At 71.2% G+C, this 56,915-nt stretch carries 53 protein-coding genes (1 of these 53 running past the window's edge); 41 read left to right on the forward strand and 12 right to left on the reverse strand.

Features of this window, described 5'->3' with window-relative positions; translation table 11 throughout:
• Positions 1-49: 49 nt before the first annotated feature.
• The gene (locus tag ACFQ6X_RS31245; RefSeq protein WP_383186414.1) at positions 50-1,327 is read right to left on the reverse strand and encodes a DUF1015 family protein; all 1,278 of its coding nucleotides are present in this window, start codon (positions 1,325-1,327) and stop codon (positions 50-52) included.
• A 72-nt stretch (positions 1,328-1,399) separates the two neighbouring features.
• Here ACFQ6X_RS31245 and ACFQ6X_RS31250 point away from each other — a divergent pair, with 72 nt between their 5' ends.
• The 4 genes from ACFQ6X_RS31250 (at position 1,400) to ACFQ6X_RS31265 (ending at position 5,485) form a co-directional block, all read left to right on the forward strand.
• Positions 1,400-2,428, forward strand: coding sequence for an HAD hydrolase-like protein (locus ACFQ6X_RS31250; protein WP_383186416.1), 1,029 nt, complete (start codon positions 1,400-1,402; stop codon positions 2,426-2,428).
• Positions 2,429-2,496: 68 nt separating this feature from the next.
• Complete coding sequence (locus tag ACFQ6X_RS31255; RefSeq protein ID WP_383186417.1) at positions 2,497-3,558, forward strand: FecCD family ABC transporter permease; 1,062 nt, start codon at positions 2,497-2,499, stop codon at positions 3,556-3,558.
• Positions 3,555-4,613, forward strand: a complete 1,059-nt coding sequence (locus tag ACFQ6X_RS31260; protein WP_383186419.1) for a FecCD family ABC transporter permease — start codon at positions 3,555-3,557, stop codon at positions 4,611-4,613. Before ACFQ6X_RS31255 ends, ACFQ6X_RS31260 begins: the two co-directional genes overlap by 4 nt.
• Before the next feature lie 68 nt (positions 4,614-4,681).
• Positions 4,682-5,485: an ABC transporter ATP-binding protein gene (locus ACFQ6X_RS31265; protein WP_383186512.1), complete on the forward strand. Its 804-nt coding sequence runs from the start codon at positions 4,682-4,684 to the stop codon at positions 5,483-5,485.
• Positions 5,486-5,495: 10 nt separating this feature from the next.
• On the opposite strand, the gene ACFQ6X_RS31270 is transcribed toward ACFQ6X_RS31265, so the two are convergent.
• Positions 5,496-5,843 carry an SCP2 sterol-binding domain-containing protein gene (locus ACFQ6X_RS31270; RefSeq protein ID WP_329212556.1) on the reverse strand — a complete coding sequence of 116 codons (348 nt, stop codon included), beginning with the start codon at positions 5,841-5,843 and terminating at the stop codon, positions 5,496-5,498.
• Between the two features lie 43 nt (positions 5,844-5,886).
• On the opposite strand from ACFQ6X_RS31270, the gene ACFQ6X_RS31275 reads away from it, so the two are divergent.
• The 5 genes from ACFQ6X_RS31275 (at position 5,887) to ACFQ6X_RS31295 (ending at position 11,033) form a co-directional block, all read left to right on the forward strand.
• Positions 5,887-6,195 carry a hypothetical protein gene (locus ACFQ6X_RS31275; RefSeq protein ID WP_383186421.1) on the forward strand — a complete coding sequence of 103 codons (309 nt, stop codon included), beginning with the start codon at positions 5,887-5,889 and terminating at the stop codon, positions 6,193-6,195.
• A gap of 7 nt (positions 6,196-6,202) precedes the next feature.
• Complete coding sequence (locus tag ACFQ6X_RS31280; protein WP_383186423.1) at positions 6,203-7,018, forward strand: TlyA family RNA methyltransferase; 816 nt, start codon at positions 6,203-6,205, stop codon at positions 7,016-7,018.
• Positions 7,015-7,938: an NAD kinase gene (locus ACFQ6X_RS31285; RefSeq protein WP_329212562.1), complete on the forward strand. Its 924-nt coding sequence runs from the start codon at positions 7,015-7,017 to the stop codon at positions 7,936-7,938. The genes ACFQ6X_RS31280 and ACFQ6X_RS31285 overlap by 4 nt, the downstream gene beginning before the upstream one ends.
• 81 nt (positions 7,939-8,019) lie before the next feature.
• Positions 8,020-9,765, forward strand: coding sequence for a DNA repair protein RecN (gene recN, locus ACFQ6X_RS31290; RefSeq protein WP_383186425.1), 1,746 nt, complete (start codon positions 8,020-8,022; stop codon positions 9,763-9,765).
• 173 nt (positions 9,766-9,938) lie between these two features.
• Positions 9,939-11,033 (forward strand): glycosyltransferase family 4 protein, encoded by a 1,095-nt coding sequence (locus ACFQ6X_RS31295; protein ID WP_383186427.1) that lies wholly within the window; start codon positions 9,939-9,941, stop codon positions 11,031-11,033.
• Between the two features lie 19 nt (positions 11,034-11,052).
• On the opposite strand, the gene ACFQ6X_RS31300 is transcribed toward ACFQ6X_RS31295, so the two are convergent.
• From ACFQ6X_RS31300 to ACFQ6X_RS31310, 3 genes are all read right to left on the reverse strand, one after another.
• Complete coding sequence (locus ACFQ6X_RS31300) at positions 11,053-12,678, reverse strand: PucR family transcriptional regulator (protein ID WP_383186429.1); 1,626 nt, start codon at positions 12,676-12,678, stop codon at positions 11,053-11,055.
• An 82-nt stretch (positions 12,679-12,760) separates the two neighbouring features.
• On the reverse strand, positions 12,761-14,158 hold the full coding sequence (locus ACFQ6X_RS31305) for an FAD-binding oxidoreductase (RefSeq protein ID WP_383186431.1): 1,398 nt from the start codon (positions 14,156-14,158) through the stop codon (positions 12,761-12,763).
• A gap of 113 nt (positions 14,159-14,271) precedes the next feature.
• Positions 14,272-16,074, reverse strand: coding sequence for a glycoside hydrolase family 15 protein (locus ACFQ6X_RS31310; RefSeq protein ID WP_383186433.1), 1,803 nt, complete (start codon positions 16,072-16,074; stop codon positions 14,272-14,274).
• 440 nt (positions 16,075-16,514) lie between these two features.
• On the opposite strand from ACFQ6X_RS31310, the gene ACFQ6X_RS31315 reads away from it, so the two are divergent.
• The 14 genes from ACFQ6X_RS31315 to ACFQ6X_RS31380 all read left to right on the forward strand — a co-directional run bounded on the left by ACFQ6X_RS31315 (position 16,515) and on the right by ACFQ6X_RS31380 (position 32,062).
• A complete protein-coding gene (locus tag ACFQ6X_RS31315) occupies positions 16,515-18,185 on the forward strand; it encodes a CTP synthase (RefSeq protein ID WP_383186435.1) in 1,671 nt (556 codons plus the stop codon).
• 75 nt (positions 18,186-18,260) lie between these two features.
• Complete coding sequence (locus ACFQ6X_RS31320; protein ID WP_383186437.1) at positions 18,261-18,887, forward strand: NUDIX domain-containing protein; 627 nt, start codon at positions 18,261-18,263, stop codon at positions 18,885-18,887.
• A 315-nt stretch (positions 18,888-19,202) separates the two neighbouring features.
• On the forward strand, positions 19,203-21,275 hold the full coding sequence (locus ACFQ6X_RS31325) for a tetratricopeptide repeat protein (RefSeq protein ID WP_383186439.1): 2,073 nt from the start codon (positions 19,203-19,205) through the stop codon (positions 21,273-21,275).
• A 145-nt stretch (positions 21,276-21,420) separates the two neighbouring features.
• On the forward strand, positions 21,421-22,536 hold the full coding sequence (gene ald, locus ACFQ6X_RS31330; protein ID WP_383186515.1) for an alanine dehydrogenase: 1,116 nt from the start codon (positions 21,421-21,423) through the stop codon (positions 22,534-22,536).
• A gap of 369 nt (positions 22,537-22,905) precedes the next feature.
• Positions 22,906-24,024, forward strand: a complete 1,119-nt coding sequence (locus ACFQ6X_RS31335; RefSeq protein WP_329212580.1) for a ParA family protein — start codon at positions 22,906-22,908, stop codon at positions 24,022-24,024.
• Positions 24,021-24,620, forward strand: coding sequence for a hypothetical protein (locus tag ACFQ6X_RS31340; protein WP_383186517.1), 600 nt, complete (start codon positions 24,021-24,023; stop codon positions 24,618-24,620). The genes ACFQ6X_RS31335 and ACFQ6X_RS31340 overlap by 4 nt, the downstream gene beginning before the upstream one ends.
• A gap of 108 nt (positions 24,621-24,728) precedes the next feature.
• Positions 24,729-25,865: a segregation/condensation protein A gene (locus ACFQ6X_RS31345; RefSeq protein WP_383186441.1), complete on the forward strand. Its 1,137-nt coding sequence runs from the start codon at positions 24,729-24,731 to the stop codon at positions 25,863-25,865.
• Positions 25,862-26,512: an SMC-Scp complex subunit ScpB gene (gene scpB, locus ACFQ6X_RS31350; RefSeq protein ID WP_383186444.1), complete on the forward strand. Its 651-nt coding sequence runs from the start codon at positions 25,862-25,864 to the stop codon at positions 26,510-26,512. Before ACFQ6X_RS31345 ends, scpB begins: the two co-directional genes overlap by 4 nt.
• Positions 26,512-27,675 carry a pseudouridine synthase gene (locus ACFQ6X_RS31355; RefSeq protein WP_383186445.1) on the forward strand — a complete coding sequence of 388 codons (1,164 nt, stop codon included), beginning with the start codon at positions 26,512-26,514 and terminating at the stop codon, positions 27,673-27,675. The genes scpB and ACFQ6X_RS31355 overlap by 1 nt, the downstream gene beginning before the upstream one ends.
• 133 nt (positions 27,676-27,808) lie before the next feature.
• Positions 27,809-28,459, forward strand: coding sequence for a nicotinamide riboside transporter PnuC (pnuC, locus tag ACFQ6X_RS31360; RefSeq protein ID WP_383186446.1), 651 nt, complete (start codon positions 27,809-27,811; stop codon positions 28,457-28,459).
• A complete protein-coding gene (locus ACFQ6X_RS31365) occupies positions 28,456-29,535 on the forward strand; it encodes an AAA family ATPase (RefSeq protein ID WP_383186447.1) in 1,080 nt (359 codons plus the stop codon). Before pnuC ends, ACFQ6X_RS31365 begins: the two co-directional genes overlap by 4 nt.
• On the forward strand, positions 29,532-30,263 hold the full coding sequence (locus ACFQ6X_RS31370; protein ID WP_383186449.1) for an NUDIX domain-containing protein: 732 nt from the start codon (positions 29,532-29,534) through the stop codon (positions 30,261-30,263). The genes ACFQ6X_RS31365 and ACFQ6X_RS31370 overlap by 4 nt, the downstream gene beginning before the upstream one ends.
• A complete protein-coding gene (locus tag ACFQ6X_RS31375; protein ID WP_383186451.1) occupies positions 30,260-31,282 on the forward strand; it encodes an ADP-ribosylglycohydrolase family protein in 1,023 nt (340 codons plus the stop codon). The genes ACFQ6X_RS31370 and ACFQ6X_RS31375 overlap by 4 nt, the downstream gene beginning before the upstream one ends.
• Before the next feature lie 3 nt (positions 31,283-31,285).
• A complete protein-coding gene (locus tag ACFQ6X_RS31380; RefSeq protein ID WP_383186453.1) occupies positions 31,286-32,062 on the forward strand; it encodes a DNA polymerase beta superfamily protein in 777 nt (258 codons plus the stop codon).
• On the opposite strand, the gene ACFQ6X_RS31385 is transcribed toward ACFQ6X_RS31380, so the two are convergent.
• Positions 32,059-32,751: a DNA polymerase beta superfamily protein gene (locus ACFQ6X_RS31385; RefSeq protein WP_383186455.1), complete on the reverse strand. Its 693-nt coding sequence runs from the start codon at positions 32,749-32,751 to the stop codon at positions 32,059-32,061. The genes ACFQ6X_RS31380 and ACFQ6X_RS31385 overlap by 4 nt on opposite strands.
• An 18-nt stretch (positions 32,752-32,769) precedes the next feature.
• Positions 32,770-33,210 carry a Rieske (2Fe-2S) protein gene (locus ACFQ6X_RS31390; RefSeq protein ID WP_383186457.1) on the reverse strand — a complete coding sequence of 147 codons (441 nt, stop codon included), beginning with the start codon at positions 33,208-33,210 and terminating at the stop codon, positions 32,770-32,772.
• Between the two features lie 152 nt (positions 33,211-33,362).
• Here ACFQ6X_RS31390 and ACFQ6X_RS31395 point away from each other — a divergent pair, with 152 nt between their 5' ends.
• The 7 genes from ACFQ6X_RS31395 to der all read left to right on the forward strand — a co-directional run bounded on the left by ACFQ6X_RS31395 (position 33,363) and on the right by der (position 38,879).
• Complete coding sequence (locus ACFQ6X_RS31395; RefSeq protein WP_383186459.1) at positions 33,363-33,725, forward strand: DUF1304 domain-containing protein; 363 nt, start codon at positions 33,363-33,365, stop codon at positions 33,723-33,725.
• 17 nt (positions 33,726-33,742) lie between these two features.
• Positions 33,743-34,357, forward strand: a complete 615-nt coding sequence (locus tag ACFQ6X_RS31400; RefSeq protein ID WP_383186461.1) for a TetR/AcrR family transcriptional regulator — start codon at positions 33,743-33,745, stop codon at positions 34,355-34,357.
• A 36-nt stretch (positions 34,358-34,393) separates the two neighbouring features.
• Positions 34,394-34,756, forward strand: coding sequence for a chorismate mutase (gene aroH, locus ACFQ6X_RS31405; RefSeq protein WP_383186462.1), 363 nt, complete (start codon positions 34,394-34,396; stop codon positions 34,754-34,756).
• A complete protein-coding gene (locus tag ACFQ6X_RS31410; protein ID WP_383186463.1) occupies positions 34,753-35,838 on the forward strand; it encodes a prephenate dehydrogenase in 1,086 nt (361 codons plus the stop codon). Before aroH ends, ACFQ6X_RS31410 begins: the two co-directional genes overlap by 4 nt.
• 101 nt (positions 35,839-35,939) lie before the next feature.
• Complete coding sequence (gene cmk / locus ACFQ6X_RS31415; protein WP_383186465.1) at positions 35,940-36,656, forward strand: (d)CMP kinase; 717 nt, start codon at positions 35,940-35,942, stop codon at positions 36,654-36,656.
• A complete protein-coding gene (locus ACFQ6X_RS31420) occupies positions 36,653-37,330 on the forward strand; it encodes a lysophospholipid acyltransferase family protein (protein ID WP_383186467.1) in 678 nt (225 codons plus the stop codon). The genes cmk and ACFQ6X_RS31420 overlap by 4 nt, the downstream gene beginning before the upstream one ends.
• Positions 37,331-37,409: 79 nt before the next feature.
• On the forward strand, positions 37,410-38,879 hold the full coding sequence (gene der, locus ACFQ6X_RS31425) for a ribosome biogenesis GTPase Der (RefSeq protein WP_329212609.1): 1,470 nt from the start codon (positions 37,410-37,412) through the stop codon (positions 38,877-38,879).
• A 61-nt stretch (positions 38,880-38,940) separates the two neighbouring features.
• Here the strand turns inward: der and ACFQ6X_RS31430 are convergent, their stop codons facing one another.
• Together ACFQ6X_RS31430 and ACFQ6X_RS31435 are read right to left on the reverse strand one after the other, a co-directional pair.
• Complete coding sequence (locus ACFQ6X_RS31430; protein WP_383186469.1) at positions 38,941-39,243, reverse strand: hypothetical protein; 303 nt, start codon at positions 39,241-39,243, stop codon at positions 38,941-38,943.
• A 137-nt stretch (positions 39,244-39,380) separates the two neighbouring features.
• Positions 39,381-40,163 carry a hypothetical protein gene (locus tag ACFQ6X_RS31435; RefSeq protein WP_383186470.1) on the reverse strand — a complete coding sequence of 261 codons (783 nt, stop codon included), beginning with the start codon at positions 40,161-40,163 and terminating at the stop codon, positions 39,381-39,383.
• A gap of 302 nt (positions 40,164-40,465) precedes the next feature.
• Between ACFQ6X_RS31435 and ACFQ6X_RS31440 the strand changes: the two genes are divergently transcribed.
• Together ACFQ6X_RS31440 and ACFQ6X_RS31445 are read left to right on the forward strand one after the other, a co-directional pair.
• Complete coding sequence (locus tag ACFQ6X_RS31440; RefSeq protein ID WP_383186472.1) at positions 40,466-41,749, forward strand: glycosyltransferase family 4 protein; 1,284 nt, start codon at positions 40,466-40,468, stop codon at positions 41,747-41,749.
• 409 nt (positions 41,750-42,158) lie between these two features.
• Complete coding sequence (locus tag ACFQ6X_RS31445; RefSeq protein ID WP_383186474.1) at positions 42,159-42,374, forward strand: I78 family peptidase inhibitor; 216 nt, start codon at positions 42,159-42,161, stop codon at positions 42,372-42,374.
• Positions 42,375-42,468: 94 nt separating this feature from the next.
• On the opposite strand, the gene ACFQ6X_RS31450 is transcribed toward ACFQ6X_RS31445, so the two are convergent.
• Positions 42,469-43,500: a phosphatase PAP2 family protein gene (locus ACFQ6X_RS31450; RefSeq protein WP_383186476.1), complete on the reverse strand. Its 1,032-nt coding sequence runs from the start codon at positions 43,498-43,500 to the stop codon at positions 42,469-42,471.
• A gap of 500 nt (positions 43,501-44,000) precedes the next feature.
• Here ACFQ6X_RS31450 and ACFQ6X_RS31455 point away from each other — a divergent pair, with 500 nt between their 5' ends.
• Together ACFQ6X_RS31455 and ACFQ6X_RS31460 are read left to right on the forward strand one after the other, a co-directional pair.
• Positions 44,001-45,701 carry an MFS transporter gene (locus ACFQ6X_RS31455; protein WP_383186478.1) on the forward strand — a complete coding sequence of 567 codons (1,701 nt, stop codon included), beginning with the start codon at positions 44,001-44,003 and terminating at the stop codon, positions 45,699-45,701.
• 73 nt (positions 45,702-45,774) lie between these two features.
• Positions 45,775-46,983, forward strand: coding sequence for an acyl-CoA dehydrogenase family protein (locus tag ACFQ6X_RS31460; protein ID WP_383186480.1), 1,209 nt, complete (start codon positions 45,775-45,777; stop codon positions 46,981-46,983).
• A 41-nt stretch (positions 46,984-47,024) separates the two neighbouring features.
• Here the strand turns inward: ACFQ6X_RS31460 and ACFQ6X_RS31465 are convergent, their stop codons facing one another.
• The gene (locus tag ACFQ6X_RS31465; protein WP_329212617.1) at positions 47,025-47,465 is read right to left on the reverse strand and encodes a cell division protein SepF; all 441 of its coding nucleotides are present in this window, start codon (positions 47,463-47,465) and stop codon (positions 47,025-47,027) included.
• A 307-nt stretch (positions 47,466-47,772) separates the two neighbouring features.
• On the opposite strand from ACFQ6X_RS31465, the gene ACFQ6X_RS31470 reads away from it, so the two are divergent.
• Positions 47,773-48,975 carry a DUF5685 family protein gene (locus tag ACFQ6X_RS31470; RefSeq protein WP_383186482.1) on the forward strand — a complete coding sequence of 401 codons (1,203 nt, stop codon included), beginning with the start codon at positions 47,773-47,775 and terminating at the stop codon, positions 48,973-48,975.
• A gap of 82 nt (positions 48,976-49,057) precedes the next feature.
• On the opposite strand, the gene ACFQ6X_RS31475 is transcribed toward ACFQ6X_RS31470, so the two are convergent.
• Positions 49,058-49,996, reverse strand: coding sequence for an ABC transporter substrate-binding protein (locus ACFQ6X_RS31475; RefSeq protein ID WP_383186484.1), 939 nt, complete (start codon positions 49,994-49,996; stop codon positions 49,058-49,060).
• 448 nt (positions 49,997-50,444) lie between these two features.
• Between ACFQ6X_RS31475 and ACFQ6X_RS31480 the strand changes: the two genes are divergently transcribed.
• From ACFQ6X_RS31480 to ACFQ6X_RS31505, 6 genes are all read left to right on the forward strand, one after another.
• Positions 50,445-51,311, forward strand: a complete 867-nt coding sequence (locus ACFQ6X_RS31480) for an amino acid ABC transporter permease (RefSeq protein WP_383186486.1) — start codon at positions 50,445-50,447, stop codon at positions 51,309-51,311.
• On the forward strand, positions 51,308-53,149 hold the full coding sequence (locus ACFQ6X_RS31485; protein WP_383186488.1) for an FAD/NAD(P)-binding protein: 1,842 nt from the start codon (positions 51,308-51,310) through the stop codon (positions 53,147-53,149). Before ACFQ6X_RS31480 ends, ACFQ6X_RS31485 begins: the two co-directional genes overlap by 4 nt.
• Positions 53,150-53,190: 41 nt before the next feature.
• Positions 53,191-54,084: an amino acid ABC transporter permease gene (locus ACFQ6X_RS31490; RefSeq protein WP_383186490.1), complete on the forward strand. Its 894-nt coding sequence runs from the start codon at positions 53,191-53,193 to the stop codon at positions 54,082-54,084.
• A 50-nt stretch (positions 54,085-54,134) separates the two neighbouring features.
• Positions 54,135-54,887 carry an amino acid ABC transporter ATP-binding protein gene (locus ACFQ6X_RS31495; RefSeq protein ID WP_383186519.1) on the forward strand — a complete coding sequence of 251 codons (753 nt, stop codon included), beginning with the start codon at positions 54,135-54,137 and terminating at the stop codon, positions 54,885-54,887.
• Positions 54,888-54,971: 84 nt separating this feature from the next.
• The gene (locus ACFQ6X_RS31500; RefSeq protein WP_383186492.1) at positions 54,972-55,946 is read left to right on the forward strand and encodes an ABC transporter substrate-binding protein; all 975 of its coding nucleotides are present in this window, start codon (positions 54,972-54,974) and stop codon (positions 55,944-55,946) included.
• A gap of 17 nt (positions 55,947-55,963) precedes the next feature.
• A protein-coding gene (locus ACFQ6X_RS31505) for an LLM class flavin-dependent oxidoreductase (protein ID WP_383186493.1) crosses the window boundary here: on the forward strand, positions 55,964-56,915 show its 5' portion. Its footprint extends 125 nt past the window's final position; the window shows 952 of its 1,077 coding nt (coding positions 1-952); it begins with the start codon at positions 55,964-55,966; its stop codon lies off the right edge, out of view.

A 56,915-nucleotide genomic window follows, 5' to 3' on the forward strand; every position in this document is an offset into this window, starting at 1 on the left:
GGGCGGCACCCGTCACGGGTGCCGCCCTCTTCTGTTTGCTGCCCGTTCGTCAGTCCGTGTCGAGACTGCGCAGGACGAGTCCCGTGGCCGGCTTGGGGCCGAACGAGGTCGACTTGCGGGGCATGGTGACACCCTGTCTGGCCAGGTCCCGGACGACGTCCTCGCGGACCGGGTGCATCAGCACCGCCGTGGCATTGTGCCGCTCGGCCTGCTCGACGGCCGCCGCGGTGTCGTGGATGTACGCGATGTGCTCCGGGGCGTCGGGAATCCTCCAGACGTGGTCCAGGAGTGTGGAGTGCAGCACGGTCGCATCCAGTGCGCGCCAGGCCGCCGGCCGGTCGGCACGAACCGTGCGGGCGAGGAGATCTCCGTCCGGCCGGTCGACGAGGTGGAAACGGCCGTCGCCCGCGAGCAGAAAGGCGTTGCCCTCCGCGGCGGCCCCGGTGAGTGCGTCGAGAGCCCGGGGGAGCGGCCCCTCGATCTCCCTGACCCGGAAGCTGCTGCCCAGTGCCTCGATGGCCTCGGCGACCGGAAGGCGGTGCAGCAGCCGGTGGATGGCACGTACCTGCAGGGGATAGCGGGCCGTGTCGACGAGGAGGACCAGGCCGAAGTCCCAGGGGCCCGGCGCGGGCTGTTCCTTCTGGAGCCCGAGATAGGTGGCCCAGCGATGGTGGCCGTCGGCGATCAGCGCCTGGCGGCGGGAGAGGTCGGCCTGGATCTCCGCGTGCTCGCCAGGATCGGTGACGGCCCAGAGACGGTGGCTGAAGCCGTCCTCCGTCGTGGTGGTGAGCAGCGGGAGGCGCTCCACCACACGTTCGATGACGGCGTTCGCTCCCGCTCGTGCGCCGTCGCTGACGTAGCTGAGCAGCAGAGGTTCGAGATGGGCCGCCGCGGTGCGCATCAGGTCGGCGCGGTCCTCCACGACATCGGCCATGACGTCTTCGTGCGGGAGCACGATGCCCTCGCCGGCGGGGGAGAGCGCCAGGGCCCCGATCACGCCCCGCTGCAGGACCTCGCCGCTTCGCTGCTCGTAGACGTAGAGCGCAGGGACCGGGTCCGGGGCCAGAACGCCCTCGGCGAGCCAGCGCTTCAGGGTCTCGGCTGCCTGCTGATGGCGCGCAGCGGCGGTGCCGGCCTGCGGAAGGATCAGCCGCACGATGTTGTGCGGGTCCGCGGACTCCAGGTGGTGCAGCCCGTCGGGCCTGACCACGACGTCGTACGGCGGTGAGGTCACCGCTGCAAGGCTGCCGACCCGCTCGGGGACGTACCGCAGCCCGCGGAAGGGGATCAGCCGCAGTCCCTGCCCGGCGGGCCCTGATGTGTTCATTTGTGCATCGTATGTGCGCTCCCTATATGCGCGATGATCGGGGCAGAGGCATGGAAAGAGGAGCACAGACATATGAGTCAGCAGTACAGGTCCCGGCCGCTCGGGAGCAGCGCGGCGCTGAGCGAGGCGTACGACACGGCTCTGCTCGATCTCGACGGGGTGGTGTACGCCGGCGGGCATGCGATCGTCCACGCCGTCGAATCGCTGGGCACCGCGCGTGAGGGCGGGATGCGGCTGGCGTACGTCACGAACAACGCCCTGCGCACACCCGACGCGGTGGCGGAGCATCTGACGGAGCTCGGGGTGCCGGCGGAGCCCGGCGACGTGATCACGTCGGCGCAGGCGGTGGCCCGGCTGATGGCCGATCAACTGCCGTCCGGGGCCAGGGTGCTCGTGGTCGGCGGGGAAGGGCTGCGCGTCGCGCTGCGCGAGCGGGGACTGGTGCCGGTGGAGTCGGCGGACGACGAGCCGGTCGCCGTGGCGCAGGGGTACGGCGGGCCTGACCTGGCGTGGGGACGGTTCGCCGAGGCGGCGTACGCGATCGCGCGCGGGGCCGTGTGGTTCGCGTCCAACACGGACCTGACGATTCCCGGCGCCCGTGGCATAGCGCCGGGCAACGGCGCGGCGGTGGAGGTCGTACGGATCGCCACCGGTGCCGAGCCGCAGGTCGCCGGCAAGCCGTTGCCCCCGATGCACCGGGAGACCGTCCTGCGGACCGGTGCCCAGAGGCCGCTGGTCGTCGGGGACCGGCTGGACACGGACATCGAGGGCGCGTTCAACGGAGGTGTCGACTCGCTGCTGGTGCTCACCGGGGTGACCGACGCGGCGCAGCTGCTGGCCGCCGAGCCGAAGTACCGGCCGACCTATGTGGACCGGGACCTTCGGGGGCTGCTCACCGGCCAGCCCGAGGTGGCGGAGGAGGGCGGCCGGATCCGCTGCGGTGGCTGGACGGCCGACGCGCAGGGGGACGCCCTGGTGCTGGAGGGCGACGGGGATCCGCTGGACGGACTGCGGGCCCTGTGCGGCGCGGCGTGGACGCATGCCGGTGAAGGGTCCTGCGGACTCGACGCGGAGAAGGCGGTGGCCAGGCTCGGACTGTAGGCGCCCGGGCCAAGGCGGCTGCCGAACCGGCCAGGTGAGACGCCTGGAGGGTAGGCTAACCTAACCCGGTGTTGGTTGAGAGTCCCTCCGAATCGAGCGTCGGCCCCGCGGCCACGCCGGAAACGCCCGCGCGCCCGGCGCGTCATGCGGTGCGTGCCGCAGGTCTGCTGGCAGCCGTGGGTGTTCTGGTCCTGGTCTGTCTCGCGAGTGTCGCGATCGGGGCCAAGGCGCTGCCCCTGTCCGAGGTCTGGCACGGCCTGTTCCACTACTCGGGGACCAACGGCGACGTCCTCGTACGGGACGTGCGCGTCCCGCGGACCGTGCTCGGGCTGATCGTCGGGGCGGCACTCGGCCTCTCCGGCGCGGTGATGCAGGCCCTGACCCGTAACCCGCTCGCCGAGCCCGGCCTGCTGGGTGTCAACGCGGGCGCGGCCGCGGCGGTCGTCTCCGCGATCAGCTTCTTCGGCGTCACCTCGCTGACCGGATACGTCTGGTTCGCGTTCGGCGGCGCCGCGATCGTGTCCGTGGCCGTGTATCTGCTCGGCGGCAGCCGGTCGGCGAACCCGGTGCGGCTCGCGCTCGCCGGTACGGCGGTCACCGCGGCGCTGTTCGGCTACGTCAACGCCGTACAGCTGCTGGACGCGGCGGCGCTGGACCGGCTCCGGTTCTGGACCGTCGGATCGCTGGCCTCCGCCAACATGGAGACCGTCGGCAAGGTGTGGCCGTTCATCGCGCTCGGCGTGCTGCTCGCGCTCCTCATCGCCCGGCCGCTGAACGCGCTGGAGATGGGCGACGACACGGCCAGGGCGCTCGGCGCCCATCTGACCCGGACCCGCGTCCTCGCGATGGCGGCCGTGACCCTGCTCTGCGGGGCGGCCACCGCCGCCTGCGGGCCGATCGTCTTCATCGGGCTGATGATCCCGCACCTCGTCCGCACCATCACGGGGCCCGACATGCGGTGGATCCTGCCGTACGCGGCCGTGCTGTCGCCGGTGCTGCTGCTCGGCGCCGATGTGGTCGGCCGGGTCATGGCACGCCCCTCCGAACTGCAGGTCGGCATCGTCACCGCGCTGCTGGGCGGACCCGTCTTCATCCATCTCGTACGACGCAAGAGGATGGCCCAGCTGTGAAGGCCCCGCAGGACACCGCGAAGTCGGTCCGCGCCGTACGGACCGTCGGCGGCTTCTCCTTCCGGGTGGACGTCCGGGCGCTCGTCGTGATCGTGCTGCTCGCCCTGGTGGCGGCAGCGGCGGCCGTGGTGCTCACCGGCAGCGGCGACTACTCCATGACGCCGGGCGAGGTCCTCACCACGCTGTTCGGCAACGGGACCTTCCAGCAGGAGTTCATCGTCACGGACCTGCGCCTGCCGAGAGTCCTGGTCGGACTCCTGGTCGGTGCCGCACTCGGCGTCGGCGGCGCCGTCTTCCAGAGCGTCTCCCGCAACCCGCTGGGCAGCCCCGACGTGCTCGGCTTCGGCCAGGGCTCCGCGGTCGGCGCCCTCACCGTGATCGTGCTCTTCCACGGCGGGCCGACCGAGGTCGCCGCGGGGGCGGTCGCCGGAGGTGTGCTCACCGGTGTCGCCGTCTATCTGCTGGCCTGGAAACGGGGCGTGCACGGCTACCGGCTCGTCCTCGTCGGAATCGGCGCAGCCGCGATGCTCACCGCGGGCATCCACTACCTGATCACCAAGGCCAACCTCGTCGACGCCACCCGCGCCGTCGTCTGGATGACCGGCTCACTGGACGGCCGGGACTGGGCGCAGGTCTGGCCGCTGCTGGCGGTCTGCGGTGTCCTCGTCCCCCTGGTCCTGGGCCACGGACGCGCCCTGCGCATGCTGGAGATGGGCGACGACGCCGCACACGCCCTGGGTGTACGGGTGGAGCGCACCCGGCTCGTCCTGCTGGGCTGCGCCGTGATCCTCGTCGCCGTCGCCACGGCCGCGGCGGGCCCCATCGTCTTCGTCTCGCTGAGCGCCCCGCAGGTCGCCCGCAGGCTCACCCGCTCGCCCGGCCCCAACCTGGCCGCCGCGGCCTGCACGGGCGCGGCCCTGCTGCTCGTCGCCGACTGGACGGCGATGAACGCCTTCGGGGACCGTCAGCTTCCGGTGGGTGTGGTCACCGGAGTGCTGGGCGGCTGCTACCTGCTGTGGCTGCTGGTGTCCGAGCGCAAGGCGGGACGCATATGAAGCCCGGTACACCGGTGACGGCACCGGACACCTCGCAGAAGAACCCCATCAACTCCGGGAGTACGACCATGCAGCGCCTCACCGCAGACTCGGTGACCCTCGGCTACGACCAGCGTGTCATCGCCGAGAACCTCTCGGTCGAGATCCCCGACAACTCCTTCACGGTGATCGTCGGCCCCAACGCCTGCGGCAAGTCGACCCTGCTGCGCGCGCTGTCCCGGATGCTGAGGCCGAGCCGGGGCGAGGTCCTGCTGGACGGACAGGCCATCCACCGGATGCCCGCGAAGAAGGTCGCCAGGACCCTGGGCCTGCTGCCCCAGTCCTCCATAGCCCCCGACGGCATCACGGTCGCCGACCTCGTCTCGCGCGGCCGGTACCCGCACCAGGGGCTGCTGCGCCAGTGGTCTCCCGAGGACGAACGGATCGTCGTGGAGTCCATGGCGTCCACCGGGGTGGGCGAACTCGCCGACCGCTATGTCGACGAACTCTCCGGCGGCCAGCGCCAGCGCGTCTGGATCGCCATGGCGCTCGCCCAGCAGACCCCGCTGCTCCTGCTCGACGAGCCGACGACGTACCTCGACATCCAGCACCAGATCGACGTACTCGACCTGTGCGCCGAACTCCACGAGACACAGGGCCGCACGCTGGTGGCCGTCCTGCACGATCTCAACCACGCCGCCCGGTACGCCACCCACCTCATCGCCATGCGCCGGGGCGAGATCATCGCCGAGGGCGTCCCCGGGGACGTGGTCACGGCGGAGCTGGTGGAAGAGGTCTTCGGGCTGCCCTGCCAGGTCATCGACGACCCGGAGACGGGAACACCGCTCGTGGTCCCGGCCGCCCGCCGGAAGCGGGCCGGCGCCAAGGCCTGACGGGCACGTCCTACAACAGGGACTTGAGCTTCAGCAGATCACGGAAGCCCGCCTCCAGCCGGACCCGGCCCGAGCCCCAGGCCTTCGCGAAATTCAGCTCCCCGTTCACCATGGCCACCAGATCGTCCCCGGTCATCGCGAGCCGGATCTCGGCCTTCTCGCGGGGCGGGCCCTCGACCGTGTCGAGTACCCGGATCCGGCCCCCCGCCAGCCGCCCGACGAACGTGACGTCGAGATCCTTGATGTGGCAGCTCAGCGAGCGGTCGAGAGCAGCAGCGCTGCGTACGTCGCCGTCGGCCCCTGCCAGGTTGCCGGAAAGTGTGTCGAGTGCGCTGCGGCACTCCGCCATGGTCGCCATCGTCACCGACGGTACCCCAGCCGTTCGGGGTAGCGTTTCGGGCATGAGCGACTGGATGCCGGAGCCGGGGACGGCGCAGGAGGGCGACGCGGAGCACGGGGCCGCAGCACAGCCCGAGGTGCCGCCCGCACCCTCCTTCGAGCCCGCCCCGCCCGCCCCCCTCGGTGTCGTACGCACCGCCACCGGGCATCCCGGGGTCGATGCGCAGCTGGAGCGACTGGCCGATGCGGACCACCTTCCGGCGGACGGGCACACCGCGGTGTACGAGGATGTACACCGTGGGCTGCGCGACGCGCTGACCGAGCTGGACGCCAGACCCGCACCCGCACCCCCGTACAACAACAGGAGCTGAACAAGAAGTGGCAGGAGTGGCACGTCGCCGCCTCGACGCCGAGCTGGTACGCCGCAAGCTCGCCCGCTCGCGCGAACACGCGAGCCAGCTGATCGCGGCGGGGCGGGTGACCGTCGGCGGCAACACCGCGACCAAGCCCGCCACCCAGGTCGAGACGAGCGCCGCCGTCGTCGTCGTGAAGGACGACAACGACCCCGAGTACGTCTCGCGCGGCGGGCACAAACTCGCGGGCGCGCTCGCCGCCTTCGTCCCCCTCGGGCTGAAGGTCGAGGGACGACGGGCACTGGACGCCGGCGCGTCCACGGGCGGCTTCACCGATGTGCTGCTGCGTGCCGGAGTCGGGCACGTCCTCGCGGTCGACGTCGGCTACGGGCAGCTCGCGTGGTCCCTGCAGTCCGATGAACGCGTCATCGTCAAGGACCGTACCAATGTGCGGGAGCTGACGCTGGAGCAGCTCGACGGGAAGGCGGTGGACCTGGTGGTGGGCGATCTGTCGTTCATTCCGCTCGGCCTCGTGCTGCCCGCCCTGGCGCGCTGCGCGGCACCCGACGCGGACCTGGTCCTCATGGTCAAGCCGCAGTTCGAGGTGGGCAAGGAGCGCCTCGGAAGCGGCGGTGTGGTCCGCAGCCCCGAGCTGCGGGCCGAAGCGGTACGGGAGGTGGCGCGCCGCGCCGGCCTCCTGGGCCTCGGTGTCCGGGGCGTCACGGCGAGCCCGCTGCCCGGGCCGTCAGGAAATGTCGAGTACTTTCTGTGGCTGCGGGCCGGAGCTCCTGAACTGGATCCCGCGGATGTCGACCGTGCAGTGGCGGAGGGGCCTCGTTGACGACGCATGCGGCACAACCCGAGAACGCGGCACGAACTGTTTTCCTGCTGGCTCACACCGGCCGCCCGGCGGCGATCCGCAGCGCCGAGCTCGTCGTCCAGGGCCTGCTGCGCAACGGCCTCGGCGTCCGGGTCCTGGCGGTCGAGGCGGCGGACCTGCCGCTTCCGCCGTCCGTGGTGACGGTCACGGACGCCACGCCCGCGGCCGTGGACGGCTGTGAACTGCTGATCGTGCTCGGCGGGGACGGGACGCTGCTGCGCGGCGCCGAGATCTCCCGGGCATCCGGCGTGCCCATGCTGGGCGTCAACCTCGGGCGCGTCGGATTCCTCGCAGAGGCCGAGCGGGACGACCTCGACAAGGTCGTCGACCGGGTCGTCACACGGGCGTACCAGGTCGAGGAGCGCATGACGCTCGACGTCGTCGTCCACAGCAACGGCGACATCGTGCACACCGACTGGGCGCTCAACGAGGCGGCCGTGCAGAAGGTCTCGCCCGAGCGGATGCTGGAGGTCGTGCTCGAGATCGACGGCCGGCCGGTGACCGGCTTCGGCTGCGACGGGATCGTCTGCGCCACGCCGACCGGCTCGACCGCCTACGCCTTCTCGGCCGGCGGCCCCGTCGTCTGGCCCGAGGTCGAGGCCCTGCTGATGGTGCCGATCAGTGCCCACGCGCTGTTCGCCAAGCCTCTGGTGACCTCACCCGACTCGGTACTCGCGGTCGAGGTGCAGCCCCACACCCCGCACGGGGTGCTGTGGTGCGACGGCCGCAGGACCGTCGAGCTGCCCGCGGGGGCCCGGGTCGAGGTGCGGCGCGGTGCCGTTCCCGTACGGCTGGCACGGCTGCACCAGGCCTCGTTCACGGACCGCCTGGTCGCCAAGTTCGCGCTCCCGGTGCAGGGCTGGCGCGGCGCGCCGCACTGAGCGGGAAGCGGTCCCGGGGCCCGGGAGAGTGAACCGGTACCCGGGGCCCTTGGCGCACCGGGGTCCGGACCTCGTAAGGTCATGTCCGTGTTGGAGGAGATGCGGATACGGTCGCTCGGAGTCATCGACGACGCGGTGGTCGAGCTGTCACCCGGTTTCACCGCGGTGACGGGCGAGACCGGCGCGGGCAAGACCATGGTCGTCACCAGCCTGGGGCTATTGCTCGGCGGGCGTGCCGACCCTGCCCTGGTACGGATCGGGGCCAAGGCCGCGGTCGTCGAGGGGCGGATCACGGTGTCCGAGGGCGACGCGGCAGCGCTGCGCGCACAGGAGGCCGGGGCCGAGATCGAGGACGGTGCGCTGCTCATCAGCCGTACCGTTTCGGCGGAGGGGCGCTCCCGCGCCCACCTCGGGGGCAGATCCGTGCCCGTGGGGGTCCTCGCCGAACTCGCCGACGAACTCGTGGCGGTACACGGCCAGACCGACCAGCAGGGGCTGCTCAAGCCCGCGCGGCAGCGGCAGGCCCTCGACCGGTACGCGGGTGACGGCGTCGACGGCCCGCACACCAAGTACGCGGCGGCCTACCGGCGGCTGCGCGCGGTCGTCGTGGAGCTCGACGAGATCACCACGCGGACCAGGGAGCGGGCCCAGGAAGCGGATCTGCTGCGTTTCGGCCTCAATGAGATCGCCGCGGTCGAGCCCCTGCCCGGGGAGGACACCGAACTGGCCGCGGAGGCCGAGCGGCTCGGTCACGCCGAGGCACTCGCCTCCGCGGCGGCCCTCGCGCACGGGGCGCTCGCGGGCGACCCGGAGGACCAGGAGGGCGTGGACGCCACGACCGTCGTCGCGGCGGCGGGCCGGTCCCTGGACGCCGTGCGGGCCCACGACCCGGCGCTGGCCGCGCTCGCCGACCGCATCGGTGAGATCTCCATCCTGCTCGCCGACGTGTCCGGCGAACTCGCCGGGTACGCCGACCAGCTGGACGCCGACCCGCGGCGGCTCGCCGCCGTCGAGGATCGGCGCTCGGCGCTGACCGCGCTGACCCGCAAGTACGGTCAGGACGTCTCCGCCGTGCTCGCCTGGGCCGAGGAAGGTGCGGCCCGCCTGACGGAGCTCGAGGGCGACGACGACCGCATCGGTGAGCTGACGGCCGAGCGCGACGCGCTGCGCAGCGAGCTCTCCGGGCTCGGGCAGGCGCTGACCGACGCGCGTACGGAAGCGGCGGCACGTTTCGCCGGGGCGGTGACGGAGGAACTGGCGTCGCTCGCGATGCCGCACGCCCGGGTCTCCTTCGCCATCCGGCAGACGGAGGCGGCGGACGAGGCGTCCGGCATCGACATCGGCGGGCGGAGCGTGCTCTACGGGCCCTCCGGCGCCGACGAGGTCGAACTCCTGCTGGCACCGCACCCCGGGGCCCAGCCCCGGCCGATCGCCAAGGGGGCGTCGGGCGGTGAGCTGTCCCGGGTGATGCTCGCCGTCGAGGTGGTCTTCGCGGGTTCCGACCCCGTACCGACGTACCTCTTCGACGAGGTCGACGCGGGTGTCGGCGGCAAGGCGGCCGTCGAGGTGGGCCGGCGGCTGGCCAAGCTGGCCAGGTCCGCGCAGGTCGTGGTCGTGACGCACCTGCCCCAGGTGGCGGCCTTCGCCGACCGGCAGCTGCTGGTGGAGAAGACCGTGGACGGCTCGGTGACGAGCAGTGGTGTCACGGTGCTGGAGGGCGAGGACCGGGTGCGCGAACTCTCCCGGATGCTGGCCGGCCAGGAGGACTCGGAGACGGCCCGGGCCCATGCCGAGGAGCTGCTGGCAGCGGCACGGGCGGACGGATAGTAGATTCCGATGTCAATTCCGGGCCGCTGATCTCACTCGTACGGGTGGGGCGGCCCGGCTGCCTGTCGCCGCAAGGACGGGAACAACGTTTCGTCAGTCCCGGAACGTGCGTACGGACTGGCATCCTTGGTCTGTACATTCCGCCGACTCCGGAGCTCCGGGAGCCATTCGACGTGTCACAGCTGCGTACGGTCCAAGTCCTGGGCGGTGGTGCCGGAAGCAGCGCTCATGTCGTCTCGCTCGCCGCAGGTCTGGTCGCCAGAGGGGTGCAGGTCACGGTCTGCGCCCCCGCCGGAGCGGACCGCGGCCTCGACCTCCCCGCGACGGGAGCCCGCTTCGTCGCCGTACCCCGGCGCAGCGACCCCGCGGCCGTCGCCGCCCTGCGCGCCGCCTGCGCCGATGCCGACGTCGTCCACGCGCACGGTCTGCACGCCGCCGTCCGGACCGGGATCGCCCTCAGCGGCCGCAGTACTCCGCTGGTCATGACCTGGCGCGCCCGCGCCCGCACCGAAGGCGCTCGCCGCCGGCTGCTGCACCTGCTGGAGCGAAGGGCCGCCCGGGCGGCGGCCATCGTGCTGGGTACGTCATCGGAACTGGTCGACCGGGCCCGCCGCCGGGGGGCCCGGGACGCACGCCTCGCACCGGCCGCGATCCCGGCCGGCCCCTCTCCCGCCACCGGCCACGACGGCAAGGCACGCGTCGAACTGGGCGCGGTGGGAAGGCCGTTGCTGGTGTCGGTCGGCAGCCTCCTGCCGCACCACGGCTTCGGCACGCTCCTGGACGCCGCACGCGTCTGGCGTGAACTGGACCCCGTACCCCTGCTGGTGATCGTGGGGGAGGGGCCGGAGCGGGCGGCCCTGCAGCGCAGGATCACCGACGAACAGCTGCCCGTCCTGCTGGCCGGCAGCCGCGACGACACCGTCGAGATCCTCGCCGCCGCGGACCTCGCCGTGCTGACCTGCGGCGGGGAGGCGCCCCCGCCGACGGCGGCGCACGAGGCGCTGCGGCTGGGAGTTCCCCTCGTGGCGGCCATGACCGGCGGGCCCGCCGAACTCGCGGGCGACGCGGCCGAACTGGTACCCCCGGGGGACGCGGAGGCGCTCGCGCGCAGCGTCGTACAGCTCCTCGGCGACCGGGAACGGCGCGAGCGGCTCGCCGCGGCGGGGCTCGTACAGGCCGCGGGGTGGCCGACCGAGGACGACACGATCGCCCATGTGCTGTCCGTCTACGACGAGTTGGCGCAGCCGCTGGCCACGGTCCGCAGGTGACGTGACGAGCGGCCGGGGCTCAAGGCGTGTGGCGGCGGGCCCGCAGGGCCAGACTCAGGGCCAGGACGGTCTGAGGGTCGTCCAGATCGGCGCCGAGCAGCTCGCCGATGCGGGCCAGCCGGTTGTAGAGCGTCTGGCGGTTCAGATGCAGCTCGCGTGCCGCCTCCGCCTTGCGGCCCGCATGGTCGATGTAGGCCTCGAGCGTGGGCAGCAGCGGGGGACGGGAGGTCCGGTCGTGCTCACGCAGCGGCCCGATCGTCCGGTCCACGAAGGACGCCAGGTCCGGGTGCTCCCGCAACCGCCAGAGCAGCAGATCGATGTCGAGGCGCTGCGCGTCGTACCAGGGAAGCTCGCCGAGCCCCTGGGCGGCCGTCGCCGCCTCCGCCGCGTGCCGCAGCCCGGCACCGGCCGCCGCCCAGCTGCCTGCCGCCCCGACCACCACGACCGGCGCACGGTCCCCGGCCCGTTCGAGCCCCGCCCGCTCGACGCCCGCCCGCAGCGCCGCCGCCACCCGGTCCGCGACCGCCGCGCGCCCCGTCTCCGGACGCAGCGCCAGCAGCAGCGGGATCCTGCCCTCCACGGGCCGCACCCCGAGCAGTACGGGTACGCCCACCGCCGACAGTTCCTCCAGCACCGCCCGTGCCAGCAGAGCCCAGTTGCCCGACGGCGACAGCTCGGGGGCGATCCGCATCACCACCGGCAGCAGGGGGTCCCCGCCCGGCTTGAACCCCAGCACCTTGGCCTGCGCGGGCGCGTCCTCGGGCGAGATCCTGCCCTCGGCGAGATCCGTGAGGAAGTCACCGCGCCCCCGGGCCGCCAGCTCCTCGTCCTGACGCGCCTGCATCAGGACGACGGCGATGATGCCCGCGGCCCGCTCCGCCGCCATCCGGTGCACCGCCACCAGCGGTCCCGAGACGGCGAGCAGCACCAGCCGGGCCCGTACGGAACCGGTCCCGGAACCGCCGCCGGGCACCTCCACGAGGAGCGCCCCGGCCGGCGGTGTCTCGCGGGCCGCACGGCCGCCGCGCAGTCCTTCCCAGACCTGCAGCGGATCGGCTCCCACCGTCCCGGTCCCCGTGCCCGCCGCGTACAGCAGCCGGCCGTCCGGGGTCTCGAGGAAGACGGGGTTGGCGGTGAAGTCCGCCAGGATGCCCAGTACCTGCGGCACCCCACCGCCGCCGAGCACCGCCTGCGTGCAGCGCCGGTGCACCTCCTCGGCCCGCTGGAGCAGCGCGTAGTGACCGTTGACGATCTCGGTGTGGATCTCCTCGGTCACCGAAACGAAAGGAACCTCACGGTGCAGCTGTACGAGCGGCAGCCCCGCCGTCCGTGCCGTGTCCACGATCGCCGCGGGCAGTCGGCTGAAACGGGGTCCGAGCTCCACCACCAGGGCGGCGATGCCCCGGTCGGCGAGCCGCCGCACGAAGGCACGCTGTTCGGCTGGCCGGGAGCCCAGCACGAGCCCCGTGGTGAGCAGCAGCTCGCCGCCCTTGAGGAGGGAGGCGATGTTCGGCACCTCACCCGTGTGCACCCAGCGCACCGTACGGTCCAGCCGGTCCGCCCCGGCCAGCACCTCCGGGACTCCGCCGCGCAGCCCCGGCAGCTCCAGCGCCCGCCGCACGGTGATTCCGCCCTGTGTCTCCACTGACTCCGACCTTCGTGCTTCCTGCTCGCGTGCGACGGGGCAACTGCCCCGGTCAGGAAGTTACCGGGCCCGGCGGGGTACGTCACACCGCGGCCGCGGCGGGATGGATGTTGTGGTTCAGGTGGAAGACGTTGCCGGGGTCGTACTGCGCCTTGACGGCGGCCAGCCGGGCGTAGTTCTCCTCGCCCACTCCGGCGACGACGCGGTCCTGCCCCTCGCGCCCGATGAAGTTGAGGTAGACCGCGCCGCTCGCCCAGGGGCGGACGCCTGCGCGCACCTCACGCACCCACTGCTTGCCCCGCTCGTCGTCGGCCGCGCTCTCCCAGACCCCGAACGGGTGCACGGCCCACGGGGAGGAGCGCCACGGGACCGGGTAGTCGGCGGGCCCCCGCGCCACAGCGCCGCCCATGGGGAACAGCACATGCTGCGAACCGGAAGGAACGGGCATCGTGCCCGCCGTGGAGCAGAAGACGGACACGGCTTCGTCGGGGAAGCCGTCCAGGTACTCGGCGGACCAGTAGTTCCGCATCCCGGGCGGATCGTCCAGCATGCACTGGAGTTCCGCGTAGGGGAGTTCGGCCACGAGCTCCGCCTCATGGCCGAGCCCGAGCAGCGGGGCTGCCGCCTCGCGAAGCTCCGCCTCCGTACCGGCATAGGTGAACACGACCGCGCAGACGAGCGTGCCCACCAGCTGTTCGGGCACGAACTCCTCGGGCGGGGCCGTGAGATACAGACAGCCGCCGCCCGCGTCGTCCGGGGCGGACTCCATCAGATCCCGGTACGCACGGACGGCCTCGGGACCGTCCTCGGGCCGGAAGAGGATCAACGCCATGCTCATCGCGGGCAGGTCGTGCAGCCGCAGGGTGAGCGATGTGACCACACCGAAGTTTCCGCCGCCGCCGTGCAGCGCCCAGAACAGCTCCGGATTCTCGTCGGGCGTGGCGCGGACGCTGCCCCCGTCCGCGGTGACCAGATCGGCGGCCAGCAGATTGTCGCAAGCCAGTCCGAACTTGCGTTCCAGCCAGCCGGATCCGCCGCTCAGTGTGAAGCCCCCGACCCCCGTGGTGGAGACCCGGCCGCCGGTGGTCGCCAGGGAGTACGGCTGGGCCGCACGGTCCAGATCGCTCATGGTGGCCCCGCCGCCGACGCGGGCCGAACGGGCCTCCCGGTCGACATCCACGCTGTGCATACGGCGCAGATCCACCACCAGGCCGCCATCGCTCAGAGACATCCCCGCGACGCTGTGACCGCCTCCGCGTACGGCGACCTCCAGGCCGTGCTCGCGCGCGAAACGCAGCGCCCGTGCCACATCGGCCTCGTCCGCACACTGGGCCACCACCGACGGCCTGCGGTCGATCATGCTGTTGAAGACGGCGCGGGCCTCGTCGTAACCCGGATCCCCGGGTACGTGGACCGCGCCGGTGAGATCGTTGCGCAGGCTGCTCAGAGCGGCGTCCGGCAAGGTGCTGCGGGGCGTCATGATGCCCCCTTCGCAGGGAGTGACAGGACCCTTCCATCGTAGGCCCGGCCCCGGAGATCGGCCGTTCCACCGGGTCCTGTCACACCGCCCGCGCACACCTGCGGGCGCGCCCCTCAGCCGACGTACGCCCCGCTGGCCGTCAGCCGCAGCGCCGTGTCGATCAGCGGCACATGGCTGAACGCCTGCGGGAAGTTCCCCACCTGGCGCTGCAGCCGCGCGTCCCACTCCTCGGCCAGCAGCCCCAGGTCGTTGCGCAGGGACAGCAGCCTCTCGAAGAGCTGGCGGGCCTCGTCGACCCGGCCGATCATCGCGAGGTCGTCCGCCAGCCAGAACGAGCAGGCCAGGAACGCGCCCTCGTCGCCCTCCAGGCCGTCGACGCCCGCGTTCTCACCGGCGGTGGGGTAGCGCAGGACGAAGCCGTCCTCCGTGGACAGCTCCCGCTGGATCGCCTCGATCGTGCCGATGACCCGCTTGTCGTCGGGCGGCAGGAAGCCCATCTGCGGAATCAGCAGCAGGGACGCGTCCAGTTCCTTCGACCCGTAGGACTGGGTGAAGGTGTTGCGTTCCTTGTCGTAGCCCCGTTCGCAGACATCGCGGTGGATGTCCTCGCGCAGCTGGAGCCACCGCTCCAGCGGCCCGTCCGTGTCCCCGGACTCGATCAGCTTGATGGTGCGGTCGACCGCGACCCAGGCCATCACCTTGGAGTGCACGAAGTGCCGGCGGGGGCCGCGCACCTCCCAGATGCCCTCGTCGGGCTCCTCCCAGTGCTTCTCCAGATAGCTGATCAGCTTGAGCTGGAGTCCCATCGCGTAGTCGTTGCGGGTCAGGCCCGTCATGTGCGCCAGGTGCAGCGCCTCGGTGACCTCTCCGTACACATCGAGCTGGAGCTGGTTCGCCGCACCGTTTCCGACCCGGACCGGCCCGGAGTTCTCGTAGCCGGGCAGCCAGTCCAGCTCCGCCTCGCCGAGCTCCCGCTCACCCGCGATGCCGTACATGATCTGCAGGTTCTCCGGGTCGCCCGCGACGGCCCGCAGCAGCCACTCGCGCCAGGCGCGGGCCTCCTCGCGGTAGCCGGTGCGCAGCAGCGAGGACAGCGTGATCGCCGCGTCCCGCAGCCAGGTGTAGCGGTAGTCCCAGTTCCGAACGCCCCCGATCTCCTCGGGCAGGGAGGTGGTCGGAGCCGCCACGATGCCGCCGGTGGGCGCGTACGTGAGGGCCTTCAGGGTGATCAGCGAGCGGACCACGGCCTCCCGGTAGGGCCCGTGGTACGTGCACTGGTCGACCCATTCGCGCCAGAAGTTCTCGGTCGCCTCGAGGGAACCCTCGGGGTCCGGCAGGCTGGGCGGCTCGTGGTGCGAGGGCTGCCAGCTGATCGTGAACGCGATCCGGTCGCCGGGGGCGACGGTGAAATCGGAGTACGTCGTCAGGTTCTGGCCGTACGTCTCCGCCTGCGTGTCCAGCCAGACCGAGTCGGGGCCCGCCACGGCGACCGTGCGGCCGTCGACCTTGTGCACCCAGGGGGTGACCCGCCCGTAGCTGAAACGCATCCGCAGTTCCGAGCGCATCTGCACCCGGCCGCTGACGCCTTCCACGATCCGGATGAGCTGGGGGGCGCCGTCACGCGGCGGCATGAAATCGGTCACGCGAACCGTGCCGCGCGGGGTGTCCCACTCCGATTCCAGGACGAGCGAGTCCCCGCGATATCGGCGGCGGTCCGCGGCGAGGGGCTGTGCCCCTTCCGCGCGTGCGGGTCCCAGACGCCAGAAGCCGTGCTCCTCGGTACCGAGGAGCCCGGCGAAAACGGCGTGCGAGTCGAAGCGGGGGAGGCACAGCCAGTCTGCTGTGCCGTCCCGGCAGACCAGGGCAGCGGTCTGCATGTCTCCGATGAGTGCGTAATCCTCGATGCGCCCGGCCACGTGCGTCTCCAGTCGAACGGCCAATTCGCCCCGTGGGGCGCTTACTGCTGGTCAAGGGGTCGTTGTAATAGAACCGACGAGCTCTTGCACGGGTGAGCGGGCTGGGGTGGAGCCGCTGGCCGGCCAACTCGGCAGCGAGTGGTCCGAGCAGGATACGACGCACCAGGAAGATCCGCGCGACGCTGTCCATAAGTTCTCGGCGGCCCGTTTGTGGCGAACGGGTGGGACGTGAAGTGCGTGCGGTGATTCTGTGACTCCCGTGTGAGAGGTGTGGCCGGAAGCAGCCTCCTCTCGTCGCTGTTACCCTGGTAGCCCGTGGACCGGTGGTCGTCCCGACAGTGGACGAGGCCCCCGAACCGCAGCGACGGCGCCTCCGGAATTCTCCGGACGGCACGCCGGTACGCACCTCACGATCGCGACCACGGGAGCCCCCTTTGGCTATGCAGCCCACATCCACGACGACCAAGCACATCTTCGTCACCGGGGGTGTCGCCTCCTCCCTCGGCAAGGGTCTGACTGCCTCCAGCCTGGGTGCCCTGCTCAAGGCACGTGGCCTGCGGGTCACCATGCAGAAGCTCGACCCCTACCTCAACGTCGACCCCGGCACGATGAACCCCTTCCAGCACGGTGAGGTGTTCGTCACCAACGACGGCGCCGAGACCGACCTGGACATCGGCCACTACGAGCGCTTCCTCGACGTCGACCTCGACGGATCGGCCAACGTCACCACCGGCCAGGTCTACTCGCAGGTCATCGCCAAGGAGCGGCGCGGCGAGTACCTCGGCGACACCGTCCAGGTCATCCCGCACATCACCAACGAGATCAAGCACCGCATCCGCCGCATGGCCACCGCGGACGTCGACGTCGTCATCACCGAGGTCGGCGGCACGGTCGGCGACATCGAGTCGCTGCCGTTCCTGGAGACCGTCCGCCAGGTCCGCCACGAGGTCGGCCGCGACAACGTCTTCGTCGTGCACATCTCGCTGCTGCCCTACATCGGCCCGTCCGGTGAGCTCAAGACCAAGCCGACCCAGCACTCGGTTGCCGCCCTGCGCAACATCGGTATCCAGCCGGATGCCATCGTGCTGCGCGCCGACCGCGACGTACCGCTCTCCATCAAGCGCAAGATCTCGCTGATGTGCGACGTCGACGAGGCCGCCGTGGTGGCCTGTCCGGACGCCAAGTCGATCTACGACATCCCGAAGGTGCTGCACACCGAGGGCCTGGACGCCTACGTCGTGCGCAAGCTCGACCTGCCGTTCCGCGACGTCGACTGGACCACGTGGGGCGATCTGCTGGACCGCGTCCACAACCCCGACCACGAGGTCACCGTCGCCCTGGTCGGCAAGTACATCGACCTGCCCGACGCCTACCTCTCGGTCACCGAGGCCATCCGGGCCGGCGGCTTCGCCAACAAGGCCCGCGTCAAGGTCAAGTGGGTCGCCTCCGACGACTGCAAGACACCGGCCGGCGCGCAGAAGCAGCTCGGCGACGTCGACGCCATCTGCATCCCCGGCGGCTTCGGCGAGCGCGGTGTGGTCGGCAAGGTCGGCGCCATCCAGTACGCCCGCGAGAACAAGGTGCCGCTGCTGGGCCTCTGCCTCGGCCTCCAGTGCATCGTGATCGAGGCCGCGCGCAACCTCGCCGGAATCCCCGACGCCAACTCCACCGAGTTCGACGCCGCCACGAGCCACCCCGTCATCTCGACGATGGAGGAGCAGCTCGCCTACGTCGAGGGCGCGGGCGACCTCGGCGGCACCATGCGGCTCGGCCTGTACCCGGCGAAGCTCGCCGAGGGTTCCGTCGTCCGTGAGGCGTACGACGGCGAGCCGTACGTGGAGGAGCGCCACCGCCACCGCTACGAGGTCAACAACGCCTACCGCACGGAGCTCGAGAAGAAGGCCGGCCTGGTCTTCTCCGGCACCTCCCCGGACAACAAGCTCGTCGAGTACGTCGAGTACCCGCGCGAGGCGCACCCCTACCTGGTCGCCACCCAGGCGCACCCGGAGCTGCGTTCCCGCCCGACGCGCCCGCACCCGCTCTTCGCCGGTCTGGTGAAGGCGGCCGTGGAACGCCAGGCCGCAGCGCGGGGGACCGGCGCCAAGGGCTGAGGCGATACGGTTGACCGGGGTACGGATCCTTCGTGGATGCGTGCCCCGGTTTCTGTTTTTCGTGGGAGGACGTACATGGGTTTCCAGGACACGCCCGAGGAGTGGCAGGTCACCGCGACGGTGACCCCCTTCACCGGTAACAAGACCAGCGTCCGCACCGACGACGTGGTGATGCCCGACGGCACCGTCGCGCGCCGCGACTATCAGGTCCACCCCGGATCCGTCGCCGTGCTCGCACTCGACGAGACCGGCCGTGTCCTGATCCTGCGGCAGTACCGGCACCCGGTGCGCCACAAGCTGTGGGAGATCCCGGCGGGGCTCCTCGACATCCCCGGCGAGAACCCGCTGCACGCCGCGCAGCGGGAGCTGTACGAGGAGGCGCACGTCAAGGCCGAGGACTGGCGGGTGCTGACCGACGTCTACACCACGCCCGGCGGCTGCGACGAGGCCGTACGCATCTTCCTCGCCCGGAACCTCTCCGAGGCGGAGGGCGAGCGTTTCGAGGTCTCCGAGGAGGAGGCCGACATGGAGCAGGCCCGGGTGCCGCTGCAGGAGCTCGTGCAGGGGGTGCTCGCGGGGGACCTGCACAACAACTGCCTCGTGGTGGGCGTCCTCTCGCTCACCGCGGTGCTCGCGGGCGACGGGGTGGACTCGCTGCGCCCGGCGGAGGCGCCGTGGCCCGCCCGGCCGTTCGAGGTCTGAACCGTCCGTGCCAGGTCCGACCGCAGGCCTCGGAGGGCCTGAGCCGGCTTCGGAAGGTCTGAGCCGGCCGCGGAAGGTCCGAAGGTCTGAGCCGGCCTCAGGGATCTGAGGCCGGCCGGTCCGGGCCCGGCGGGCCCGGGGCCGGCGATCCGCCGTCGAGGTCCGAATCAGCATCCGATCGTAAGAAACGCTGATCCGATCGGGGGACGTGTCCGCCGCGCTCGGCCGTGATCGTCCACACCACTGAACTACGCTCAAAAGGCCCCGACCGGAGTTCCGGCGGGCAACCGCGTGCAGTGAAGTGGAGCGTGGCTCGTGACCGATCAGGCGGTGGACACCAGCGGTCCGGCCGGTGCGGCGGGAACGGCGCGGGCCGAGCAGCCGTCCGATGCCACCCCACCCCAATTCTTCGGCCGTGAACGTGAGTTGAAAGCCCTTCAGGCGGACATCGAGCGAGCGGGACTGGACACCCTGGCCGGCCGGAAGGCCGCACGCGCCAGGGTCCTGCTGATCGCCGGACGGCCCGGATCCGGACGCACCGCCCTCGCCGCCGAGCTCGCCCGCAGGCTCGCGGAACCCGGCGACTACCCGGACGGGGTGTTCCGGGTCCCGCTCACCGATCCCGGAGGCGAACGCGTCCCCGTCGAGCGCACCGCACGCGACCTTCTGGACCTGCTCGCCATTGCCGCCCCGCCCGGCGCGGACGAGGACGAACTCTCCGAGATGGTCCGCGAGGCGTTCGCCGTACGCCGCGCCCTGATCGTGCTCGACGACGCCGTGGACGCCGAACAGGTCGACCCGCTGCTGCCGGACAACCCGGACTGCCTGGTCGTCGCCACCTCCACCGGCCCGCTCACCGGAATCCCGGGCGTCCGGCCGTGCACCATCGGGGGCATGGACGCCGGCTCCGCCGTCCAGCTGCTCGCCCGCACCATCGGCCAGGTCCGCATCACCGTCGATCCGCGCACCGCCGAGACCCTGACGGAGGAGTGCGCGGGACAGCCCGCGGCCCTGACGCTGGTCGCCGGCTGGCTCGCGGCCCGCCCGGGCGCGTCGGTCGCCGACGTCACCAAGCAGCTTCACGACCTGCCGGGCGACGCCGAACAGCCCACCGGCGCCCGCCCGCTGGCCCGTGTCTTCCGGCTGGTCCACGAGTCGCTGCCGCAGGCCGCCGCCCGGATACTGCGACTGCTCGCGCTCGCCCCCGCCGGACTGGCCGACGCCCACACCGCCTCCGCACTGGCAGGGTGTTCCGTCTCGGCCGCCCAGACCACCCTGGACGACTTCGTCAGGCTCGGCCTCCTGCGGACGAACGGAGCGGTCCTGCCCCAGTACGAGGTCCCCGGCTGCCTCGCACCGCTGCTGCGCGCCCTGTTGGAGGACCGGGACCGGCCTGCCGAGATCCAGCTGGCACGGGCCAGGATGCTGGAGCGGACCGTACGTCAGCTCCAGTCCTGCCGGGCCGTCACCGATCCGGAGGGTTCTCCGGCCCGCCGCAAGCTCGCCGGGCTGCCCCGCTCGCTGCGCTTCCCCAACCCGGAGGCCGCCGCCGAGTGGCTGCGGATCCGCCGGCCCGCCCTGCTGGCCTCCGCCAGGATCGCGGTCGAGGACGGGGAGCTGGACACCCTCGCCCGCCGGCTGGTCGCCGCACTCGTCCGGGCGCTCGCCGTGCACCGGGGCACCGAGGACGCCGCGCCCGATCTGTACGGGCTGCACGGCCTGGTCCTGGACGTGGCCGAGCGCCGCGACCTTCCCCGGGAGAAGGCCGCGGCCCTGCTCAACCTCGCCGACCTGGACGCCGGAACCGGCCGTACCCGGGCGGCCCTGACCCGTTACCGGGCGGCGCTGGACGCCGGACGTGCGGCGAACGACCTGTACGCGACCGGCCGCGCCATGGAATCCGTGGGCGGCGCCTACGCGGAGCTCGGGGACTTCAACCGCGCCTCCGACTGGTACGGCCGGGCCCTCGCGCAGCGGCTCACCCAGGGCGAGCCGGCCGACGAGGCGCGGCTGTACGGGCGGCTCGGGGCCGTCCACACGTACGCCGGGCGCTACGGCGAGGCCCTGCGCAACTGGCGGGCCGCGGCGGCGGGCCACCGCAGGCTCGGTGACCTGCCCGCCCAGGCGCGGGCGCTCAGTGAGGCCGCGCGGGTCCAGGAGTACGCGGGAAGGCCGCAGGAGTCCCTGCACACCTGCCACGAGGCGGTCGACCTGGCGCGACGGGCGGGTGACGTACGGCTGCAGGCGGCCCTCCAGCTCAGGCTGGCCGACACGCTGGACCGGCTCGGTGACCCCGCAGCGGCCAGGCTGCACCGGGGTGCAGCCGACAGATTACTGGCGGAGGAAGGGCCAGCCTACGAAATCCGTAGTGCTTCGACGGAAACTTAATGCTTTGTAAGGCTGGACAGCGAGAAGTCCTTCATTAATGATGGCTCTGCCGCGCATCTCTGCGGTGTCTCCATTTATGCTTGATTCATGCGGGTATCTCCCGTCATGTCCGAGCCATCCTCCGAGCCCAAGGACCGTGATCGACGTGAAGGTCGGCATCCCCCGCGAAGTCAAGAACAACGAGTTCCGGGTGGCGATCACCCCCGCCGGAGTGCATGAGCTCGTCCGTCACGGCCACCAGGTCCTCGTCGAGCAGCACGCCGGCGAGGGATCCTCCATCCCGGACGAGGAGTACGTCGCCGCCGGGGCGCAGATCCTGCCCACCGCCGACGAGGTCTGGGCCGCCGCCGACCTGCTGCTCAAGGTCAAGGAGCCGGTCGCCGAGGAGTACCACCGCCTCCGCAAGGGCCAGACCCTCTTCACGTACCTGCACCTCGCCGCCTCCCGCGAGTGCACGGACGCGCTGCTCGAGTCGGGCACGACCGCGATCGCCTACGAGACGGTCGAGACCGCGACCCGCGCGCTGCCGCTGCTCGCCCCGATGTCCGAGGTCGCGGGCCGCCTCGCTCCGCAGGTCGGCGCGTACCACCTGATGCGCTCGGTCGGCGGCCGCGGTGTGCTCCCCGGCGGCGTCCCCGGTACGGGCTCGGCCAGGGCCGTCGTCATCGGCGGCGGCGTGTCCGGCTGGAACGCCACGCAGATCGCCGTCGGTCTCGGCTTCCACGTCACGCTGCTCGACCGCGACATCAACAAGCTCCGCGAGGCCGACAAGATCTTCGGCACCAAGGTGCGGACGGTCGTCTCCAACGCCCTCGAGCTCGAGAAGGCCGTCGTCGAGGCGGACCTCGTCGTGGGCGCCGTGCTCATCCCCGGCGCGAAGGCCCCGAAGCTCGTCACCAACGAGCTGGTCGCCAAGATGAAGCCCGGAAGTGTCCTTGTCGACATTGCAATCGACCAGGGCGGCTGCTTCGAGGACTCGCATCCGACGACGCACGCCGAGCCGACCTTCATGGTTCACAACTCGGTCTTCTACTGCGTCGCGAACATGCCGGGCGCCGTGCCGAACACGTCCACCTACGCGCTCACGAACGCCACGCTGCCGTACATCCTGGAGCTCGCGAACCGCGGCTGGGCCGACGCGCTGCGCCGTGACGCCGCACTCGCCAAGGGTCTCAACACCCATGACGGACAGGTGGTTTACCGCGAGGTGGCCGAGGCGCACGGCCTCGACCACGTCGAACTGAGCGCGCTTCTCGGCTGAGCGGTCAACGCCGTTCGTCAACCTCATGAGTCCGGCCGGACCTTGCCCAGCAAGGTCCGGCCGGACTCATGCCGGGGCCCTTCGTGAGCCCCGCTCAACTCGCCGGAGACGTAACCCTCTACCCGTTTTGCACCCCCGTGAATGATGCGCTCCGCTCCCCGTGCACTCTTGACAGAGGGGTGTTCGATTGCCGACACATCGGGCCGGGTCCGGCGGATTGTGTTGCTGCGAACCGGTGACACGCCATAGAGTCGCCAATCGTCGGCATGGTGCCACGCTGACCTATCGATAAGTTTCCTGGTCACATCCAAGGAGGTAAGACGACTTGTGAATGAGTCGACAATTACTCCCGGGGGTGGTCAACCAGGGATGCCTGCACGGGGTCTGAGCCCGATCGGGCTCGAAGCTGTCGGCTCCGTCGCTGTCCGCACCTTCGCCACCCACCAGCACATGACGACAGCCCCCCAGATGATGGACGGCCTACACGTGAACGCCATGGCCGGCAACGAAAGTGGCCGAGACACAGCCCACTTCGCCGACTTCGCCGAGGTGCCCGAGGGGCACTTCTACGACCCCGATGCCGAGTACGAGCCCGATCCGGAGTACGCGGCCACCCTCGCGCCCGACGCCGCTCGCCAGCGCCGCGAGCGGATCGGCCCGACCGGCCGGCCGCTGCCGTACTTCCCGATTCCCGGTCCGCTGACCGATCACGGCCCCGCGAAGATCATCGCGATGTGCAACCAGAAGGGCGGTGTCGGCAAGACCACGTCGACCATCAACCTCGGTGCCGCACTCGCGGAGTACGGACGACGCGTCCTGCTCGTCGACTTCGACCCGCAGGGTGCCCTGTCGGTCGGACTCGGGGTCAACCCGATGGAGCTCGACCTCACGGTCTACAACCTGCTCATGGAGCGGGGCATGGCGGCCGACGAGGTCCTGCTGAAGACCGCCGTACCCAACATGGACCTGCTCCCGAGCAACATCGACCTCTCGGCCGCCGAGGTGCAGCTGGTGAGCGAGGTGGCGAGGGAGTCGACGCTGCAGCGTGCCCTCAAGCCGCTGATGGCCGACTACGACTACATCGTGATCGACTGTCAGCCCTCGCTCGGTCTGCTCACGGTGAACGCCCTGACGGCGGCTCACAAGGTGATAGTCCCGCTCGAGTGCGAGTTCTTCGCACTGCGCGGGGTGGCGCTGCTCACCGAGACCATCGAGAAGGTCCAGGAGCGGCTCAACCCGGAGCTCGAGCTCGACGGCATCCTCGCCACCATGTACGACTCCCGTACGGTGCACAGCCGTGAGGTGCTCGCGCGTGTGGTCGAGGCCTTCGACGAGCACGTCTACCACACCGTCATCGGGCGCACGGTGCGCTTCCCGGAGACCACGGTCGCCGGTGAGCCCATCACCACGTACGCCTCCAACTCGGTCGGTGCCGCCGCCTATCGCCAGCTCGCCAGGGAGGTGCTCGCCCGGTGTCACGCCGAGTGAGTCTGCCGGGGGCCGACGAGCTGTTCCGCACCACCGGGGGCATGGGCCTTCAGGCCTCGTCCCCGGCCGACCGGCGACGCAAGGCGAACGGCGAGGCACGGGTGCCCGCGCCGGCCGGGGAGAGCGACACGGCGGCAGCCGCGGACACGGCCGGGCAGAGCGGCGCCGGGGGAGCGGGCGGCACGTCCGTCGCCCCGTCCCGTGAGGAGCACTCCGCGGCGGACTCCGACGGGGGCGGCTCACGCAGCCGCGCCGACGGGGGCGAACGGGCCGGGAACGGGTCGGCTGCGGGCAGGCCGGGCGGCAACGCACCGCAGGAGGCTCCTCCCGCCGTCCAGCAGCAGCGCGGTCGCGGCGGTGGCCGCGGCGCGAACCGCCGGCCCAGCGGTCGTGAGCGCCACGACGAGAAGATCACCGTCTACGTGTCGGCCGAGGAACTGATGGACCTCGAGCACGCACGCCTCGTGCTGCGCGGTGAGCACGGGCTGGCGGTCGACCGCGGGCGCATCGTCCGTGAGGCGGTCGCGGTGGTGCTCGCCGACCTGGAGTCGCGGGGCGACGCGAGCATCCTCGTACGAAGGCTGCGGGGCCGCTGACCGGTGCGGCGCCGGTAGCCTGCCGGGGAGCGGGCCGCCCCACGGGCGGCCCGGCCCGTGTGCACGGGCCAGCGCCCGTCCGTCCCTCCGCCGCACCCCTGGACCGCAATGCCGACTGCCGACGACTCCACCCGCCCGCCCCGCCGTGCTCTCGGCCGCGGACCGGGTGTCCGGCCCGCGGATCCGCCGGCCGCAGCCGCCGGGCCGGTGGACGCGCCGGAGGTACCCGTGGGGGCGACAGGCACGCCGCAGGAGGCCGGAGAGGTCCCGGGAGCCCCGGAGGAGGGCCCGGGCGCCGGTGGCCCCCGTGAGGGCGCCACAGGTGTGCCGCAGCCCGCCCAGGCGGACACAGGGACCGCCCCGGTTCCGGATCCCGCCCCGGGTCCTGCCTCGGATCCGCGGACGCCCGACGGGGATCAGGCGCCCGGGACCGCCGACGACAAGCGGTTCACCGTGCGGCTGGTCAATTTCGAGGGCCCCTTCGACCTGCTGCTCCAGCTGATCTCCAAGCACAAGCTCGATGTGACCGAGGTCGCGCTGTCCAAGGTCACCGACGAGTTCATGGGACACATCCGGGCCATGGGCCCGGACTGGGATCTCGACCAGACCACCGAATTCCTCGTCGTCGCCGCGACCCTGCTCGATCTGAAGGCCGCCCGGCTGCTGCCCACCGCCGAAGTGGAGGACGAGGCGGACCTCGCGCTCCTGGAGGCGCGGGACCTGCTCTTCGCACGGCTCCTGCAGTACCGGGCGTACAAGCGGATCGCCGAGATCTTCAGCGAGCGGCTGGAGTCGGAGTCCCGCCGCTACCCCCGTACCGTCGGGCTCGAACCCCACCACGCGGCGCTGCTGCCCGAGGTCGTCATCAGCATCGGCCCGGACGGCTTCGCCAGGCTCGCGGTGAAGGCGATGCAGCCGAAGCCCAAGCCGCAGGTGTACGTCGACCACATCCACGCACCGCTGGTCAGCGTGCGTGAACAGGGGGAGATCGTGGTGGCGCGGCTGCGCGCGGAGGGCGAGCTCAGCTTCCGGACGCTCACCGAGGACGCACCGGACACCCTCACCGTCGTCGCCCGGTTCCTGGCGCTCCTGGAGCTCTACCGGGAGAAGGCGGTCGTCCTGGACCAGGAGGAGGCACTCGGTGATCTCATCGTGCGCTGGGCGGGCGGAGAAGGGGCCGAAGCCCTGGTGACGGACGAGTTCGACCAAGAGGCGCGAGAGATACTGGAGGGCGAACGGGAATGAGCGCAGAAGACGAGGGGCGCGACGCTACGGTCGCCGGTCTCGACCTCAAGCCCGCACTGGAGGCGGTCCTGATGGTCGTCGACGAGCCCGCCACCGAGGAACACCTCGCCAAGGTGCTCCAGCGGCCCCGCCGGGCCGTCGCGGACGCCCTGCGGGAGCTGGCGGACGAGTACACCGTCCAGCGCCGCGGCTTCGACCTGCGGCTCGTCGCCGGGGGCTGGCGCTTCTACACCCGCCCGGAGTACGCGGAGGCGGTCGAGGGCTTCGTCCTGGACGGGCAGCACGCCCGGCTCACCCAGGCGGCCCTGGAGACGCTCGCGGTGGTCGCCTACCGCCAGCCGGTGAGCCGGTCGAGGGTCTCGGCGGTGCGCGGAGTCAACTGCGACGGGGTCATGCGGACCCTCCTCCAGAGGGGTCTGGTGGAGGAGGCGGGCGCGGAACCCGAAACAGGTGCGATCCTGTACAGGACGACGAACTACTTTCTGGAGCGCATGGGCCTGCGAGGCCTGGACGAGCTCCCGGAGCTCGCGCCCTTCCTCCCGGAGGCGGACGCGATCGAGGCTGAGACGCTAGAGGGTGTGCCGTCGTTCGATCCGGACGCACCGGACACCCCGGAAACTCACGCAGACGACAAGACGGAATTTTGATGCGAAGCAGTGGCAGCAGCAACGGAAGCGGCAGCGGCAAGAGCGGCGGCAACCGGAACCCCCGGGGCGGCTCGGGCGGCTCCTTCCGGCCCAAGGCCGGGGGACCGAAGGCCGACGGCGGACGTGACGGCGGGCGCGAGGGCGCGCGCGACGACAAGCAGGAGCAGCGCCCCCGCAGGCCCCGCCCCGAGGAGCGCCGCTACGACGTGGGCTCCGACAAGCCGGGCGGCGACGGCGGCGCCCGCAAGGGCCGCGGCGCGGCGGCCCGTGGAGGGGCCAAGGGCGGCCCCAAGTCCGCACAGAACGTGACCAAGGGTGGACGCCGCGTGGGTGCTCCGTCCCGCCCCCGCGAGCTCGACGCCAAGATCGAGCAGCGCAACCGTGACAGGTACGCGGACAAGCCCGACGTCAAGACGCCCAAGACGCACCCGGGCGCCGAGCAGGAGGGCGAGCGGCTGCAGAAGATCCTCGCCCGCGCCGGCATGGGCTCGCGCCGCGCGTGCGAAGAGCTCATCGAGCAGGCCAGGGTCGAGGTCAACGGCGAGATCGTCCTCGAGCAGGGCAGGCGTGTCGACCCGCAGAAGGACGAGATCAAGGTCGACGGCCTGACCGTCGCGACCCAGTCGCACCTGTTCTTCGCGCTGAACAAGCCCGCCGGTGTCGTCTCCACGATGGGTGACCCCGACGGCCGCCAGAACCTCGGCGACTACGTCAACAACCGCGAGACGCGGCTGTTCCACGTCGGCCGGCTCGACACCGAGACCGAGGGCATCATCCTGCTCACCAACCACGGTGAGCTGGCCCACCGTCTGACGCACCCCGGGTACGGGGTGAAGAAGATCTACCTGGCCGCCATCCAGGGGCCGCTCCCGCGCGACCTCGGCAAGCGGCTCAAGGACGGCATCCAGCTGGAGGACGGGTACGCCCGCGCCGACCACTTCCGCGTCGTCGAGAACACCGGCAAGAACTACCTGGTCGAGGTGACCCTCCACGAGGGCCGCAAGCACATCGTCCGCCGGATGCTGGCTGAGGCCGGCTTCCCGGTCGAGCGGCTCGTGCGTACGTCCTTCGGACCGATCCCGCTCGGCGACCAGAAGTCCGGCTGGCTGCGCCGCCTGACCAACACCGAGGTCGGCATGCTGATGCGCGAGGTCGGTCTGTAACCCGCGCCCCGCACCGAACGGCCCGCGGCCGGTTCCTGGTTCGTTTTCGAACAGGAACCGGCCGCGGGCCCTTTTGCTGCCGCCGTTTCTTCTTTATAGTCAGAGTGACCATAAAGAAGAGAGAAGGAACGGCGTGACGCTCGCGGAGATACTCGACCCCCTGCAACAGCCCCTGGTGACGGTCCTGGACACCCCGGTCAGCTGGACCGAGGTGCTCGGCTTCGGCAGCGGGGCGCTGTGCGTGTGGCTCGTGGCCCGCCAGCACCTCGCCAACTGGCCGATCGGCATCGCCAACAACCTGTTCTTCATCCTGCTGTTCGCCCAGTCCGGTCTGTACGCCGACGCCGGCCTGCAGATCGTCTTCATCACCCTCGCCGCGTACGGCTGGTGGACCTGGACCCACGGGGGTGGACCAGGTGCGACCGTCCTGCCGGTGCGCAGAACCACGCGCACCGAATGGACCTGGCTGCTCGCGGCGGGGGCGGTGGGGACCCTCGGGCTCACCCTGCTGCTGTCCAGGGCCACGGACTCCACCGTGCCGTTCTGGGACGCCCTGACGACCTCGCTGTCCCTCATGGCCACGTACGGGCAGTGCCGCAAGCGGGTCGAGTCCTGGTGGCTGTGGATCGCCGCCGACGTGGTCTACATCCCGCTGTACGCGTACAAGGAGCTCTACCTGACCTCCCTGCTGTACGCCGGTTTCCTCACGCTCTGCCTCATCGGGCTGCGCAACTGGAGCCGCGACCTCGCCGCAGCCCCGGGCCGGGAGCGGGTGCCCGCATGAAGAGCTACGGACACGGTCTGGTCCTCGGCAAGTTCTATCCGCCGCACGCCGGCCACCACCACCTCGTCCGCACCGCCCAGGACCGCTGCGAGCGGCTCACCGTCCTGGTCTGCGCGGCCTCCGTCGAATCGGTGCCCCTGGCCGACCGGGTCGCCTGGATGCGCGAAGTCCACCCGGACGTACGGGTGGTGGGTGCAGTCGACGACACCCCCATGGACCTGAACGACCCCCTGATCTGGGACGCGCACATGGCCGTGTTCACCGGGGCCGTACCCGAACAGGTCGACGCCGTCTTCACCTCGGAGTCGTACGGGGACGAACTCGCCCGCCGCTTCGGCGCCCGGTCCGTCCTCGTCGACCCCGGCCGCACCGTCTTCCCCGTCTCCGGAACCACGGTCCGCGCGGACCCGGCCGGCAGCTGGGACTTCCTCGAACCGCCCGTACGGGCCGCGCTCACCCGCCGGATCGTCGTACTCGGCGCCGAGTCCACCGGCACCACGACCCTGGCCCGGGCGCTGACCGAGCACTACCGGCGGCGCGGCGGCACGTGGGCGCACACCCAGTACGTCGCCGAGTACGGGCGGGAGTTCAGCGAACGGAAGCTGGCCGATCTGCGCGGCCGATGGCCCGGCGCGCAGTGGGAGGACGTCACCTTCACCACCGACGACTTCCCCCTCATCGCCGAGACCCAGAACGCCCGTGAGGAGGCTGCCGCCCGGATCGGCTCCCCGGTGCTCTTCTGCGACACGGATTCCTTCGCCACCACCGTCTGGCACGAGAGGTACATCGGCGGCCGCAACCCGCTCGTGGAGAAGACCGCCGACCGGACAGCCCACCACCTCTGGCTGCTCACCGATCACGAGGGCGTCGCCTTCGAGGACGACGGACTGCGCGACGGTGAGGAGCTGCGGCCCTGGATGACGGACCGGTTCCGCGCCGAACTCACCCGTACGGGCCGGAAGTTCATCGAGGTCACGGGCCCGCCCCGGACGCGGCTGGACACAGCGGTCGCCGCCGTCGACGAACTCCTCTCCTCCGGCCCGTACTTCACCGAACCCCTCCCGGAGAAGCGATGAGCACCGTCCCCGAGGGATACGACCCCCATGCCTTCGCGCCCTTCGCCGTCACCGTCGACCTCGCGGTCTTCACCGTCCGGGAAGGCCGGCTCCACGTGCTGCTCGTGGAACGGGGCGAGAACCCCTACAAGGGCCACTGGGCGCTGCCCGGCGGCTTCGTGCTGCCCCGCGAATCCGCCGAGGAGGCGGCACGCCGCGAACTCGCCGAGGAGACCGGCCTCACCCAGAACACCGTGAGCGCCTTCCACCTGGAACAGCTGCGCACCTACAGCGATCCGGACCGCGACCCCAGGATGCGGGTCGTCTCCGTCGCCTACGCCGCGCTCGTGCCCGACCTGCCCGAACCGCGGGGCGGCGGCGACGCGGCGCGCGCCCAGTGGTGGGACACCGGCGGAACCGGGCCGCTCGCCTTCGACCACGACGGCATCCTGGCCGACGCGCACGACCGGATCTGCGCCAAGCTCGAGTACTCCTGTCTGGCGACGGCCTTCTGCCCCGCCGAGTTCACGCTCGGGGACCTCCAGCAGGTCTACGAGACCGTCTGGGGCGTCGAGCTGGACCGGCCCAACTTCCGGCGCAAGGTCCTGACCACGCCCGGCTTCGTCGAGGCCGTCGACGGACCGCCGCGCCGCACCGGCGGACGGGGGAAACCGGCCGCTCTGTACCGGGCGGGTGCCGCCACCGCCCTGCACCCTCCACTCCTGCGCCCGGAAGGACGGACATCATGATCCCGACAAGGATTCTCACCAAACAGGCGGCCTCGGGCGCGCTGACCGGGCTCGCGCTCGGTGACGCGCTGGGCTTCCCGACCGAGTTCAACAACGTGCCGTCCATCCTCGCCAAGTGCGGGCCGTGGCGGCAGATGCGGCTCCCGAAGCCGGCGATCGTCAGCGACGACACCCAGATGACACTCGCCCTGGGGCGCGGCATACGCACCGCGATGGACCGCGGCCTGCTCACCCCGCTGCGGCTGGTGGGCCCCGTCCGCGAGGAGTTCGTCGACTGGTACCACTCCCCGGACAACAACCGCGCCCCCGGCCGCACCTGCATGACGGCCTGCCGCATGCTCGACAGCGAACGGCCCTGGCAGGAGGCCAGCCAGACGGGCTCCAAGGGCTGCGGCGCCAACATGCGGGTCGCACCCGTCGGGCTCGTACCCGGCCTCAGCGAGGAGCAGCGCTCCGGCGCGGCACAGCTCCAGGCCGCCCTCACCCACGGCCACCCCACCGCCCTGGCCGCCTCCGACCTGATGGCCCGCGCGGTGTTCCTGCTGGCGCAGGGGGCCGAACCCATGGGCCTGGTCGGGCAGTTGCGCAGCTACGCGTTCGAGAGCAGGGGTCGCTACCTGGAGCGCTGGCTCGGCGACCTCTGGCGGTACGCGGGCGACGCCTCGCCCCAGGAGTACATCGGCCGGGGCTGGGACGAGTGCCTCAGTGCCCTGGCCAAGGTCCAGGACGCAACTCGTCGCCCCTCCCCGGAGACCGACCCCTGCGAGGCCACCGGTGACGGCTGGATCGCCGAGGAGGCCCTGGCCACGGCCCTGCACTGCTTCCTGCTCTTCCCGGAGGAACCGGCCACCGCACTGCGCAGGGCCGCCTGCACCCGCGGCGACTCCGACTCGCTGGGCTGCCTGACGGGAGCGCTGGCCGGGGCACATCTGGGGGCGGCGGCCTGGCCCAAGGAATGGTCGGAACGCATCGAGTACCGGAGCGACCTGCTGTCGCTCGGGGCGCTCTGGGACTCTTGATCCATGCACCTCGACACGACGTCCCTCCTACGGGCCGGGCTGCCGGTCACCGACTTCGCCCCGGTCCTCGCCGAGGAGCCCGGACCGCTCCTGTTCGCCACGGTCTCCGGCGCGCATCTGTACGGCTTCCCCTCCCGCGACTCGGACGTGGACCTGCGGGGGGTCCACGTCCTGCCCGCGGAGGACCTCGTCGGGCTGCGCGACCCCGAGGAGACGCGCTCGCGCATGTGGGACCGCGACGGTGTCGAGATGGATCTCGTCACCCACGATCTCCGCAAGTTCGTCCGCCTCATGCTGAAGCCCAACGGCTACGTACTGGAGCAGTTGCTGTCCCCGCTGGTCGTGCACACCACCGCGCTCCACACGGAACTGACCGCCCTGGCGCCGAGCGTGCTGACCCGCAACCACGCCCACCACTACCGGGGGTTCGCCGGCACCCAGTGGCGGCTGTTCGAGAAGACCGGTGAACTGAAACCGCTGCTCTACACGTTCCGGGCCCTGCTCACCGGCATCCACCTCATGCGCAGCGGTGAACTGGTGGCACACCTGCCGACACTGCTGGGGGAGGTCGCGGCACCCGCGTATGTGCCCTCCCTGATCGAGGCCAAGGCGGAGGCCGAGCACGGCGGCGCCCACACCGTGGACGGTGCGGTGGCGGCGCGGGACGTCGAGGCGCTGCACACGGTCCTCGACGAGGCCCAGGCCGGTTCACGGCTGGCCGACGCCGGGTCGGGGTTCGACGCGCTGCACGACCTGGTGGTCCGCGCGCGGCTCGGCTAGCCGGCCGCCGACGCCCTCCGGGAGCGGACCAGGAACGCCTCCACACGCTCCACATCCGGCTCCGGGGGCAGCGGCGAACGGGAGACCGCCTCGTCGTTGTCCTCGGCCAGGCGGTTCATCCGGCGCTCCACCTCGGACCACGGGACCTCGCCCCGCTTCACCGCGAGGAGCTCCTCGCGCGCGTCGCCCACCTCGATCGTCAGCCGGCCCGTCCGCAGCAGGTCCCGGCCGGCCGCCAGCAGCCGCAGCAGGTGCATGGCGTGCTTCCAGCGCGGGACGCCGTACTGCCGGACGTCCGCCTCCAGCTTCTTGCGCTGCCCCATCGCGTAGCGGACGAACGTCTCGTGTGCCCGGCGGGACAGGAACGCCCCGCGCAGACCGAGCAGTTCCCGGCCGGTGTCGTCGATCCGCTCCACGAGCGGCGAGTGCAGGCACTCCAGCACATTGGGATTGGCCCGGAGTGCCAGCTCGCAGAAGCGCTCCAGCTCCCAGGAGAACTGCTCCGCACCAGGTCCGTCGACATGCGTCGGCGGCTTGGTGAAGCGCCAGAACAGCGGAGTCGGCGCGAGGAAGATCCCGCGCCGGTCCGTGTCGCTGTCGTCCGTCGCCAGCCCGAAGGCGCGGGAGCCCATCACACACGAGTAGACCGTGTGATCGCGTACGAGGGCCTCGGCCTCAGGGGTGGTCATGGGCGCGAGGCTACCGGCCTACCCGAGCCGGATGCTGTCGCCTTCGACGGTGATCTGCTCGGCGGGCAGCGGGCGCGTGGCGGGACCGGCTTCGACAGCGGCGTCCGTGATGCTGAACTTGCTGCCGTGGCAGGCACAGTTGATCGTGCCGTCGCTCACCGACGCGACGATGCAGCCCGCGTGGGTGCAGACGGCGGAGAAGGCCTTGAACTCGCCCGCCTCCGGCTGGGTCACCACCACCTTGCGGTCCTTGAAGATCGTGCCACCGCCGACCGGGACGTCGGAGGTCCGGGTCAGCTCCCCGGCGGAGGTCCCCGAGGCTTCCGGGGTATCCGGGGTCTTCCCGGTCTCCGAGGCCGGGGCCGTGCTTCCGTCGCCGTCCCCGTCGCCGGACGAGCCGCAGCCGGTCACCAGTGCGGCGGCGCCCGCCGTCAGGACCGTCCTTCGCCGTGCGTTCATGGCTCTCCTCGCGTGGTGGTCGATGGGAGGCATCGTGGCGCCGCGGGCCGCGCGGACGAAGCAACCGGGCGGCGGGTGCGGCCGGGCGAGTGGCGATGGAGCCACTTCCTGTACAGTTGTCCAGGAAATCTACTCGCAGGAGGCCGAACGTCATGCAGACCGCCGCCCAGGTGCTGGTCGCGCTCGTCGCGCTGATCCACGCCTACTTCCTCGTCCTGGAGATGTTCCTCTGGGACACCCCGCGCGGCCGGAAGGCTTTCGGCACCACCGAGGAGTTCTCCGGGCAGAGCGCCACCCTCGCCGCCAACCAGGGGCTCTACAACGGATTCATGGCCGCCGGGCTGGTCTGGAGCCTGATCGCGGGCGATCCCGTCGCCCACCAGGCGCAGATCTTCTTCCTGAGCTGCCTGATCGTCGCCGGGGTGTACGGGGCGGCCACCGTCAGCCGCAAGATCCTCTACGTCCAGGCGGCACCCGCCGCCCTCGCGCTCGCCCTCGTTCTGTCGGCGGGCTGAGCGCCATGGCGCCGGCGGTGACGGACGGCAGCGGCGACCCGCGTACCGCACGCACCCGCGGCAGGCTCCGGGAGGCGCTGCTGGAGGCCTGTGCCGAGCGGTCGCTGGACCGGGTCAGCGTCGCGGACGTGGTGCGCGGGGCGGGCGTCGGGCGCGCCACCTTCTATCTGCACTACGACGATCTGCGCGCCCTGGCCCTGGACGCCTGCGCCGGGCCCGTACGGGAGGCGGTCGACGCCCTCCACGCCTGGGACCGGACACCCCCAGGACCCGACGCGCCCCCGGAAGAGCTGGTCGCCCTGCTCGCGGACGTGCGCGGCCGGGCCGCCGTCTACCGGAGCCTGCTCGGCCCCGGCGGCCCCCTCGGTGACCTGCTGCACCAGGAGCTGCGGCAGCGCAGCATCGACGAACTGCGGCGGCGCAGGCCGGGCGGCAGTGGCCACGACCTCACCGCGAGCGCCGTGGCCGGGCTGTTCACCGGAATGCTCGCCGACTGGGTCCACGACCGGACCGACGCCACACCGGAGCAGCTCGCCGGGCGGATCTGGCGCAACCTCCTCGCCGTGCACGCCGCGGCGGCGTCTCACGGACAGAGCGCGGCGACCGCGGGTCCCGCCGCACCTCTAGGCTGAAAGAGCACGCAGAACGAAGAAGCAAGGGGTTACGACGTGGCGGTACGAGCGATCCGAGGCGCCGTCCAGCTGGAGCGGGACGAAGCCGGACACATGGACGAGCAGGTGGGTGCGCTGCTCACCGCGATTCTGGAGCGCAACCAGATAGTCGCCGACGACCTGATCAGTGTCTGGTTCACCGCCACCCCCGATCTGCACAGCGACTTCCCGGCCGCCGCCGCACGCGGCCTCGGCATCGTCGACGTACCGCTGATCTGCGCCCAGGAGCTCGACATCACCGGGGCCATGCCCCGGGTGGTCCGCATACTCGCGCACGTCGAGACATACCTCTCCAAAGCAGAGATCAGCCACGTCTACCTCGGCGCCACCGGCGCCCTCCGCAAGGACATCGCCCAGTGAGAACAGCCGTCGTCATCGGAACCGGCCTGGTCGGCACCTCCGCAGCCCTCGCTCTCGCGGGGCGGGGCGTCCATGTCCACCTCGTCGACCGGGACACCACGTCGGCCGGGACGGCGGCAGCGCTCGGGGCAGGTACGGAAGAGGCGCCCGAGGGCCCCGTCGACCTGGCGATCATCGCCGTACCGCCCGCGCACACCGCGTCCGTCCTGGCCACCGCCATGCGTGACGGTGTCGCCCGCGGCTACCTGGACGTCGCCAGCGTCAAGGGCGGCCCGCGCCGGGAGCTGGAGGCGCGCGGCATCGACCTCGCCCCGTACATCGGTACGCACCCCATGGCCGGCAAGGAGCGCTCAGGCCCCCTCGCCGCCACCGCCGACCTCTTCGAGGGCCGCCCCTGGGTCCTCACCCCGACCCGGGACACCGACACCGAGGTCCTCAACCTCGCCCTGGAACTGGTCGCGCTCTGCCGCGCGGTCCCCGTCGTCATGGACGCCGACGCCCACGACCGAGCCGTCGCCCTGGTCTCCCACACCCCGCAGCTGATCTCCTCGATGGTCGCCGCCCGCCTGGAGGAGGCCGACGAGACAGCCGTACGCCTGTGCGGCCAGGGAATCAGGGACGTCACCCGGATCGCCGCCTCCGACCCCCGGATGTGGGTGGAGATCCTCTCCGCCAACCCCGGCCCGGTCGCCGACGTCCTGGCCGGCGTCGCCACCGACCTGGACGAGACGGTACGGGCGCTGCGCGGCCTCCAGTCCGCCGACGAGGACAAGCGCCGCGCGGGCACCGAAGGCATCGAGGACGTCCTGCGCCGCGGCAACGCCGGCCGGGTGAGGGTGCCGGGCAAGCACGGCGCCGCCCCGGCCTCGTACGAGATCGTGGCCGTGCTCATCAGCGACCGGCCCGGCGAACTGGCCGCGATCTTCGCCGACGCGGGGCGGGCCGGGGTCAACGTCGAGGACGTACGCATCGAGCACGCCACCGGGCAGCAGGCCGGTCTGGTCCAGCTCATGGTCGAACCGAGCGCGGCGCCCGCACTGAGCGCGGCGCTCAGCGAGCGGGGCTGGTCGATCCGCCCGTAGCGGGACGGCGGGACAGGGGTGCGCGAGGGCCCTTCCCGCACTCGGTAACCTTGGGGGAGGCCGTCCCGTGGCCCGCTCCGCCCACCCCGTGTACCAGGAAGGTGTCCACCACCGTGGAAACCGTAAGCGCCGCCGCCCGGACCGCACCGGCCGCAGTGATCGTCGCCATCGACGGACCCTCCGGCACCGGCAAGTCGAGCACCTCCAAGGCCGTCGCCGCCCAGCTCGGCCTGAGCTACCTGGACACCGGCGCCCAGTACCGGGCGATCACGTGGTGGATGCTGAACAACGGCATCGACGTGCAGAACCCGTCCGAGATCGCCACCGCCGCCGCCAAGCCGGTCATCGTCTCCGGTACGGACCCGGCCGCCCCGACGATCACCGTCGACGGCGAGGACGCCTCCGGTCCGATCCGCACCCAGGAGGTCACCTCCAAGGTCAGCGCCGTCAGCGCCGTCCCGGAGGTGCGCACCCTGATCACCGAGCTGCAGCGCTCCATCGCCGCGGAGGCCGAGCGCGGCATCGTCGTCGAGGGCCGGGACATCGGCACGACCGTGCTGCCCGACGCCGACATCAAGATCTTCCTGACCGCCTCCCCGGAGGCGCGCGCCGCCCGTCGCAGCGGTGAGGTCAAGGGTTCCGATCTCGCCACCACCAAGGAGGCGCTGATCAAGCGGGACGCAGCCGACTCCGACCGCAAGACCTCGCCGCTGGCCAAGGCCGGCGACGCCGTCGAGGTGGACACCACCGAGCTGACCCTTCAGCAGGTCATCGAGTGCGTCGTCACCCTCGTCGGGGAGAAGCAGGCCGTGAAGTGACCGAAGCCACTGCCGCACCCGCACTGCGCGGAGCGGCCGTCGGACGGGGCATCGGTATCGGGCTCATGTACGGGCTGTTCAAGCCACGAGTCCTCGGTGCGTGGCGGGTACCCGCCGCCGGACCCGTCATACTCGCGGTGAACCATGCGCACAACATCGACGGACCGATGCTGATGGGCACCGCGCCCCGGCCCGTCCACTTCCTGATCAAGAAAGAGGCGTTCGTCGGCCCCCTCGACCCGTTCCTGCGCGGAATCGGTCAGCTGAAGGTGGACCGCACGACCGTCGACCGCACCGCCATCACCCAGGCCCTCGGTGTCCTGGGCAACGGCGGGGTCCTCGGGATCTTCCCCGAGGGCACCAGGGGCGAGGGCGACTTCGCCTCCCTGCGGGCAGGACTCGCGTACTTCGCGGTACGCGGCGGGGCACCGATCGTCCCCGTGGCGGTCCTGGGAAGCACCGAGGGCCGCGGACGGCTGATACCGGCACTGCCCCCGCTGCGCAGCCGGGTCGACGTCGTCTTCGGCGACGCCTTCCAGGCCGGCGACGGCAGCGGACGGCGTACCAGGAAGGCGCTGGACGAGGCGACGCTTCGTATCCAGGGAAAGCTGACCGCGCACCTGGAGAACGCCAGGCGCCTCACCGGGCGCCAGGCCCGGCCGTCAGCGGATTGACGGCAGGGCCTGCGAGACTTGAGTAGTGGGCCGCGCGATCGTGGCCCATCGATGATGATGCAAAGAGGGAACGGACTTCATGAACGACCAGATTCACTCCGACGGCTCGGACCACGAGCACGGAGCACTTGGCGACGCCGAGTACGCGGAGTTCATGGAGCTCGCCGCGCAGGAGGGGTTCGACCCCGAAGAGGTCGAGGGCGCGATCGGTGAGGCCGGTCACGGCCCGCTTCCCGTCCTCGCCGTCGTCGGCCGCCCCAATGTCGGCAAGTCGACCCTGGTGAACCGCATCCTCGGCCGCCGCGAGGCCGTCGTGCAGGACAAGCCGGGCGTCACCCGTGACCGGGTGAACTACGAGGCCGAATGGGCCGGCCGCCGCTTCAGGCTCGTCGACACCGGCGGCTGGGAGCAGGACGTACTGGGCCTCGACGCCTCCGTCGCCGCCCAGGCCGAGTACGCGATCTCGACGGCCGACGCGGTCGTCTTCGTCGTCGACGCGACGGTCGGCGCGACCGACACCGACGAGGCCGTCGTCAGGCTGCTGCGCAAGGCCAAGAAGCCCGTCGTCCTGTGCGCGAACAAGGTCGACGGACAGAGCGGCGAGGCGGACGCGACCGCGCTCTGGTCGCTCGGTCTCGGCCAGCCCCACCCGGTCTCCTCGCTGCACGGCCGCGGCACCGGCGACATGCTCGACGCCGTGCTGGAGGCGCTGCCCGAGGCCCCGGCCCAGACGTTCGGCACCGCCCTCGGCGGTCCGCGCCGTATCGCACTCATCGGCCGCCCGAACGTCGGCAAGTCCTCACTCCTGAACAAGGTCGCCAACGAGGACCGTGTCGTCGTCAACGAGCTCGCCGGCACGACCCGTGACCCGGTCGACGAGCTGATCGAGCTCGGCGGCATCACCTGGAAGTTCATCGACACGGCCGGCATCCGCCGCAAGGTGCACCTCCAGGAGGGCGCGGACTACTACGCCTCGCTGCGCACCGCGGCCGCCGTGGAGAAGGCCGAGGTCGCCGTCATCCTGATCGACTCGAGCGAGTCCATCAGCGTCCAGGACCAGCGGATCGTCACGATGGCCGTCGAGTCGGGCCGCGCCATCGTGCTCGCCTTCAACAAGTGGGACACCCTCGACGAGGAGCGTCGCTACTACCTCGAGCGCGAGATCGAGACGGAGCTCGCGCAGGTCGCCTGGGCTCCCCGCGTCAACGTCTCGGCCGTCACCGGCCGGCACATGGAGCGGCTGGTCCCGGCGATCGAGACCGCGATCGAGGGCTGGGAGACCCGTATCCCGACCGGTCGGCTGAACGCCTTCCTCGGTGAGATCGTCGCCTCCCACCCGCACCCGGTCCGCGGCGGCAAGCAGCCCCGCATCCTCTTCGGGACGCAGGCCGGTGTGAAGCCGCCGCGGTTCGTGCTCTTCGCCTCCGGCTTCCTGGAGCACGGTTACCGCCGCTTCGTCGAGCGCCGCCTGCGCGAGGAGTTCGGCTTCGAGGGGACTCCGCTCCACATCTCGGTCCGGGTGCGCGAGAAGCGCGGCCGCAAGAAGTAACGGCATGACGAAGCCCCGGACCGCTCGCACGGAGCGAGTGGTCCGGGGCTTCGTCGTGCCGTCAGGCGTCCGCGGACCCGGGCGGCAGCGCCGCGGGCCGGGCGTGCCCGGCATGCCGTCCGACCCGCTGCCAGGACCCGAGGTTCCCGGTGTGGGCGCTCTGGCTGCCCTGCCCGTTCGCCGTGCGGCCGCCCAGCGGTGCACGGCTGCCGAACATCCCGGTGCCGAACGTTCTGAAGCCGAGATTCTCCTCGCCGCTCCGGTCCCCGGGCAGCGCCCGGAACGACCGCCGGTACTCGGAGTACAGCGCGTCGTAGATCGGGGTGGGGGACTTGCCGCCCGAGGGGTCCTGCGACGGGCGCATGGCCGGGATCGGGGTCTGCTGCTGGCGCGGAGGGTCGTATGAGTGCACGTAGGTGCCAACGACCTCACTGCCCGTCGGATGCGGGCCGGGCGGAGAAAACGCTGTTCGGCGGGTGTGGGAAGGCAGCACGGACACGATCAGGTCCCGGCCAGCGGCATCGACGCGGCGACCAGGAGCCCGTTGACCGCGGCCTTGTCCAGAGCGTCGCGGAGCAGGTCCTCGCGCGGCTGCTGGCCGATCGAGCCCGCCGGGGCGGCGAAGACGAGCACGGTCTGTGACTTGTTCGCCGCCGCCCGCCAGCCCTCGGTGACCTGGAGCGGCTGATGGGCCTGCCACCAGGCGACCGGGTTGCCGCCGCCGGCGCCCGGCTGCAGTACGGCGTGCAGCTGCCCCATGGCGAGCAGGACCGACCAGCCGGGGAGCACACCCGGCAGACGGTTCAGATCGGGCGTGGGCAGGAAGCCCTGCTCCTGCAGCAGCTGGAGGAACTGGTCGCCCGCGAGGCCGTCCGTGCCGGGCCGGGCGATCGGGCCGGTCGGTTCGACGACCAGGGCGGGGCGGAGGTCGTCCTCGATGAGGACGAGACCGCTGGTGATACCGAGGACGGCCTGCTGGGGCATGAGGCTCTCCGCGTTCTGTGGCTCGCTGCCGGTGATGGATCGCACGGCGCCCTGCAGCTGGTCCTCGGCGACCTGGACGACCTGCGACGGGATGCAGGTCGCGTGGGCGAACGCGAGCACGGCGGTCTCCTCGCCGATGAACAGCACCGTGCTGGTGCGCTCCTGGTCGGAGTCGCCGGGAGTGCGGCAGGAGGTGCAGTCGTAACTGCCTGGGGCGTTGTCGCCGACGAGCAGCCGGTCGGCTTCGGCATCGCCGATCTCGGCGCGTACGTCCTCGCTGACGTCGAGCATGCGCGGCACGGGTGGCTCCTCGAACTCGGTGCGTGGGCCGGGCGGTTCCCGGCTCATGAAGAGACAACGGGTGATCCGGGGCCGGGGTCACGCGCGAATCGTGAGGAGAAAGCGGGAGAGTCGGCAGGCCGATACATCGACAGATCGGGAAACTGATACGGAGTCGGGGATTCCGCGGATGAATCCACCATGCACGGGCGTTCGTTCGAATTGTTACGACTCTGTACGACTCCTGTGCGAGCCCTGTGACCGCTCCTGACGCCACGTAAGGTCCGTTGCAGACCAAGTCGATCAGGGGAAACGACTACGTAATGCACATTTCATTTCTGCTCCACAACGCGTACGGCATCGGGGGAACGATCCGTACCACCTTCACGCTCGCGCAGACCTTGGCCGAGCAGCACGACGTCGAGATCGTGTCCGTGTTCAGGCACCGTGACGCACCCGCGCTGGGGGCGCCCGACCGGGTACGGATGAGCCATCTCGTCGATCTGCGCAAGGAGAGCCCCTACTACGAGGGCGGCGCCGCGGAACATGCCAGGCCCGCCGGGGTGTTCCCGCGCGGCGACACCAGGCACCGGCAGTACAGCCGGCTCACCGACACCCGGATCGCGGCCCATCTGGGCGCGCTCGAGGCGGACGTCGTCATCGGTACGCGCCCCGGCCTCAACGTCCACATCAGTGCACAGGCGCGGCGCGGGCCCGTGCGCATCGGCCAGGAGCACCTGACCCTCGACAGCCACAGTTACCGGCTGCGCCGGGAGATAAGCCACCGGTACGGACTGCTCGACGCGGTCACCACCGTCACCCGGGCCGACGCCCGCGACTACCGGAGCAGGCTGCGGCTGCCCGGCGTACGGATCGAGGCCATCCCGAACAGCGTGCCGGAGCCCGCGGGCCCGCCCGCGGAGTCCGACGCCAAGTGGGTGGTCGCGGCGGGCCGGCTGCACCGGGTGAAGCGGTACGACCTGCTGGTCCGTGCCTTCGCCGAAGTCGCGGCGGCCCGCCCCGGCTGGCGGCTGCGGATCTACGGCGGCGGCGACGCGACCGGCAACGAGCAGAAGACGCTGCGCGGGCTCATCGACGGACTCGGGCTCCAGGACCGGGTGCGCCTCATGGGCTCGGTCCATCCCATGGAGGCGGAGTGGCCCAAGGGCTCCATCGCCGCCGTCACCTCGGAGCGCGAGTCGTTCGGCATGACCATCGTCGAGGCGATGCGCTGCGGACTGCCGGTCGTCGCCACCGACTGCCCGCACGGTCCGGCCGAGATCATCGACGACGGCACGGACGGGCGGCTCGTGCCGGTGGGGGACACCGGCGCGTTCGCGCGCGCCCTGCTCGCCCTCATTGACGACGACGAGCTGAGGCGGCGGATGGGGCGGGCCGCACGGGCCTCCTCCGCACGGTTCGACCCGGCGCCGATCGCCGAGCGGCACGAGAAGCTCTTCGCCGAGCTGGCCGCGCAGGGGGCGCGGGGCCGTTCCCGGAGCGCGCTGCGCACCGTGCTGCACCGCTCCAGGGGCACGGTGCTGGACGGGGCGTACGCGCTGCGCTACAAGGCGGCCGACGCGCTGCGCAAGGGGCGGGCCGGCTGAGCTCTGGCCACGGCATCCCGGATCGTTTCATTCCGGATAGCGCCGACGGGCGGGGGCGGGCGAGGGTGGCGGCGGGGGATTGATAAGACCCGCATAAGGCCGCGCACATTCTGGGTGGCGAAACTGTTTACGCCCGCCTTCGCCGGCCCGGGGGAATGCGGACCTCGTGCCGCATCTCCTCCCGCAATTTCCCCTCGAGGGCGCCGGATAGTCATTCCCGGGACAGCCTGCATTCTTACTGTGTGCGCTTGGACGGCTCGTTCGGGTGAAGCAGTTCGAAGTAAACGCGTGTGGGGATCCTGTGACACAAGCGTGACCGCTGAGGTACGTGGGGATGCATCGCGCGTTGCATCCCGCTTGTTTCCGCCCCGGCTTCCGTCACGGTGCCGGGCCGCCTACGGTGAGAGGTATGGCACCTATACCGACCCCTCCCGCCCAGCCGGACGACGCCCCCCAGTCGTATGTCGGCCTCGACGCCGAAGCCGCCGAACGGCAGGCCAGAGCGCGCGGCTGGAGCACGGTGAGGGCCCTTGCGCCGGGCACGTTCATCACCATGGAGTTCCTCGGCGGGCGGATCAACTTCGAGGTCGACGACTCCACCGTGACCCGCTGCTGGGTGGGCTGAACCCCCTCTGTACGCGCTGTACGAGCGAAGGCCCCGACCGGAGTCGGGGCCTTCGCTCGTACAGGGAAGCAGCTGTGCGCACCGTTCGCGCAGGTCAGGGGGCGACCGATCCGCCCGTCACCGGGTGCGCCGGAGTCGTGCCGCCCCGGGGGGTGCGGTCCGCGTGCGGCGGACGGCGTGAGCCGGCCGGAGTGATCGGCGTCCGTTCCGAGCGGACCGCGTGCGGGGGATGCGCCCTCGCACGGTTTCCCGCGCCGGTGTGGCCGCCGGCCGCCGGTGCGTCGAGCGCGGCGTCACAGCCCTCGGCGTGTTCGGGGGTGAGCGTGCTCAGCGACTGGGGCAGGAGGACCGGCGAGGGCCCTTCCGGGGCCACCGGGGCGGCGTCCCGGAGCCTGCGCCGCGTGCGCCACTGCTCGCGCACCGCCAGGATCCAGACCTCCGTACGCGTGATCAGCGGCTCGAACCAGGGCAGGGCCAGCAGGATCAGCAGACCGGCGGCCCAGCCCAGCAGGACGTCGCTGAGCCAGTGCGTGCCGATGTAGACGGTGGTCAGCCCCACGCCCAGCGAGACGAACGCCGACAGGGCCGACAGATAGCGCCTGGCGCGCGGCGTGGTGGCCAGGTAGGCAAGGATTCCCCAGGTCACCACGGCGTTGGCGGTGTGTCCCGAAGGAAATATATCGCCGCCGGCGAAGAGCTCCGCGGAGCCGATCTGGGTGGCGTAGTGCGGGCCGAGCCGCCCCAGGCCGAGCTTGACCGCTCCCACCGTCACATTGAGCAGCAGCAGCGAGGCGCCCAGCGTGAGCAGGGGGCGCAGCGTGTGCTGGCGCCAGGAGCGCCAGCCGAGCCAGGAGGCGACCATCACAGCCGTGGGGCCACGCTGGCCGAGCACGACGTAGTAGTCGAGGAAGGCATGGAGTCCGGGCCACTGCTGATAGGGCCGGAACAGCATGACCTTCCAGTCGAGAGCCACCAGCCAGGACGAGACCAGCACGGCAACGACGATGGCGAGATAGAACGCCAAAGTCCCGCCGAAGAGAGCGATGCGGTGACGACTCATCCGCGGGATCTCTATCTTCGGCGGTTCCGGCTCCCGGTCCAGCCGGGCAAAGATGTCGGTACGCACGCAAAGGACGTTACAGCGAGTGAGTGTGCGATCCGGCCGATCTCGGCTCTTTGTGATGACGATGTGATGTGGACTTTGTCTCAGACCGGCATCTATTCCGGGTGCCGGGAAGAATCCGATCAGCCTTGCGGCCTATTCGCGCCGGTGGCAATTCGTAGGAATGTTTGATCATCGATGTAATGGCGTGGCGCATCTTTCGTATGCATTCGCCCGGCCATTCGGGGGAGGCGCGGTGCGGCTCCCGGCGCGGCGTGCGGGGCGGCCTCCGCGCCGCTCCCGCACCGGTGCGGCGGGCAACGGATACGGCCCCGCCGGTGGGGCAGGAGTGGCGTACGACACACTCGGGGCCGGGCGAAGGTATGAGGTGGACCACGTGTGACCACGTGGAACTCGCGTACGCTGACGGCTCACTCGCCCGTCGATGCCGGACCTGAGGGACGCCGAAAGCCGGGGCCCCGGTAGGTCTGCCGAGCGCGAGGGACTCATCGGGAGGTACGTATATGAGCGGGACGTCCACGGCTGTGACCCGGCTGCGCGCAGCAGCCGGCGGTGCCAACCGCTGGGTCGTCCTGGTCGTCCTCTGCCTCAGTCTCCTGCTGGTCGCGCTCGACGCGACCGTGCTGCACGTCGCCGTCCCCGCCGTCACCGAGGACCTGCGGCCCAGCGCCGTCGGCCTGCTGTGGATCGTGGACGCCTATCCGCTGGTCTGCGCCTCACTGCTGATTCTCTTCGGCACGCTCGGTGACCGGATCGGCAGACGGCGTGTCCTGCTGTTCGGCTACGCGCTCTTCGGGATCGCCTCCGCGCTGGCGGCGGCAGCCGATACTCCCGCCGTACTGATAGCGGCGCGTGCCCTGCTCGGTGTCGGCGGCGCGATGATCATGCCCGCGACGCTGTCGATACTCCGCCAGGTCTTCCCCGACCGGCGCGAGCGCGCCCTGGCCATCGGGATATGGACCGCGGTCGCCGCCGTGGGTGCCGCCGCCGGACCGGTCGTCGGCGGATTCCTCGTCGAGCACTACTGGTGGGGTTCGGTCTTCCTCATCAACATCCCGCTGATGGCCATGATCCTTCCGCTCGGCCGCTTCCTGCTGCCCGAGTCCCGCGGTACCGGAGACGGCCCCTGGGACGTGGTCGGCGCCCTGATGGCCGCGGCGGGCGTGCTCGGAGTCGTCCTCGGGGTCAAGCGGATGGGCGGCGGCGGGCTGGACCTCGCCGGTGTCGCCCCGCTGCTTGCGGGAGCCGCGCTGCTGGTGTTCTTCGTGCGCAGGCAGAAACGCCGTACGCATCCGCTGATCGACATCGCGATGTTCTCCCGGCCCGCCTTCACCACCGCCGTGGGCTGCATCGTCCTGGCGATGCTGGCCCTGGTCGGGCTGGAGCTGATCGCCGTCCAGTACCTCCAGCTGGTGCTGGACCTCAGCCCGCTGGAAACCGGTCTGCGGCTCCTTCCGCTGACCTTCGCCGCGATGGCGGCCGGCGCCACCGGCTCGTACACCCTGAGCCGGATCGGCCCCCGCCGCATGGTCGGCTGGGGCTTCGTCCTCACGGCGGCCTCGGTGCTGCTGCTGACCCTGATGGGGCAGCACGACCGGCCGGCGCTCCTCACCGTCGGCTTCGTGCTGCTGGGCTTCGGGCTGCAGTCCACGCTCTTCGGGGCGTACGAATCGATGCTCAGCGAGGCGCCCGCGGAACGGGCCGGCGGCGCGGCGGCGATCGGCGAGACCTCGTACCAGCTGGGCGCCGGACTGGGTATCGCCCTGCTCGGCAGCGTCATGAACGCGGCCTACGCGCCCGGACTGACACGGCTCCACGAGGAGGGCGTGCCCGCCTCGGCCGGCTCGGCCGCCTCGAACTCGCTCGGCGAGGCCTACCAGGTGGCGGCCCAGCTGGGCGGCCCGATGGGTGATCTGCTGCGGAACACGGCCCGGCACGCCTTCGTCCAGGGTCTGCATGTCACGCTGCTGGTCAGCGCCGGACTGCTGCTGCTCGGGGCGCTGGCGGCGCTGCGGCTGCCGAAGGTCATGGACTGCGCTCCGGCCAGGGAGGCCTGCCGGGCGCGCGTGGCCGAACCGGCGGCCGCCGGGCCTCGCCCCGAGCCGCGTGCGCTGCCGGTGCAGAAGCGGCCGGGCCGCCGGCTCGCGCTGCCCGCGCGACGCGAACCCGCCGAGGCCACGAGCTCTGGACGGGCGCCGCACTGAGCCGTAACGTCGGCACGACGCCATAACTATCACTGCTAGTTTTAGTACCGTGCGAGCCGCCGGAGGCACTCCCATGTCCGTGAAGCCCTCGAAACTCCCGCCGTTCGACCCGGCCGACCCCATCGGCATCGACGACCTCCTCGAGCCGGAGGACCTCGCGATCCGCGACACCGTGCGCAGCTGGGCCACCGACCGCGTCCTGCCGCACATCGCCGAGTGGTACGAGAACGGCGAGCTCCCCGGCATCCGCGAGCTGGCCCGCGAACTGGGCTCCCTCGGCGCGCTCGGCATGTCCCTGCAGGGATACGGCTGTGCCGGAGCCACCGCGGTCCAGTACGGCCTGGCCTGTCTGGAGCTGGAGGCGGCCGACTCCGGGATCCGCTCCCTCGTCTCCGTCCAGGGCTCGCTCGCCATGTACGCGATCCACCGCTTCGGCTCCGAGGAGCAGAAGCAGCAGTGGCTGCCCGGCATGGCGGCCGGCGAGATCATCGGCTGCTTCGGCCTCACCGAGCCGGACCACGGCTCGGACCCGGCCGGGATGCGGACGTACGCCAAGCGTGACGGCGACGACTGGATCCTCACCGGCCGCAAGATGTGGATCACCAACGGATCGGTCGCCGGGGTCGCCGTCGTCTGGGCGCAGACCGACGAGGCCGACGGCGGCTCCGGAATCCGTGGCTTCGTCGTGCCCACGGACAGCCCGGGATTCTCCGCGCCGGAGATCCGGCACAAGTGGTCACTGCGTGCCTCGGTCACCAGCGAGCTCGTCCTTGACGGGGTACGGCTGCCCGCCGATGCCGTACTGCCCGGCGTCACCGGTCTGCGCGGCCCGCTCAGCTGTCTCAGCCATGCCCGCTACGGCATCGTCTGGGGGGCCATGGGCGCGGCGCGCGCCAGCTTCGAGTCGGCCGTGGACTACGCGAAGACCCGGGAGCAGTTCGGCAAGCCGATCGGCGGCTTCCAGCTGACCCAGGCCAAGCTCGCCGACATGGCCGTCGAACTGCACAAGGGCATCCTGCTCGCCCACCACCTGGGCCGCCGGATGGACGCGGGCAGGCTCCGTCCCGAGCAAGTCAGTTTCGGCAAGCTCAACAACGTGCGGGAAGCCATCGAGATCTGCCGCACCTCGCGCACGATTCTCGGTGCCAACGGGATCTCGCTGGAGTACCCGGTGATGCGGCACGCCACGAATCTGGAGTCGGTGCTCACCTACGAGGGCACCGTGGAGATGCACCAGCTGGTGCTGGGCAAGGCGCTCACCGGTCTGGACGCCTTCCGGTAGAAGGCGGACGGTGAACCGGATCTGTCCGGCGAGCGCCCCGCTCAGCTCTGGTTGAAGAAGCCGTCGGCCGGCCGGCCGGCGGCTTCGCCGGTCACCACCTGGGTGTCGGCGGGGGTCAGGAGGAAGACCCGTGTGGCCACGCGCTCGATCGAGCCGCGCAGCCCGAACGTCAGACCCGCGGCGAAGTCGACGACGCGCTTGGCGTCGGCGGGATCCATGGCCGTGAGATTGACGATCACCGGCACACCGTCCCGGAAGAGCTCGCCGATGCCGCGCGCGTCCCGGAAGCTGTCCGGGGTGACGGTGGCGATCCGGCGGCCTCTGTCCTCGGCCGTCTCGGCGGCCACCTGAACGCGGGGGTCGGTCGTCCAGGCCTGGTTCGTGCCGGTCTCAGCATCCTCGGAGTACTCGTCGTCGTAGTACCGCTCGTCGTTGTCCTCTACGAGGCCCAGCCAGGCACTCGCCTTGCGCACCGATCCCATGGACGCCTCCTCTCACCGCGGTTCCTTGTGTCCGTATCTCTTTCCTGTCCCTATGGTCGTCCATGATGCGGATACTGCGCCAAGGGGATAGTCGGCGCGCAGGGGATTCGTGACGGTACTGGTGCAGAAGATGTGGCGATTCGTCAAGGTTCCTCCTGTGTAAGGCCGCTCGCGCAAAGAAAATATGATGCTCCGGTCCGTACGGGTGACATGGGGGACGTACGGGTGAACGGGTCACTCGATACGATGCACGCCGCGCACGTGCACGAGCGCGGCACATCAGGTGAACGGCTCCCGGGGGATCGTCGTGTTCGGAATCGTGAGGCCCTGCACCCATCGGCTGTCCGAGAGGCTCAGGACGGAGTGGATGGCCCATCTCTGCGGGCTGTGTCTCGCCCTTCGCGCGGACCACGGGCAGTTCGCCCGGATCGTCACGAACTACGACGGCCTGATCGTCTCGGTCCTGACGGAGGCTCAGACCGAACGGACCACGGCACAGCGGCGCACCGCGGGCCCCTGCCCGCTGCGCTCGATGCGGACGGCTCCGGTCGCCCGCGGCGAGGGGGCCAGACTCGCCGCCGCCGTCTCGCTCGTGCTGGCGTCGGCGAAGGTGCGCGACCACGTGGCCGACCGGGACGGGCTGTTGAAGCGGCGTCCGGTCGCCGCCGCGGCGCGCCGGGTGGCCGCCGGCTGGGACAGGGCCGGGGCACGCACGGGCGCCGAGCTCGGGTTCGACACGGCGGTACTGGTCGACGCCGTCGACCGGCAGACCGGCATCGAGTCACTCGCCGGCCCGGGCACGCCCCTGCTGACGGTCACCGAACCCACCGAGACGGCGACGGCCGCGGCCTTCGCGCACACCGCCGTACTCGCGGGCAAGCCGCAGAACGCCGCGCCGCTCGCCGAGGCCGGACGGCTCTTCGGGCGTCTCGCCCATCTGCTGGATGCCGTGGAGGACCGGGAAACTGACGCGGCGTCGGGTGCCTGGAACCCGCTCACCGCCACCGGCACGCCGCTCTCCGAGGCCCGGCGGCTGTGCGACGACGCGCTGCACGGGATGCGCCTCGCGATGCGCGACGCGGAGTTCACCGACAGCAAGCTGGCGCACGTGCTGCTGGTGCACGAGCTGCGGCGCTCGGTGGACCGGGCCTTCGGCTCGGCCTCCTGCTCGCATCGGCCGGACCTGCCGACGGGATCCTTCGGCCCGGCGCCCGGCAACCCGTACGCGCCGACACCCGGTGGCCCGTACGGTCCCCCCGGCCCGCCGCTCCCGCCCGAGCCGCCCCGCAACCGGCGCGGTCTGATCGCCGGCTGCCTGGTGTGGGCGGGGCTCGCCTGTACCTGCCAGATGTGCTGCGGAAGCTTCCACGACCCCTGGTCGGGGCAGGAACGCGAAGGTCTCTGCCAGAAGTGCGACTGCAGTGACTGCTGCGACGCGTGCGACTGCTGCAGCAACTGCTGCAGCTGCGGTGGGGACGGCGGCTGCTGCGACTGCGGGTGCGACTGCTGAACCGGGGGTCCGGCAGCCGCACCCGGGCCTCACGTGAGGCGGCGGCATGCGAGGTGGTCGTACGCGAGGCGGCCGCCCGTCCTCACTTGATCTCGGGCGGCGAGATCTGCGACGTCTCGATCGCCGAACCCTTCGTGCCCCACTTCTTCAGGATCCGGTCGTAGGTCCCGTCCGTCTTGAGGCCGTTGACCGCCGCCTGGAAGGCGGGCGCCAGCGGGGTGCCCTTCTTGAACGCGAAGCCGACATCGAGTCGCTTGAACTCGCTGAGGAAGCGCAGCCCCTTCTGCTGGGTCACGGCGTAGCGCAGCCCGTTGATCGTCGACATGACGACATCGCTGCGGCCCTGCTGGAGCGAGATCCAGACGGCGGCCTGGTCGGCGTACGTCTTCACGTCGTACGCCTTCTTGCCCGCGTCGGCGCACACGTGCTTGTTCTTCTCCAGGGTCGCCTCGAACGTGGTCCCGGCGCTGGTGGCCACGGTCAGGCCGCAGAGCTGGGTGAGGTCGGTGACGTCCTTCAGCTTGCTGTCGTCGCGGACGGCGAAGCCCTGGCCGTCGTTGATGTACGTCACGAAGTCGATCGTCTTCAAGCGCTCGTCGGTCACCCCGAAGTTGCCGGTACCCAGGTCGTACTTCCCGCTGCCCAGCGCCGGGAGGATCGCCTCGAACGAGGCGACCTCACGCTTCAGTTTCAGTCCGAGGGCCTTGGCCGCCGCGTCCGCGAACTCGATGTCCGCACCGGTCAGGGTCTTGCCGTCCTCCAGGTAGAAGGCTCCGGGCGGGGTGCCGATGCTGGAGGCGATGGTGAGGGTGCCCGAGTCGCGTACATCGGCGGGCAGCAGCTTCGCCGCAGCCTCGTTCTTCTTCACCGACGAGACGACATCGGCCGTGGAGAACTTTCCCTTGCCCGCGGGGCCGGTACCGGCCGAGGAGGCCGCCGGGTCACCCGATCCGCAGGCGGTGAGCGTGAATGCGGCAACGGTGATCAGGGCGAAGGCAGCAGTGTGCCGGGTTCGGGGCATGACGGAAACTCTCCGGGTTCGTCGACCGTGCTCCGGTGCGTGGGAGCACGGAGCCACGGGGCGGGAGATCAGCTGTACGAGGGGAGGGTGGAGCAGCGTTGTGTACGTGAAGGCACGCGGAAGATCAGCTCGAGCGCCGGTAGCGGCGCGAGCGGGGAAAGGCGGAAAAGCAGGGGGTCAGCTCAACAGGAAGAGGACCACACGCGACCGAAGTCGATGTGGGAGCGGGTGACCAGCCACTGCTGCGAATACATGGCCCAAGTGGAGCAGGCATCCGGTTGCACGTCAACTGCCCTGAGACGTACGGCTCACAGTGTGGACAAGCTTGACAACCGGCCCCGGACAGCGGTTGTCTCGGAACCGGACCGGCGCTGAGGGGCCCGGTCCACGTTGTGTTTCTGCTGAAGGCACATCCCGTGTTCGATCTCTGCATCCACGGAGCCTTCGCATGTCTGCGCAGACAGATACCCTCCCGCCACCGCTTCCTGCCCCGCCCGCACAGCACGACGAAGCCTCCGCCCCGCGCATCGTCCCGGTACGACGAACAGGCCAGTGGGCAGCGGCCGTTGCCGTCCTGGTTCTTCTCGCGGGGGCGTTGAGCTCGGTCATCCGCAACGACGCGTTCCAGTGGGACGTCGTCGGTGACTACCTCACCACCGAGTCCGTCCTGCGCGGCCTCGGGCTCACCCTGTGGCTCACCGCGCTCGTGATGGTGCTCGGCTTCGCCCTCGGGACGCTCCTCGCCGTACTCAGGCTCTCCGGCAACCGTGTGCTGCAGGCCGTCAGCTGGGGATACATCTGGCTGTTCAGGTCCACTCCGATCCTGGTCCAGCTGCTCTTCTGGTTCAACATCGGCGCGCTGTACCCGGAGGTCCTCGGCGTCAGCACGGTGAACCTCCTCGGCCCCGTCGCCGTCGCCGTCATCGGACTCACCCTCCACGAGGCCGCGTACGCCGCCGAAGTGGTCCGCGGCGGCATTCTCTCCGTCGAGCGCGGACAACTGGAGGCCGCCCAGTCGCTCGGCCTCGGACCCTGGCGCCGGCTCCGGCGGATCGTGCTGCCGCAGGCCATGCGCTCCATCGTCCCGCCCGCCGGGAACATGCTGATCGGCACGCTCAAGGGCACCTCGATCGTCAGCATCATCGCCGTGCAGGACCTGCTGTACTCGGTGCAGCTCGTCTACCACCGCACCTACGAAGTCATCCCGCTGCTGCTGGTCGCCACCCTCTGGTACATCGCCGTCACCTCCCTCCTGTCCATCGGGCAGTACTACGTCGAACGCCACTACGCGCGCGGCACGGCAGACGCCCGATGAGCGGCGTACCGACCCTCGTCATCATCGGCGGCGGACCGCGCGGCACCGGTGTCATCGAACGCATCGCCGCCAACGCGGACGACCTGTACGAGGACCGGCGCCTGGACATCCACCTCGTCGACCCGTATCCGCCCGGCGGCGGCCGGATCTGGCGGCAGGACCAGTCCCCGCTGCTCTGGATGAACTCCATGGCCGAGGACGTCACCATGTTCACCGACGACACGGTGCAGCAGGACGGCCCCGTACGCCCCGGCCCGGCCCTGCACACCTGGGCCGCCGACGTCCGTGAGGGGCGGACCACGACCGCCACCGCCCCCGCGATACTGGAGGAGATACGAGGGCTCGGCGCCCAGGACTTCCCGAGCCGCCGGCTGCAGAGCGCGTATCTGCGCTGGGTGTACGAGCAGGCGCTCGCCGCACTCCCGCCGGGCATCACCGTCCATGAGCACCTGGGCCGCGCACGCCGGATCACCGGTCCCCGCGACGGCCGGCAGCGCGTCTGGCTCGACGGGCGCACCGAGCCCCTCGTCGCCGACCTCGTCGTGCTCACCGTCGGCCACCTCGACGCCGAACTCGACCCGGAGCAGCGGGAACTGGGCGACTTCGCGGCACGGCACGGGCTGGTCCACCTGCCCCCCGACTTCACCGCCGACACCGACCTGACGGCCCTGCCCGCGGGCGAACCGGTCATCGTCCGCGGCTTCGGTCTCGCCTTCATCGATCTGATGGTCCTGCTGACCGAGGGCCGCGGCGGACGGTACGAGAACGGGTCCTACGTCCCCTCCGGCCGGGAACCCGTCCTGTACGTCGGATCGCGGCGCGGCGTTCCGTACCACTCGAAGATCGGCTACGCCTGGACCGGTGAACGGCCGCCCCTGCCACGCCACTTCGGCCCCGGCCGGGTGGAGGAACTGCTGAGCGGACCCGGCCCCGTGGACTTCCGGCGCGATCTGTGGCCGCTGGTCACCAAGGAGCTCGGCCACGCCCACTACCACCGGCTCTTCACCAGCCACCCCGAGCGAACCGCCGTCGGATGGGGCGACTTCGAGGAGAAGTACGCCGTGGCGGAGCCCGGCAGCCCCGAACTGCAGGCCCTCGTCTCCTCGGCCGTACCCGACCCCGCCGACCGGCTCGACCTGGAGGCGCTCGACCACCCGCTGGACGGTGTGCGCCACGCCTCGTACGACACCCTGCAGGACGGGCTGCGCGACTACATCACCGCCGACCTGGCACGCCGCCACGACCCCGCCAACAGCCCCGATCTCGCCGTCTTCCTCGGACTGCTGTCCGTCTACGGGCAGCTGATCCACTTCGGCGACATCGGCGAACGGTGGCACAGCTTCTTCAGCTACCTCGCCTCCGGACCGCCGGGCCCCCGGCTGCGCCAGCTCCTCGCCCTGTCCCGCGCCGGAGTCGTCCGCTTCCTCGGCGCAGGGCTCACCGTCGAGGCCGACGAGGAACGGGGCGTCTTCCGGGCCTCCGGCGCGACCGTGCCCGGAGAGTCCACCGAGGCCCGGGCACTGGTCGAGGCCAGACTCCCCGACCCGTCCCTGCACCGCACCCGCAGCAGTCTGCTGCGCGGACTGCACGAGGACGGGGCAGCCGGCACCGACACGGGACTGCTCTCCGTGGACGCCCGCGACAGCCGGGTCCTGGGCGTCGACGGCAGGCCGCACCCGCGCCGCTTCGCCCTCGGCCCGTACACCACCGCACGGTCGAGCGGCGCCTTCACCAGGCCGCGCACCGGCGGCCCCGCCTTCCGGCAGAACGACGCCACCGCCCGCACGGCGCTCGCGTTCCTGCGCGACCTCTCCTGTCGTGACCGCCGCACCGCGTGAGTGCGGCATCTCCTCCCGTACACGTCGCCGAAGGAATCCGAATGCCCCTGACCAGTGATCCACCCATCGACAAAGAGACCGTACGAACACCCCCGCACGACGGGGGCTTCGCCGAGCTGACCGTCGTCCCCCTGCGCCATCCCTGGCGCTGGGTCGCCGTCGCGGCCACCGCGGTACTGCTCGCCCAGTTCCTGAACGGGCTGATCACCAACCCCGGTTGGGAATGGGACGTCTTCGCCCAGTTCTTCACGACCGAGACCATCCTCAAGGCGGTCTGGGTCACCCTCCAGCTGACCTTCTACGGAACGGTCCTCGGCTTCGCGCTCGGCATCGTCCTCGCCTTCATGCGGCTGTCGGCCAGCCCGTTCCTCAGGGCGGTCGCGTACGCCTACATCTGGGCGTTCCGGTCGATCCCGCTCATCGTCCAGCTGCTGTTCTGGTTCAACCTCGCCTACCTCTACAAGGAGCTGCAGTTCGGCATCCCGTTCGGGCCCGGCTTCCTCTCCTTCGACACGATGAACCTCGTCGGAGCGATGAGCGCGGCCGTCCTCGGACTCGCGCTGCACCAGGCGGCCTACGCCGCGGAGATCGTCCGGGGCGGCGTACTGGCCGTGGACAGCGGCCAGTTGGAAGCAGCGGCCGCCCTCGGGATCCCCCGGCTGCGGCAGCTGCGGCGGATCGTGCTGCCGCAGGCGATGCGCTCCATCCTGCCGAACGCGGCCAACGAGATCATCTCCCTCTTCAAGGGCACCTCGATCGTCTCCGTCATGGCGATCGGCGAACTCTTCTACCAGGTCCAGGTCGTCTACGGCCGCAACGGCAGGGTCGTGCCCCTGCTGATGGTCGCCACGGTCTGGTACATCCTCCTGACCACCGTGCTCTCCGTCCTCCAGTACTACGTCGAACGTCACTACGCCAAGGGGGCCGTGCGATGAGCGCACCCACCGCTGTATCCAAGGACGCACCCGCGAACACCGCGGACGCCATGGTCGAGATCCGCGCCGTGCACAAGAGCTTCGGCTCCCTCGAAGTGCTCCGCGGCATCGACCTGTCCGTACGGGCGGGAGAGGTGACCGTCGTCCTCGGCCCCTCCGGCTCGGGGAAGTCCACCCTCCTGCGCACCATCAACCACCTGGAGAAGGTCGACCAGGGCTGGATCAGCGTCGACGGCACCCTGGTCGGCTACCGCCGGTCCGGCAACAAGCTGTACGAGCTCCGCGAACGCGAGGTCCTGCGCCAGCGCACCCAGATCGGCTTCGTCTTCCAGAACTTCAACCTCTTCCCGCACCTGACCGTCCTCGAGAACATCATCGAGGCCCCGGTCGCGGCACTCGGCCGCACCCGCAAGGACGCCGTCGCCTCGGCAGAGACCCTCCTCGCCCGGGTCGGGCTCGCCGACAAGTCGGGGGCGTACCCCAAACAGCTCTCCGGCGGTCAGCAGCAGCGCGTCGCCATCGCCCGTGCGCTCGCCCTCGAACCGAAGCTGCTGCTGTTCGACGAGCCGACCTCGGCGCTCGACCCCGAACTCGTCGGCGAGGTCCTCGACGTCATCAAGGACCTGGCGCACCAGGGCACCACGATGATCGTCGTCACGCACGAGATCGGCTTCGCCCGGGAGGTCGCCGACACCGTCGTGTTCATGGACGAGGGGCGGATCGTCGAGCAGGGGCCGCCCGCCGACGTACTCGACCGCCCCGTCCAGGAACGCACCCGCGCCTTCCTCTCCAAGGTCCTCTGAGCCATGCCCCCGCAGTCCATGCCCTGGCAGTCCGTGTCCTCGCAGGTCCTGCCGTCCGTGTCCCCGCAGTCAAGGAGCAGTCACGTGTCCGTCCGCCGCACCCTCTCCGTCGCCCTCGCCACTCTCACCGCCGCCGGCCTGCTCACCGCCTGCGGCACCAGCGACGCCGCCACCGACGTGGTCCGTCCCGAGGGGGAGAAGGACACCGGGATCAACATCGGGCCGGACCAGAAGAGGATCAGGGGCAAGAAGGTCGACGCCATCGCCGCGAAGGTGCCCGCCGCCGTCCGCGAGCGCGGCACGCTCCGCCTCGGCGCGAGCGCCGACGCCTCACCCCCGCTCGGCTTCTACGCGACCGACGACAAGACCCGGATCGGCAGCGAGATCGACATAGCGACCCTGATCGCCGACACGCTCGGGCTGAAGCCGCAGTTCGACGAGGTCTCCTGGGAGAACCTCTTCGTCGGCCTCGACAGCTCCAAGTTCGACGGCGTCCTGTCCAACGTCACCGTGACCGAGGAGCGCAAGGAGAAGTACGACTTCGCCACCTACCGGCTCGACAACCTCGCCTTCGAGGCAAAGAAGGGCTCCGGCTGGAAGGTGAAGGCCCCCGAGGACGTGGCGGGGAAGACGATCTCCGTCGCCTCGGGCACCAACCAGGAGAAGATCCTCGTCGACTGGAGCGAGCAGAACGTCCGGGCCGGCCGGAAGCCGGTGGAGATCAAGTACTTCCAGAAGGACACCGACTACTACCTGGCCCTGCAGTCGGGCCGCATCGACGCCTACCTCGGCCCGAGCCCCTCGGCCAACTACCACGTCGCGGCGGCCGGCCAGTCCGAGATCATCGGCACGCTCTCCGGCGGCGGTGACGGGGTCCAGGGGAAGATCGCCGTCACCACGAAGAAGGACAGCGGCCTGGTCGAGGCCTACGGCGCGGCGATCGACCACATCGTCCAGGACGGCTCCTACGCCAAGGTGCTGAAGCGCTGGGGGCTGTCCAGCGAGGCCGTCGAGAAGTCGGAGATCAACCCGCCCGGCCTCCCCAAGACCAAGAACTGACCCCGAGAGGTCCCGCAATGTCTGCCACCAGGCCACTCCATCTGGCCGCCGAGATCGGCGGTCCGCCGCGTTACGACGCCGCCTCCCACGTCGCGCTCGCCCGCCTCGCCGAGCAGGGCGCGCTCGACTTCGTCACCCTCGGCGACTCCTTCGCCCGGCCGGGCCCGGACGCGCTCGCCGTGCTCGCCCGGGTCGCCCCGGCCACCACCCGGATCGGTCTCGTACCGACCGTCACCACCACCCACACCGAGCCCTTCCACGTCTCGTCCGCCGTCGCCACCCTCGACTGGGTCAGCTCGGGCCGTGCCGGCTGGCACGCCGACGTGTCGACGACCGAGGCCGAGGCCCGGCTGTTCGGCCGGCGCGATGCCGCACCCGCCGCCGCCCTGTGGCAGGAGGCCGGCGAGACCGCCGACGTCGGAGCGCGGCTGTGGGACAGCTGGGAGGACGACGCGGAGATCCGGGACGTCGCCACCGGCCGCTTCATCGACCGCGACAAGCTGCACTACGTCGACTTCGAGGGCAGCACCTTCTCCGTACGGGGCCCGGCCATCGTGCCCCGGCCACCGCAGGGCAGGCCCGTCACCGTCTTCGACGGCACGGGCGGCCCGGCCCGGGAGTCCGCCGCGCGGTACGCCGACGTCGTGTACGTACGGGCCACCTCGCCCGAGCAGGCGGCCTCCCTTCGCGCGGATGTGCGTCGCATCGCCGCGGCGCACGGCCGCGATCCCGACACACTGCGGGTGCTGGTCGCCCTCACCGTCGACCTCGGGGACGCGGAGACGGCACCGGAACCGGGGCTGGAGAGCGGCCCGCAGCTCGCCGGGCGGGGGACCTACTTCCGGGGCGGCCCGGTCGACCTCGCCGAACTCATCACCCAGTGGCACCGGGGCGGGGCCGTCGACGGCTTCCACCTCACCCCCATCACCCCCGAGCGCGACCTCGAAAGGATCGTCAACGGCACCGTGG

The organism is Streptomyces sp. NPDC056452 (assembly GCF_042796085.1).
Taxonomy (GTDB): domain Bacteria; phylum Actinomycetota; class Actinomycetes; order Streptomycetales; family Streptomycetaceae; genus Streptomyces.

Bases quoted from the DNA above. Each gene is read 5' to 3' on its own strand.
- ACFQ6X_RS31375 (WP_383186451.1), top strand. From the start codon at position 30,260: ATGATCCCGACAAGGATTCTCACCAAACAGGCGGCCTCGGGCGCGCTG.
- ACFQ6X_RS31250 (WP_383186416.1), top strand. From the start codon at position 1,400: ATGAGTCAGCAGTACAGGTCCCGGCCGCTCGGGAGCAGCGCGGCGCTG.
- ACFQ6X_RS31395 (WP_383186459.1), top strand. From the start codon at position 33,363: ATGCAGACCGCCGCCCAGGTGCTGGTCGCGCTCGTCGCGCTGATCCAC.
- ACFQ6X_RS31335 (WP_329212580.1), top strand. From the start codon at position 22,906: ATGCCTGCACGGGGTCTGAGCCCGATCGGGCTCGAAGCTGTCGGCTCC.
- ACFQ6X_RS31490 (WP_383186490.1), top strand. From the start codon at position 53,191: ATGCCCCTGACCAGTGATCCACCCATCGACAAAGAGACCGTACGAACA.
- ACFQ6X_RS31365 (WP_383186447.1), top strand. From the start codon at position 28,456: ATGAAGAGCTACGGACACGGTCTGGTCCTCGGCAAGTTCTATCCGCCG.
- der (WP_329212609.1), top strand. From the start codon at position 37,410: ATGAACGACCAGATTCACTCCGACGGCTCGGACCACGAGCACGGAGCA.
- ACFQ6X_RS31455 (WP_383186478.1), top strand. From the start codon at position 44,001: ATGAGCGGGACGTCCACGGCTGTGACCCGGCTGCGCGCAGCAGCCGGC.
- ACFQ6X_RS31380 (WP_383186453.1), top strand. From the start codon at position 31,286: ATGCACCTCGACACGACGTCCCTCCTACGGGCCGGGCTGCCGGTCACC.
- scpB (WP_383186444.1), top strand. From the start codon at position 25,862: ATGAGCGCAGAAGACGAGGGGCGCGACGCTACGGTCGCCGGTCTCGAC.
- ACFQ6X_RS31495 (WP_383186519.1), top strand. From the start codon at position 54,135: ATGGTCGAGATCCGCGCCGTGCACAAGAGCTTCGGCTCCCTCGAAGTG.
- ACFQ6X_RS31355 (WP_383186445.1), top strand. From the start codon at position 26,512: ATGCGAAGCAGTGGCAGCAGCAACGGAAGCGGCAGCGGCAAGAGCGGC.
- ACFQ6X_RS31385 (WP_383186455.1), bottom strand. From the start codon at position 32,751: ATGACCACCCCTGAGGCCGAGGCCCTCGTACGCGATCACACGGTCTAC.
- ACFQ6X_RS31465 (WP_329212617.1), bottom strand. From the start codon at position 47,465: ATGGGATCGGTGCGCAAGGCGAGTGCCTGGCTGGGCCTCGTAGAGGAC.
- ACFQ6X_RS31370 (WP_383186449.1), top strand. From the start codon at position 29,532: ATGAGCACCGTCCCCGAGGGATACGACCCCCATGCCTTCGCGCCCTTC.
- ACFQ6X_RS31265 (WP_383186512.1), top strand. From the start codon at position 4,682: ATGCAGCGCCTCACCGCAGACTCGGTGACCCTCGGCTACGACCAGCGT.
- ACFQ6X_RS31305 (WP_383186431.1), bottom strand. From the start codon at position 14,158: ATGACGCCCCGCAGCACCTTGCCGGACGCCGCTCTGAGCAGCCTGCGC.
- ACFQ6X_RS31445 (WP_383186474.1), top strand. From the start codon at position 42,159: ATGGCACCTATACCGACCCCTCCCGCCCAGCCGGACGACGCCCCCCAG.
- ACFQ6X_RS31345 (WP_383186441.1), top strand. From the start codon at position 24,729: ATGCCGACTGCCGACGACTCCACCCGCCCGCCCCGCCGTGCTCTCGGC.
- ACFQ6X_RS31440 (WP_383186472.1), top strand. From the start codon at position 40,466: ATGCACATTTCATTTCTGCTCCACAACGCGTACGGCATCGGGGGAACG.
- ACFQ6X_RS31475 (WP_383186484.1), bottom strand. From the start codon at position 49,996: ATGCCCCGAACCCGGCACACTGCTGCCTTCGCCCTGATCACCGTTGCC.
- ACFQ6X_RS31275 (WP_383186421.1), top strand. From the start codon at position 5,887: ATGAGCGACTGGATGCCGGAGCCGGGGACGGCGCAGGAGGGCGACGCG.
- ACFQ6X_RS31320 (WP_383186437.1), top strand. From the start codon at position 18,261: ATGGGTTTCCAGGACACGCCCGAGGAGTGGCAGGTCACCGCGACGGTG.
- ACFQ6X_RS31245 (WP_383186414.1), bottom strand. From the start codon at position 1,327: ATGAACACATCAGGGCCCGCCGGGCAGGGACTGCGGCTGATCCCCTTC.
- ACFQ6X_RS31315 (WP_383186435.1), top strand. From the start codon at position 16,515: ATGCAGCCCACATCCACGACGACCAAGCACATCTTCGTCACCGGGGGT.
- ACFQ6X_RS31430 (WP_383186469.1), bottom strand. From the start codon at position 39,243: ATGCGCCCGTCGCAGGACCCCTCGGGCGGCAAGTCCCCCACCCCGATC.
- ACFQ6X_RS31480 (WP_383186486.1), top strand. From the start codon at position 50,445: ATGTCTGCGCAGACAGATACCCTCCCGCCACCGCTTCCTGCCCCGCCC.
- ACFQ6X_RS31485 (WP_383186488.1), top strand. From the start codon at position 51,308: ATGAGCGGCGTACCGACCCTCGTCATCATCGGCGGCGGACCGCGCGGC.
- ACFQ6X_RS31460 (WP_383186480.1), top strand. From the start codon at position 45,775: ATGTCCGTGAAGCCCTCGAAACTCCCGCCGTTCGACCCGGCCGACCCC.
- ACFQ6X_RS31390 (WP_383186457.1), bottom strand. From the start codon at position 33,210: ATGAACGCACGGCGAAGGACGGTCCTGACGGCGGGCGCCGCCGCACTG.
- ACFQ6X_RS31270 (WP_329212556.1), bottom strand. From the start codon at position 5,843: ATGGCGACCATGGCGGAGTGCCGCAGCGCACTCGACACACTTTCCGGC.
- recN (WP_383186425.1), top strand. From the start codon at position 8,020: ATGTCCGTGTTGGAGGAGATGCGGATACGGTCGCTCGGAGTCATCGAC.